The sequence below is a fragment of the Alkalinema sp. FACHB-956 genome, from assembly GCF_014697025.1.
Lineage (GTDB): Bacteria > Cyanobacteriota > Cyanobacteriia > Leptolyngbyales > Leptolyngbyaceae > Alkalinema.
The window spans coordinates 346,030-403,700 of the sequence record NZ_JACJRC010000002.1 but is presented as its reverse complement, the minus strand read 5'-3'; the positions used below and the strand labels follow the sequence as shown (position 1 = coordinate 403,700).

Below are 57,671 nucleotides of genomic sequence, written 5' to 3'. Positions count from 1 at the left end.
GGGGGAACTTGCGTAGCAGGGCGGGAATCACTGGACAGGGAGGCCGATCGTCTAGCTGATCGGGCTTACTCCAGGAAAATGGGGCTTTTTCTGCGGCGGACATCCAGAGTAACCGCTTGGCTCGGGTCATCGCCACATAGAGCAACCGCAACTCCTCCGCCATCTTCAGCGAGGCCGCCCGTTCCCAAGCACTGGGTAAATCCGGTAACGCTTCCCCATGAATACAAGCCCGAATTTGGGCCCGTGCGACTTCTGACAGGGTGAAATTGCCCAAAAAATTGGCCGCTGGAGGAACCCAAACCCGCCCTGGAATCACGTTTTCATGTAGAAAGGGCATAAATACCGCATCCCAATCCAAGCCCTTGGCCTTGTGCATCGTAATCACCGTCACCTGGCCTCCGCGAGTGTAGCGATCGTCGGATTCCTCAGCATCCACGGGCTCAAAGGCTTCTGAACTGACGATTTCACCTAATACATTGAGCATTTCCTCTAGCGTATTTTCCTGCATTTGCTGGCTCAGTCGTTCTGCCAGCTTATCCGCCGTTGCCAGTTCCGTTTGATCATAATCCAGCGTATAGGCCAGGAAGGGAATCATTTGATAGAGGGGCAACTGCTGCCGTGCTTGCAGTAAACTGCGGCAATAGCGGCTGGCAGACTGCACCGCAGGAGCCTGTTCTGGATCAAGCGCGAGGGGATAGAGAAACTGCTCCGGAGCAGTCACCAACGCATTCAGATCCTGGGGGGCAATTAACCGTCGTTCCATCAGGGCTGAGAGTGCTGCTTTCAAGTTGTCCGGCGAATGGGGCCGATCGAGGAATTGCAGTAAACCCAGCATCTCTCCCGGAATTTGGGACTTGCGATCGCGTTCCCCCACTTCAAAAATACGGAATTCCTCTCCATGCCATCGCCGTAACTGCCTCACGACAAATCGACCCTGCTCATTGGTTCTCACCAGTACTGCCACTGAGGTTTCTGGATTTTTTTCTAATAAATCAACAATCCGTTTCCCAATACGTTCTACGGATTCAAAAATATCAGTAGGCTGGTGAATTTCCAAACCTAATCCTTCCGGTGCAGGATTGGCATTGGGTTGGGGATCATCGGGAGCCACGGGATGAATGAGCTGAGGTCGAAAGGGTTTATCAGCCAAGCGACTTAGTAGGGGATGGGGCAACTGTTTGGGTTCCCGTTCCTCCCGCGATCGCTGGCTCAGGGTGGCTTGGTGATTCACCCACTGGAGGACAAAATTGGCAGCATCAAGAATAATGGCACTACTACGCCCTGCCTGGGTCATTTCCGCTAGGCGATCGTCTTGGGCACAGTCTTCGCAAAAATTACGAAAGAAAATCGGATCGGCAGGCGTGAACGTGGAGTTAATCGCCTGATTCGGATCACCCACCCGAATTAAATTTTGTGAGGCTCCCGCTAGAATTTCCAACAGCTGAGTTTGTAAGGGGCTGGAGTCCTGGGCTTCGTCTTCAAAAACCGCAAAGACCTGGGACTGCCAACGATCGCGCACCAACGGTTCCTCCAGTACCCGCAACGCCCCTAAAATCATTTCCTCGTAATCCATCCAATTGCGCTGCTTCAGTAAGGTTTGATACTGCTCATACAACCCAGCGGCGATCGTTAATACAGAATATTCATCCTGAACCTGTTCTCCTAGGGCGAACAAATCCTGGGGCTTTAAACCGGATTTTTTGGCTTCCTTAATCACCGTATCCGCCAGCGCAGGGAGGACTTCTGTACGCAGAACCGACTGTCGCCGCAGCCGTTCCGTTTCTTCGCCGTCGAAGCTGTGACCTTCCAAAAGCCGTTGGTAGAGGCTGGGATGCTGGTTAATCCACTGTTCCACGCTGTTACGGATCAGACGATGCCCTTGGTTCGTGGTCAGTAACACGGCATCCGGTGCCAGCCCAGACAGTTCCGGGTAGCCCCGCGCGATCGACCAAGCCAGTCCGTGTAGCGTATTGACGGTAAAGCCCCCCATGGGCAAGTTGAGTTCCTTCAGGTAGCTGCGAATTTTGGCTTTGAGGTTGGAGGCTGCCGATCGGGTGAAGGTAACGACGACCAGTTGTTTGCGGCTGTGTAACTGATGGCGGGCAATGGCGATCGCAGCGGCCACGGCCATTCCAGTGGATTTTCCCGCGCCGGGAACCGCTGATACAGCCAACCGTCCGCCCTGCCAATCGGCAATTTCCCGCTGCCCCGGTCGCAGGCGATCGCGGAGTTGGTGCAGCATGTCCAGGGTTGGGGTTGGGAGTGCGTCCACGGAATTCACAATCGCCATCGGGAATACAGTAAACTAGCCGAGTAAACTCCCTTCTAGTCTAGTCGGTCTGCCTAGACATCAGGTAGGATTTTCGGCGTTTTCGATCGCTCGGTGGCAATGAATAAAATTGTCAGCTTGAACAAGTTTTAAAGTGCCGTTTCAATTTCTGTTGTTATTTCTGCTTGTAGTTATGTCTCTTCCAATGTTGGATTTAGCCTCGGCGTTAAAGGTATTACGGCAATTTTTGTGTATCGATCGCATTCCCGCCGATCGTCTGCCGGATTCTGCAACCGTACAAGCGGCCCTGGCTCAAGTGGCAGAAGCATCGGACTATCAAATTTTTGGGGTCTGTGCGGACGATCGGGCGACGGGCCAACTTGCCCTGTACCAATATATGGCGGCCTTGGGCTATGACGAGCGGCCTGAGGTGCCTGGGGTGGAAGGTGCCATTTACATCAAATACAACCCTAAAATGCGCAGTTGCCATGCCGAAGGCTACGAGGGCCAGCATCGGGGCGTCTTGGTGTCCTGCCAGTCGGCCTATGAGGATGGGGTCAATGAAACCTTTGGGCATCTGCCGCTAGATCTATTTGCACCGATCGGGAATCCAGAATAGTGCCTGAATCATCCTCGATTGCATAATCCTCCAAAGTCCAACGTGTTTCTCCTCATCAGCGCAAAACCATTTGCCCTCTCAATTGATCAGCAATTTATACGCAATCAGGAGAAACACAATGCTTCGTCAAATTATTGCTGCTACGGCTGTTACCCTTGCGACGGTTCCCACACTGGCATTGTCTGCATCGGCATCGACGGCCCCCAAAGTGACGGTATTCAACCAGGGCGGCTATGTGGCCGACTACCAAATTACTTACTTCATTAATAGGCAACGGAAAGATTTTAAGGTACCGAATGTCATCCTTGGTGAAAAACGAACGGTGATTCTTCCCATGGGTAGCAATAGCATTGTGGTGCGGGGCCAAATGCAGACGGGCCTGTTCTGGGAGCCCAGACGAGAGATTTTCAACCAACCCGCCGTGGATGGAAGCTGCTTTAAAACCTTTGGCACGATCTTTAAAGGAGAGTGGTCTCGCGATTGTCGAGCTGATTTCTAGTCGAGCTGATTTCTAGTCGAGCTGATTTCTAAAGGACAGAGCGAATTCGTTTAATCGCATCCAAAACCGGGGTTTTTCGCAACCGCGCCAAAGCAGGACGGAACCTACCTAAAACCCCGGTTTTGATGATCAATCGGATTGGTTAGCCCGATCGCGCTCCATCTTGCTCACGTATTGCCAATTTGACCCCGGCACCGGCACCGGCGGACTCCAGCGAACTCTGTCGCTAAATCGCAGCACGTACAACTGATTAATCGTCGATTGCACTTCCTCGCGGGTACCCAAAAGATAAAATTGCAGCGGTTTACGACCGTCCTCGATCGCGCGATCGAGATGATCAAAATTAATCACCATGGGATTTCTCCTAAACGTAGAGGTGGGAAGAAATCCCAAAAATTAAGACCACCCTTTTGCGCAGGACAAGTAGGGTGGCCCGATCGAATGTTAAAATCCGTGTCAGACCGCCTAGCTGCCTTGATCAGCTTGGGGGTTTAGCTGCCTTACGTTGTTGGTAGCAACTGGGGCAGCGCCTTAATTTTTGGGGTCTAGCTGATTCGATGCCCTTACGGTCGGCCTGCGACCAATGGGGACTTACGAACACGACTGTACTCAGCTATGAGAAACCAGCCTACGAAGAAAGTCCAACTCTGTCAACCGTACAGAGATAGTTTGTAATCTCGATCGGAGAACTGGTGGCACGGGTGAGGTAATTGCGTTTCAGCCGATCGAGCGCTCCATACTCGACTTCACTCAGGGAATCATCCTGAGCTAGCCATTCCCAAAAGAAGTCTACTGCTTCAATTTTTTGCAGATTGAAGCGGGTTTTAAGATCGTGCAGTTTGAGGGTGTGGGCAGCGATCGTTTTAGCAGTCATAGCAAACCCAAGAACAGATCACAGTTCTCATCATCGCGGTATCCTACGACCTCACACCTACCGTGCAGTGGTTTGTGGTTCCCTCGGCGGCGTTGTAGACCCGATCGTCGATCGGCCCTGGGGTTTACCCAACTGCTGCAATTCCACCTTGGGCATCCGCTGCGGCTTACCCAACCCATAGGTCACATCATAGGCCCGCGCCACCAGCCAGAGCCACAGATTAGGATAGCGTGCCTCCAACCAAGCCTGCTGCCGCAGCACCAACCCTGGGAACCAACCACCCAGCAGAAAACCCACGATCGCGCTCAACGCAAAATTCACATAACTACCAAACCACTGCACCCATTCCTGCACCTTCGTCACTCGCCAAATCCAAGCCAACTGCGTCGGATTCATCTTGGCCGCCGTAATCGCCATCTTGTTGAAATCTAGCCAACTGGCGCGATCTTTAATAAAATTATCAGCCACATCCGGATTCTGTCGTGCCAACACTTCAAAGAACGTATTGAGCAACGCATTGGGCAAGTAAGGCGGAATGTTGTCATGGGTCGGTACCATCATGCCCTTAGAAAAGAGCCAAGTCACCGAAACATTACTCTGGTAAGCCCGAATTTGATCCAAATAACTTGTGGTTAATAAATCATGCTTGAGACAAATATCCAACAAATGGGTTAACCGTCCCAGATTGCGTACCAGGGAGCCAAAGCCTGTAAAAATCAACGGAGACTGCAACGAGGCCGCATCCCCGATCGAAATCAATCGATCGAACGCCACCTTACGATCGCTGGCATTGCTGCTGAAGTGGCCGGGAATATAGCCAAAGGTTGCCTTTTTCCAAACTAGCTTGTCCATATCGCAACGGCGATACTCCGGCAAAATCGTGAAAAAGTCCTCATACATTTCCAGCAACGAGCCGGGATTGTCAGGATGGACTTGGTGATAGTGGAACAGATAGAACGTTAAATCCTTGCCCTCACCGGGGAACAGTTCCCAAATTAACTGCCGCCCCTTGGACAGGTCACCATGGCTGAACAAGACATCGCCATACTGCGAATCCCACACCCCTTCCTCAAAGCCATCGGCAATGATCGCGCCCACCGTCGGACAAACGCTATCAAAGGCCCGTCCTCCGTTCAACTGCCACGCGATCGGCGAAGCGGTGCCCATCGCATCCACCAGCAGCTTACCGGTAGCGACCTTCACCGTTTTGGTCGGTAAATCGATCGCCTGAATCGTCACACAAGTCCGATCGACCTCCGCCCGTTGGAACTCCGTTTCACCCCAAATTTCACCCCCCGCCGTCGTCAGCTTTTCCCCGCACAACCGCAAAAATTTCTCTGCATCGATCGCGATATTCAAGACCGTCGGTGTATGCAAAATGCTCGATCGCGCCTGGGGCGGATTATTGCCATCAAAGAATTTATGGAATCCATCGACATATTCCGCTGCAATAATCGACTCAAATTCCTCAGGTGTAAATAAACCCAAATCAATCAAACTTTGAAATTCCCTACGGGAAATATTCCACTCCCGATTCATCCGGCCAAAGGGCAACCGCTCCAGCAGCAATACCCGGTAGCCTAATTGGGCCATCACCGCCGCATGGACAACCCCCAACGCCCCGCCGACGTAAATCAGATCATAATCCGGTTGAGGCACTGCTCCCGACGGGCTGGCTGCCGAGTCCTGGAGCGATCGCTCAAAGATGACCTGCTTGGGCGTTTGGGGATTGCGTACGCCCTCCCGCCAGCGTTGCTCCCACCAATAGACCCGCGTCAGGTCGTATTCTCCGTTGGGAATTTTTTGGAAATATTTCACCGTTTCCGGATAATCCGCTGCTAATGCCTCAAAAATGCTCTGCCGGGACAGATCAATTTGGGGTGGCACAGGATACTGATTCGGAAACGCCGATCGAATGGCTGTATTGAGATGGGTCAGGATTGCTTTTTCCTGGGGCAACGAGTTCTCCGCCCAACGGAACACCTTTAAGTACGTCGTGCGCTGGACATGCCACACAAACATCGAAAGTTCTCCCGCCCCGATCGCCACCCGACAGCCACTGGGAGTCGCCGTTTTCTGCCCGGTCAAAGGTTGGTAGGTTTCCCGCAGCCAGTCACGCACAGCATCGGTTTTGGGTTGGGGGATTTCGAGGTAGAGAACTTCTTTCATTTGCGGTATGAAAACTCCGATCATTTACCGAGGGCAATGGGGTTGACAGGTCGCCAAAATGAGCTAAACTCCTGATACCAATCAGATAGCTGAGAAATATTTACACTTCTTCATCTTGATTCTAAGGCGTCTTTGCATCTCCTATGAATTATCCCATCCCCCGGAACTCTCGAAATTTGGCATCGTTGCGCCAGCAGCCTGTCAATGATGAGTTATTGGCCCAAGCGATCGCAGGGGTCATCGAAAATGCGCGGGCCAGTGGACAAAGCTTAGACGACTTGAAAGCAGAAGTGCTAGCTGATGATTCTTTGCTGGATCCTCAGCAGCGGCGTTGGTTATTTGAAATTGTGGCCCAGGCTTGGGATAAGTTGGCGTAATGACGGTTGTGGATCCTACGTTAGAGGCGAGTCTGTCTCCCAATTTAGCTAAGCCACAAGTCCTGGGGATTGATCTCGGTGGCACTGCCATTAAGTTAGGGCGCTTTACCCCCACGGGCGAATGTCTGCAAACCCTGACGCTGCCCACCCCCCAACCCGCTGAGCCAGAACCCACCCTCGCGGCAGTCTGCGCAGGAATTGCCCAAGTCGATCCGCAGCGTACCGCGATCGCCATTGGCATTGGTACCCCTGGCCCCGCCGATCGTGCAGGCCGAGTCGCCCGCATTGCCATCAATCTGCCCCACTGGATCGATATCCCCGTTGCCGCCTGGTTAGAAGCCAAGACGGGTCGTCCCACGATTGTTGAAAATGATGCCAATTGTGCTGGCCTGGGGGAAGCTTGGTTAGGGGCAGGGCGATCGTTTCAGAACATGATTCTACTGACCTTGGGCACTGGGGTGGGCGGCGCAGTTTTCATCAATGGCCAACTCTTCACAGGACGCCACGGGGCTGCTGGGGAACTGGGCCTCATTTCTATGGATCCCCAAGGCCATCCCTGCAAAAGTGGTAATGATGGATCCCTAGAGCAACATCTCTCAATCTCCGCCATTCAACGACGATCGGGCAAAGACCCTGCGGAACTCTTTGAACTGGCTCGATCGGGGAACTACGAGGCTTTAACCTTCTGGCAAGCCTATGGTCGAGATCTGGGAATCGGGCTCACCAGCTTGATTTATGTGTTGACGCCTGATGCCATCATCATTGGGGGTGGCATTGGCGACAGTAGTGAATTTTTCTTTCCCGCTGCCTGGAGAGAAATTGAACAACGGGTGATGCCCACTTCACGGGACGGCCTACAACTGCTCCGGGCGGAACTGGGCAACCGAGCAGGCATGTTAGGGGCAGCTAAGCTGGCGATCGATCGCTACCTTTCACGCGACCGTTCAGCCTAGCCCCCCTGTTGTAACAAACGATCAAACGGCTGTAGCCAACAGTTGCAACAAACATGCGTTCCAGTTCAGGCTTGGCTCTAAATCAACGCAACCGACGTTCTGCCTGACGCCAAGAGGGTTTCTGCACCATGCTTATCCATGGGGCGGGCAAAGAAAAAGCCCTGGGCTTTTTGGCAACCAATTTTCAGGAGTGCATTGAGTTCCGTTTCCGTTTCAATGCCTTCTACGACCACCTCTGGCCCCAGACTGGCCGCTAGGCGGGTGATGCCTTCAATCATTTGCCACTGCTGATTACAGATAAAGGATCGATCGATCTTAAGTTCTGTAATCGGCAAGGCATACAGGCGGCTCAGAGAGGAATAGCCCGTGCCAAAGTCATCGATCGCCAGTTGCACGCCCAGATCTCGCAAGTGCTGGAGAACTTCCACATCCGTCTCCGGATTTTCCAAAATCGCACTTTCCGTGACTTCTAAAATCAGGTCATTGGGGGTGATCCCCGTTTCCTGTAAAACGGTTGCAACGTAGGGTACCAAGTCCGGCTGTGATAACTGGAGCGCAGAAAGGTTCACACTCATCGTCAGGTCTTGCAACTCTGGGAATTGTTGCTGCCAGACCTTGAGTTGATGACAGGCCGTGCGCAGAACTAATCGATCGACTTCCTGAATTCTCCCAATTCGTTCGGCAATGGGAATAAACACCGCAGGCGAAATAAAACCCCGCTGGGGATGTCGCCAGCGAGCCAACGCCTCAAAGCCGATCACCTGATGGGTTTGCAAAATCACAATCGGTTGATAGAACACTTCCAAGCTCTGGGTTTGTAAAGCTTGTTCAAACTCTCGTTCCAAGTGGAACTGTTCCATATCTGAATCTGTCCAAATAGTCATTACTGGAACAGTTTCCTTCTCAATTGCTTCTGCAAGGCGAATCAGGCGATCGATGTTACGCAACGCCATGCTGAGTAAGGCTTGCCCTTGTTGCGACTGGGCATGGAGTTTACCGTCGTAGAGCAGTCCAAGTGCACCTCGAATGGAGTTTAAAGGGGTGCGCAGCTCATGACTAATTAAAGCGATGGGATCTTGCAACGCCTGGGGAAGCTCTTGACCTGCGACATCCTGTAGAGATTGCGGCGTTTGGACAACTAATTCTGAAAGGTTACCTGTCATGCGTTCTTTCCTTGTTGTGCAGTCATCTGGGCGGACACCAGAACCCAGGTCGGATTAGGAGAATTGAATAATTGGCTTGTCTAACAGGAGGGCAACTACAGTGTGTGGGCGATCAAGCCAAATGTGAATCGAAAACCTCGACTTCATTCATCATCCTAGGTCTTTGCTGAGCCTTCATCGGACAATCTGATCGAGGTTGGACAAGTTGAACACTCTGATCAAGGGTGAGTGCTCTGATCAAGCTATGGGGCAAACTCATAGGTTTTCCCTATGGGACAAATTTGTCACAGGTTAAGGGGGGTATGAACGTTGTCTAGCGATCGTCATAGGCTACATGCCGCTACTAAGCAAACAGCCCCTATGCAACGTAGACTACTGATTAAATATGGAATAGCGGTGCACGATTACAGCATTACATACCTAACAGTACTCCCTTGTTTTTTAACAAAAATGAGAACTGTATTGCTGCGTGGGTTCTTTATTTAACAGTTTCTTGTTCTGCTGGACTCTCCGCTTGATGCAACCCTGGGTCGATTATGGAGAATTATAATCGATCGGATAATATTGGTTTATCCTTTTTCCCCTGAAATTTCAACCTCAAATTCCACAGGGGGAACACACTAATATTTGCTGATTCATAACCACTATGATAATGAAATATAAAAATATAGTGAAGATTCAGATAAAATCATTTCACTCCACCATGACTGTAGCTAGTAAATGTAGTCAGTGTAGTCAGTTTTTAGGCATTTCTGGGAATAATGTCAGTGGTATGTGTAATTTTGCAGCGAAATCGCTTTCTCAGTAAACCTATGGGGATTGATCCACAGACGGGGCTGGAATCAACTGCTCGGAAGCATAGGAGACGAATTGTGAAATGAAGGCTTTTGGACTGAAGGCAGGGGAAACGTATGAATTCCCGCAGTTGTGCTGTAACATCGCTCAATTAATGGGTAGTTTGTTTACCTGCGGTCCACTTTCTTGCTTTATGGTTCTCAACAGTTACCATGAATTTTCCTTGCACATTCTTGTCAGTAGAAATTCACGATCGTGGGTTCAAAGATGCTGATTGAGGTGAAAAATTCACCTAGCTTTCTTGAAAAATTCTTGAAAAATCAAAACTCACTCCTGTAGATTCAGTGGTGCTACGGAAGTCGTGAGGTTAATCAATCCAGGGAACTTACTTGAATCATGCCAGCGAATGCACACGATTCGTGTCATCTTTCAACTTCTCACAACTTAACTATTTCTCTCGTAAATTTTTAAACTGTCTAAGGGAAATCAGCCAATAAATTTTCGCTGAATTAATTCCTTGGAGGACTATATCAACTTTGCAAATATGACTTGAAATCTTTTACTTATTTCAGCCACCATTCATAAAAACTTTGACAGGATCAAGGAGTTCAGTCACCATGCTCAAGCGGATCTTAGTGATTGATGATGAAGAAGACATGTGCGAAATCGCCAAGATTTGTCTACAAATTACCAATACTTGGGATGTTCTAACGGCAACTTCTGGGGAAGAAGGACTGGAACTAGCGGCATCAACTAAGCCAGATGCGATTCTGCTGGATGCTGCTATGCCCAGGATGGATGGCTTGCAAACGCTCAAAAATCTTCATGCCAATCCTAAAACCTCTCATATTCCCGTGATTATGCTGACTGCAACCGTGAAAGTGGCGTCACAACGAGAATACTTAGAATTTGGAGCAAAAGCTGTTTTGATTAAGCCTTTTGACCCCGGAAGTTTGGCTAATCAAATTGAAGTGGTCTTAGGCTGGGCTCCAGCCAATTAGGGTAGAAGAAGGCGGTGATTAATAATTTATCCATATCGTTGGGAAGTACTTGATAAGGAATAATAGTAATTTTGAAATGCTAGCTTTATGGGTTTGCCATAGTTTCGCGATAAAGTTCTCGATACACTGAAGGGGCATGGCTGACTGGTTGAGTGCTGACTTGTCTAGCTAGGTTTCCTTCTGTCGGTTATTCCCACTATGGCATCTATCGCCCGCAAAAATCTGTTCGAAGATATTCCTCGCTTTTTGGTTGCCCAAGCTGGGATTATGTTTGCTGTGAGCCTAGTGACTATTCAGCTAGGCATTCTTAAGGGGTTTAGTCGATCGACCGCGATCGTGATTGACCACGCTAGGGCGGATCTTTGGGTAACCTCCAAGGAAATGGTGTACTTTGAACTCACGTCTGCTCTGCCTGCGGACTATTTGACCGAGGCGGAAAAAGTGGTAGGGGTCGATCGGGCGGAAGTTCTGCTACTCCGGTCTGGGCGCTGGCGAGATGCCAATGGCAAACTAGCTCCTGTGAGAATTTTTGGCTTTAATCCCGAGGGGCAACTCTTTGCAGGGTGGCAAGTTTTGCAGGGCAAGGTCGAAGATCTCAAGCAGCCCTATACCGTGATGCTGGATCAAGATAGCCGTCGATCGCTGGGGATTAACCAAGTGAGTAGCCAAGGCAGCATCGGATTTTTACCCGCTACGGCAGTTGGGTTTCTCGATGATGTGCAATCCAACGCCTCTAGTCCCTTTCTCTTTGCCTCCCTCGAAACTGCCAATGCCTATGGGACTGCTGAACTATCTAGTTCCATCAACTGCACCCGCCAAAGTAACGGAGAACTCAACTGCACCAACCGCTTTCAGAATCGACCGCTGGGGCAGAAAGTGGGAGAAATTCAGCCCCCAGCCCGACTCAATTTGGGCGATCCCATCACCTACATTCTGATTCGAGCGAAACCGGGTGAAAACCTAGATCGGTTGAAACAGCGTTTACGGGAGGCGTTACCCGCCACTGAAGTGTATACCCAACGGGAAATGGCTGCCCTGACTCGTAACTACTGGGAAGAGCGCACGGGCGTGGGATTCATTCTTGGCCTAGGAGCCGCGGTGGGGTTCATTGTTGGCATGGTGGTAGTGGGGCAAATTTTGTACTCCTCCGTGGCGGACCATATGCGGGAATTTGGAACTCTTAAAGCGATGGGTGCGTCCAATTGGGTAATCTACCGCGTAATTATCGAACAAGCTTTGTGGATGTCTATCTTGGGCTATATTCCCAGCATTTTGCTTTGCGTTGGACTTGGCCATTGGACTCAGGCTGCTAAGGGCGTCATGATTTTGATTGAGCCAACCACCGCTGCCGGAGTTTTCGTTCTCACAGTGGTGATGTGCATTGGGTCTGCGCTGTTTGCTGTCCAAAAAGTGACTCGCGTAGATCCAGCCATTGTCTTTAAGGCGTAAACCTTCAAAGCGTAAATCTTGAAAGCGCAAATCTTGAAAGCGCTAAGTAGGGCCGTGCAACGCAGGAAAGTGCTTTATGCATAAAGTCGCGTAACCAATATGTAAGTGATCTATATTCCTTGTCTAGATCCCGCGTCTAGATCCCGAAATAATGCCCTTGGGAAACGGGAATTAAGCGACTAGACTAGAATATACTCGCTCCCACATCTGGATTTGGTGATCCTTCGGGTGAAGCTAACTCTAGAATCAGTTCTCCCTCTGCTCTGATGCCGCTATCGAGATTTTGACGAATGACAGCGATTGATTTTGACCAAATCCACCGACCTGGGAGCCTTCCTGCGTCTACAGTCACGCCTTGCCGCGAGTCTTTAATTCAAGATGCATTGACCCAAAAGGCGATCGCGGCCTCTGGGGTGAGTATGATCTACCAAACGGGATCTCAGGCGTTCCATGCCCTCAAAAATGCCAACCTGACCATCAATGCTGGTGACATTCAGCTCCTTATGGGGCCTTCAGGATCCGGCAAAACAACTTTGTTGTCAATTCTAGCAGGGATTCTCACCCCGACCGAAGGGCGCGTCTGTCTCTTGGGGGAAGAAATTACGCGGATGTCAAGTCGTCAATTGGCAGAATTTCGTTTGATGAACCTCGGGTTTGTGTTTCAAGGGTTCAACCTGTTTCCCGCGCTCACCGCTTTGGAAAACGTCGAAGTGGCACTGAACTTGAAAGGAATCAAACGGCAGGCTGCCCGTCGCCAAGCGCTGGAACTCCTGGAGCAGGTGGGACTGGGTGACAAGGCTAAAAGTCTACCGCGAGATCTGTCCGGGGGACAAAAGCAACGAGTTGCGATCGCCCGCGCCCTGGCCGGCAATCCAAAACTGATTATGGCCGATGAACCGACCGCCGCCTTAGATTCCCAAAATGGCCATGCGGTGATTCAACTCCTGCGCGATTTGGCGAAAGGGGGGGGCAGAACGGTGCTGATTGTGACCCATGATCCCCGCATTATGGAAGTGGCCGATCGCGTGATTCACCTAGAGGATGGCGTTCTACAAAATTAATTTGTCATGAATTCCTGTTCAGATCCAGTTATTGCTATCCAGAACGGGGGCTCCTGAACGGTACAGCAGACTGGTTCAGACTGAAGGCTGGAGATACTAGGCTGGAGATACGGAGGCTGGGGAATAACGATCTCCCTAGCCTCCTAGGCCGATCCATGACCACCGGGAATTCTGCGTCCTACCCATTTTGTGCCTGACCCAATTTTGCACCTGACCCAATTTTGTACTGAATACCTGTACACCCTACTGTAATTTTACTGAGGAACGAAAAAGTTCCATTTGATAGGCCATAAACTTACTGGGGCAAGCTATTAATGATTAGGTACAACGATCCATGGTTGATTGTGTGCTCGATTGCGCCGAGGTTGTTTGATGCTGGATGCCCCACTGATTGATTGTTCCATTCCAGGGTATTGTCTAGTTGAGCAGGTTTACCAAGTTGCAGGCCAGGTAATTTACCGTGCGATTCGTAACCAGGATCAGGCACCTGTCCTCTTGAAAGCCATTCAAGTGGATTCGATCGCCTATTCAATCATTCATCAATTGAGATATGAGTATGAGGTAAGTCGAAAATTTAGCATCTCGGGCCTTGCCCAGGTGTTGAACCTAGAAATGAGTGAACAATGTCCCCTGCTGGTTTTGGAAGATTTAGGTGGCTACCCTCTAGCCCACTGGATTGAGTCTACAAAATTTTCGTTGGTGGAAATTTTACAGTGGACTGTGAAAGTAGTCGAGACCTTGGGCCAACTCCACCAGCAACACATTATTCACCATAGTTTGGATCCGAATAATATTCTCATTAACCCCACCACCGGAACGGTACAGCTGATTAATCTTGGGATGAATACAGGACTGCCATCGGTTTCAGGCCGTTGGGAGTTGGCCTCCCCGTTTCGGCATGCCCTGATGTACTGCTCTCCTGAACAGACCGGACGCCTCAATCGGGCTGTGGATTATCGAACGGATTTCTATTCGTTAGGGGTGACCCTGTATCAAGTTTTGGCTGGACAACCGCCTTTTCAATCTCAGGATCCCATTGAACTGGTACATTGTCACATTGCTCGCCAACCCGTGCCGCTGCATAAACAAAATCCAGCGATCCCCCTGGGGCTTTCCGCGATCGTCATGAAATTGCTGGCGAAAACCGTGGAAGACCGGTATCAAAGTGCCTATGGCCTGAAGGCGGATCTCAAGCACTGCCTGGAACAACTGATGCAGACAGGCACGATCGTTGAGTTTCCGCTGGCTCAGCACGATCGCTTTACACAGTTCCGCTTTCCCCAAAAACGCTACGGTCGGGATACGGAACTGACTTCACTGTTAGCATCCTTTCAACGGGCTAGCCAAGGCCAGCTGGAATTTGTTCTGGTGTCGGGGGCGGCAGGGGTTGGCAAGTCCTTCCTGGTCCATGAACTCCAACGATCGATTCTGCAAAAACGAGGCTATTTCATCACGGGTAAATTTGATGAATTTCGTCAGGATGTGCCCTATCTTTCCCTGATTCAAGCCTTTCAGGAATTGGTTCGCCAAATTTTGACCGAGAGCGATGCCCAAGTACAGCAATGGCGCGAAAAGCTAGCCCAAGCGATCGGCAACAATAGCCAAATCCTGATTGATGTCATTCCAGAAATCGCCGTTCTTCTAGACAAAACGCCATCGCCGCCAGCCAAACTTGATGCCCTCGAAAGCCAAAACCGATTTCATCGAGTCCTGCAACAATTTCTGCGAATCTTTGCCCAAAAGGATCATCCTTTGGTGATTTTCCTGGATGATCTCCAGTGGGCAGATGCGGCTTCTCTCACCCTGGTGCATCGCTTACTAACGGAGCTTGATCAAGTTTCGTTACTCATTATTGGAGCCTATCGCTCCCAACCAATCCAGGGTAACCATCCCCTCCATCTACTGGCGTCCCTGCCGATTACCCAGGTGTTGGAAGTCCCGCCGCTCCATCTGCCCGATACGGTTCAGTTACTCGCAGATAGTTTTGGGTTAAGTCCTGAATCCATTACCCCCTTTGCGGAGCTGTTATTTAATCGAACCCAAGGCAATCCCTTTTTTCTGAATCAACTGCTGGAATTTCTAGAGAGTGCGCAGTTAATTACCTATGACTATGGGCAGGGCGGTTGGCAGTGGAATTTAAACCAGATTCAGAACTTGGGCATTACCCAAGATGTTGTGGATCTGATGATTGATAAGATTCGACGCTTACCAGTGGTCACGCAACAGTTGCTCAAAGTGGCGGCCTGCATTGGGAATGAGTTTAATTTGGGATTGCTATCCGTGGTGCAGGGTAGCTCCCCCACTGAAACGGCCCAAGGACTTTGGGATGCCTTTCGGGAGGGGCTGCTTTTGCCTGCTAATTTGGGAGCCACGCGATCGCTGGATTGGGAACTGTGGCTGCTCCAAGAGCAACCCGAGGGCATTACCTTTCGCTTTTTGCACGATCGGGTGCAACAGGCGGCCTATTCCCTCCTGCTGCCCACAGAACGTCAAGTCTTCCATCTCAAAGTAGGCCAAGTGTGTCTGCGGCAAATGCTCAGTTTGCGCCAGGATGATCAACTCTTTGAAGTCGTTAACCAACTCAATGCCGGTCGCGATCTGATCCGCACACCGGAAGAACGCTGGCAATTGGCCCACCTCAATTTAGGGGCAGGCAAAAAAGCCAAGTCTGCTGCTGCCTATGAACCGGCTCGCAAATACTTCGCCATGGGGATTGCCCTCCTGCCTCCCAACAGTTGGGAAAATGACTACTCCCTCACCTTTGATCTGCTGAGTGAACAGTTGGAATGTGAATATCTCTGTGGTAACTGGCAAGGGGCGGATGTTGCCTTTAGTACATTGCTTACCCACGCTCGAAGTGACCTGGAACGGGTGGAAGTCTACGCCACGCAAATGGTGCTTTACCTCAGTCAAAATCGGCGATCGGAGGCACTAGAGCTGGGACGGGCGGGCTTGAGCTTGCTAGGGGAAGCCATTCCAGCGGTCATCGATCGCGCAGTCGTTGCAGCCGAACATAACCAGCTCCAACAGTTGCTAGAAGATACCCTCGGCGATCGGGACATTGCCCACCTAGCTAGGCTCTCTCGGGCTCAGGATGCTCAGAATCAAGTCATCATGCAGGTATTGCAATACTTGGCTGCCGCATCGGTGACCCGCGATCGTCTGTTCTATCAGTGGGTCATCTTGCGCATGGTGCAACGAACCTTACGCGAGGGGCTGACGGCCCATTCTGCCTATGGCTGCGTCGCCTATGGCACCATTCTGAGTGCGGCGGAAAACTATCCCACGGCCCACGCCTTTGGCCAAGTTGCCTTGCAAATGAGTGAGCAATTCAATTCCTTGCAAGGGATTACGCAATTTAGCTTTGGGGGATTGCTCGCACACTGGCAACTGTCATTTCTAGACTGCCGAAGATATTTACTGCGGGCGTTCCAGCAGTGCTGTGAAACTGGAGAATTTCTCTACGCCCTCTATTCCCTGGTGCTGCGAGCTGATACCACCCTTATGAGCGGAATCAGTTTAGACAAAGCGGAACAGGATATTCAGCAATCCCAGGAATTTGCAACGCAGCGACGCAGTTCCACGTTTATTAACGATGCGGTGATTAAACAACAGTTTATTCGGAGTTTACAGGGAGCGACCCAGGCGGACGGCAGTTTTAGCGGTGGGGAAATCTCGGAAACCGAACTCTTAAAACAACTGCAACAACCTAACGAACCTCAGAATACCCTCAGCCGATATTACATTTACAAACTCCAAAGTCTGTATTTATTTGAACAGTACGAGGAGGCCCATCCGATCGCGCAAGCCTCAGCACAACTTGTGGATAGCCATTTTGGCGTGGCCATTGCGGTGGAGCATTACTTCTATACCGCGCTCCTGCTGGCAGCCCGCTATCCCCATGGAACAGAGTCTGAGCGATCGCACATCTGGCAAACGCTAGAAGCCCATTGCGGCCAATTTCAGAAATGGGCTGACCATTGTCCTGCCAACTATGGTCATCGCTTCCTCTTGATTCAAGCGGAAATGGCTCAGTTGCAAGGGTTAGATGCGGAAGCAACTACGCTCTACGATCGCGCCATTTTGGCAGCGAACGAACAAGGTTGTTGGGCCATTGAGGCGATCGCCTGTGAACAGGCCGCCAAATATCACCGTCGGCAACACCGATCGCGGATGGCGCGATCGTATTTTCAGGATGCTTGCGCGGCCTATGCTCAATGGGGAGCCACCGCCAAAGTGGTGAAGCTACGGCAGGACTGGCAACAATTAGCCGGGAGCGAACCTCGACGGGATGCGGAAACTTGGTTAAGCGATCGGCTTTTCCCGGAGTCGCCTCAACAACCGTGGAATGCGCGATCGACGCAGACCTTAGACTGGATGACGGTGATCAAAGCGTCCCAAGCCCTCTCCAGTGAGATCGTGTTTAGCAGCTTGATGGAAAAGCTGATGAAAATTGTGATTGAGAACGCAGGAGCTGATCGGGGGCTCTTGGTGGTGCGACGGGATGCTGAACTGAAGATTGAAGCTGAGGGCTATGTGAATGCCCCGTCAGAAGGGGAAGATTGGGAGACGACGATCTCCGAGGGCGATCGCGATCACGCCGGTGATTTATCCCAACGGATGCCCCTCACGCTGATTGCCTACGTGGAACGGACTCACACCACGATCGTCCTAAACCATGCGGCCCTCGACGATCGCTTCGGCGGCGATCCGTACATTCAAGCGCAGCAAACAAAATCCGTTCTGTGCTTCCCGATGGTCTATCAAGGCAAGCTGACGGGAATTTTGTACCTTGAAAACCATTTAACCCTGGGAGCCTTTACCCCCGATCGACTGGCGGTGCTGAAATTGCTCACGGCTCAGGTTGCGATCTCGATCGAAAATGCTAGCCTCTACCGCAATCTTCAGCACTATTCCCAGGAACTTGAACTCCAAAATCAAGCCCTCGCCCAATCTCGGCAGCAGTTACAAGCGCAAACCGAACAGTTAGAGGAGATGCTCAGCAACCTCAAACGCACCCAGGCCCAATTAGTCCAAACGGAAAAACTCTCTAGCTTAGGGCAGTTAATTGCAGGGGTGGCCCACGAAATCAAAAATCCCTTGAACTTTATTGCCGGGAACATTGACTATGCAGACACCTATGTTCAGCAACTTCTCCAGTTGATTCAACTCTATCAAGCGCACTATCCTGAGCCAGCCCCCGCGATCCAAACTGAGATCGACACGATGGATCTCGAGTTTGTGCTAGATGACCTGCAAAAGATTTTTAGTTCGATGCAAATGGGAAGCGAACGCATCCACAATTTAGTGTTTTCCCTGCGCAATTTTTCGCGAACGGACGAACGGGAGGTGCAATCGGTCGATATTCATGAAGGTTTAGAAGGGACGATCCTGATTTTGCAACCCAGACTCAAGGCGACCCAGGAACGGCCTGCGATCCAGCTAGAAAAACACTATGGTGATCTGCCGTTGGTGGAATGCTATCCCAGCCAATTGAATCAGGTCTTTATGAACCTGATTGCCAATGCGATCGATGCGATTGATGAACTCTGTCAACATCGGACGTTTGAAGTCAATCGAACCTTACCGAGTGTGGTTCGGGTAGACACAGAAGTGATTGATCCACAACATATTGCTGTTCGCATTCGCGATAATGGCGCGGGTATGACTGAAGACACTCGGCAACAACTCTTTGCACCCTTTTTTACAACCAAGCCAACGGGCCAAGGGACGGGGCTGGGCCTTTCCATCAGCTACCAAATTGTTGTTGAAAAGCACTCTGGCACATTAAGCTGTGTGTCTGCAATCAATGAAGGGGCAGAATTTACGGTCATTATTCCTATCTACCAGCCCGCCTCGGCTCCATTGCCCAGAAACGCCACAATAGACCTGCGCCCTTCCTAGGAATTGCGGCTGACGATTGGGCTGTTCAACGAGTTGCCAGAAAAATAGACCAAATCCAGAATGGTCATACCAAAATAGTCATGCCAAAAACCCCCAAATTGCGGGACAGCGATTTAGGGATCTCTCGAATCTATAAACAGCGTGCAACGGCTGATGCCCCTAGGGCGTGGGAGAAGACACCGTGGCTGGAGTATCGTTGACCACTGGCGCAGTTACCGTCGGTGCAGGAATCATCAACCCTGGAATTGAATTGGTTGGCTTCTGCAACAACTGCTGCTGTCTCGCCCGAAAGGCAGCCGCAGCATCGTCCACATTTTTCCGCTGCTCGATCGAAACAGAGGCAGGATCCAAATTAGTTTGTCCTTGCATAGCCCGATGGATCAAGTTGAACAAGCCCCGGTTATCCCCTGTGCGATCGGAAAACGGATCACTCACGGTATCCGATTGAAAATCCTTGAGTGGATCCAAGTCCGCAGCGGTTTGTGCCCGGAGAGAAGTATTGCTGATAACCATCAGACCACTGCCCAGCAGGCAACCAAACATCAGACGTGCAAGATGAGGATAGGGTTTCATAGATGTTCTGCAATAGAAACGATGACCAGTCAAGACGTGACCCATAACGAGAATTCTGCCAGGGATGATTCTCACCCGCTTGCTACCTCTATTGTACTGAAGACGCTAGAAGACGAGTGGCATGTCTGGCAAAGAAGGGACACAAAATAGAATTCCTTGAACAAAGACTTTCAACCTCAGTGGAAAAGTTCCTCAGGAAAAGTTCCTGAGAAAGTTCCTGATAAGTGTGAGGAAAACCCCTGTTAATCCCTGAAATATCTTAGAATCTGGAGATCCCTAATATTTTACTCTTTATTAATTGACGAGCTTTCTCAATTACCCTTGTATTCGTACCCTTGTATTGGTCGAGTCATTCATTTGCTGAGTATTTGCCGAAGACATAGCCCCGGTTATGCCCTAGGCTTCCCTTAAACTTGGAGGATTGCTCGCACCGTTGTAGGGCGTTTTAGGTTATTGATGTAAAAGATTGGGAAAGAGAGCAATGGGTTGCGCCAAATAGTGAAGAGTATTTTGCTGAGGGGAATGCAATGCTGGTTTGTGACATGCTCCTATGCCCTACTCCGATTCTCCTTCTGATCTCAACCTATCGCATCCGCCCAACCTGCATTTGTCACCGGCGATCGTCTATTATCTGCGCAAGCTTCTGCACCAAAACCTCGATCGGCTAGAACCCATCATCACCCAGGCATCCGGTGATATTGTGGATCCGTTGAGCGATCTGAATCTGGTGATTGAACAACTTTGGCGAGATCCCACGGTGCTGAACGCTAAAGTTAAACATTTAGAGCATTTGAGTCTCCTGCATCAGACATTGAGCAGTGCAACCACCCGCCATGCGCAGCAACTGCGCCAGGTCGAACGGGAAATTTTTCAGTTATTAGGCTTTCGGCAAATTGAAAATCAGCATTATCGAGCAACGATTCTTTTAATTGATGATCTAGAAACAGAACTTTTATTGCTGTCCACTGCCTTGAAGAAACATGCCTACCGAGTGTTAACCGCGATGGATGGGCAGAGGGCGATCGCGATCGCCCTTCAGGAACAGCCTGATCTGATTGCCTTGGATATTAAAATCCCAGGAATGAATGGCTATGACATTTGTACCCAGCTCAAACAAAATCCTAAAACCCAAGATATTCCTGTGCTGTTTATGAGCGGAATTTATGATGCTCAAGGCAAGGTTCGCGCCTTTGAAGTGGGTGGTGTTGATTTCATCAGTAAGCCTTTCCATGTAGAAGAGGTGCTGGCGCGGGTCAATCATCAATTAAATCTGCGGGAATTACAAAAACGATTGGAGGATCAAAATGTTCGAGTCCAACAGGAACTCCAGGAACGCAGAAAGTTAGAAGAACGCTATCGCCATATGATCGAACATTCGATCGATGGTATTTTTCAAACCGCTCCCGATGGACATTTTCTGACGGTCAATCCTGCGCTGGCTGAAATTTATGGCTATGATTCTCCCGAGGAACTCATGGTCTCGATTACGGATATTGGAACACAGCTCTATATTCAATCGGGACGGCGGGAAGGCATCAAAACTTATCTGCAACAGCATGGCCAAGTCTTGGGTGCGGAGTCGCGTGTGCGCCGTAAGGATGGCCGCAAAATTTGGATTTCTGAGAATATTCGATCGGTCAAAGATAGCCGTGGGCAGTTGCTCTACTATGAGGGCACGGTGCGTGACATTACCGAACGGCGGCGCTTGGAGTCAACGATCTACCATCAGCGCAAACAAACGGAGCGAATTTTACAAAGTATTTTGCCGAAGTCGATCGCTGAACGCTTAAAGCATAGCCCCCAAACGATCGCCGATAGTTTTGACGAAGTCTCGGTTTTATTTGCCGATATTGACAATTTCACTGCTTTTTCCAGTCGTATTCCCCCCACGGAACAGGTTAAATTATTAAACCAATTGTTTACTGAATTCGATCGACTTTCAGAACAGTTAAAGCTAGAAAAAATTAAGACAATTCGGGATGTGTATTTCGTAGCAGCGGGGGTGCCGGAACCTAAAGCGGATCATGCGGAAGCGATCGCGGAGATGGCCTTGGGGATGCAATCGATCGCTGCTGCCTTACAGGAGCGCTTGGGGGAACCCTTACAAATTCGGGTGGGGATCAGCAGTGGCCCTGTGGTAGCTGGGGTGTTGGGTAAAACCAAGTTCACCTACGATCTCTGGGGGGATCCGGTCAACCTAGCCAGCCGGATGCAATCCAACGGTCTACCGGGCAGGATCCAAGTGACTCCGGAGATCTATGCTCGCCTACACGATCGCTACTGCTTTGAACCCCGTGAGGTCATGCAGATTCAGGGCGTGGGAGAAGTCATGACCTATTGGTTAACGGGACGCATTGCTTAACAGGACGCAAGGGCAAGCCCGCTGCTGAGCCGGGGGTTGCTGACGATTAGCCCAGCGATCGCTTCAGCAGGGGTTGAATTGCCACGATCGACACCGTTGCAAATCCCAACAATCCCGCGACACAGACCCACAACGAAACATCTCCCCAAGGCGCTTGCATGACAATATCACTCCAATGCCATTGGGGCTGGAGATAGAGATGGCGAATGGGTTCGATCGCGTAACTGAGGGGGTTGGCAGCGGCGATCGCCTGTAACCAAGTGGGCATAAACGCTAATGGAGCCAGGGCGGTACTGGCAAACAAGAGGGGCAAATTGACCACCAATAACACAGCAATTAATTCAATATGGCCCGGTAGCGCAAAGGCCAGCCCCAGGGAGAGTGCTGTGACTGCAACGACCAGCAGGGCCAGAATGAGCAGCATCAGCCCCAATCCAGACAGCGTTGGAAATCCCGCCCCCAGAAAACCGCTCACTACAATAATCGCCACGGTTTGAATCAAACTCATCGCCATAATAAACAGCGCAGAAGCCCCCACGATCGACAGCCGAGAGGCCAACGGTGCAACCAGGAGTCGATTCAGAAAGCCAAACTCGCGATCGAACATCACAGGCAAGCCGGAATTTAAGGCTCCGCTAAAGGCAGTAAAAACGATTACGCCTGCACCAAGGAACTGACCATAGGCCAGGGAATTCCCCAGAAAATCCTGGGGCGCATTCTGAAACAGTGCACCAAACAAAATCAGCCACATCAACGGCTGCACGACCCCTGCGACTAATGTGGACGGGCGGCGCTTGAGTTGGATGAATAACCGCCGGGTTAGGGCCAGGGTCTCCTGGGCAAAATCACCCAGGGTTGCTGGGGAGGAGGTAGCCGGTTGGCTTGGAGTCGGAGGGGTAACGGGGGAAAGGATGGACTGACTCATAGAACCCTTACTAAAACAATTTCAGAACAGACATGAAAAGGTTAGTCGATGAAGCAGTTCGCAGATGCGCTAAGACTTCATGCGTTAAGACTTCATGCGTTAAGACCTCAGATGACGGGTTTGATGGAAGATCAACCCGCCGGAACAAGCACCAAAAATAGAACTTAAGGCCATGCTGTAGGAGATACAAGACCAAAATCCCGTCGGAAGCACCGAGTCCCGATCGCCCGGTGCCCCGATGGTCTTGAAATGATGGTAAGCCAACCCACTCGCGATCGCCACAAAAAGCCAAGCGCCAAGGGAACCCACGATCGCCCAACGATGGGCCGATCGACGACGCTGCGATCGAATCCAGATATAGGTCATGGATCCCAGGAGTCCCCCGACGGCTAACCCGGATAGGGGCATGATTTGGAAAGTGAGCCATTCCAGGCCAACAACCATTAAGCCCCCCGTCAACAATGCTGTGCTCAACCAAGCCGTTAAAGCACTCAAAAACGTGACCAACATCAGTTGATAGGTGCGCAAGGGCTGTGACACTGCAAAACCCACAACAACACCTGTCATCAAGCTGGCCAATAACCCCATGACCAGCATCATCCAAAGCTCAATGTGCACTGCCAAGGTCTGGTTCAGATATCCCATGAAAGTCTCACGCCAGAGGGAGGAGGATCGAAGATAGATACACAGTTGCTTTTTGTCACTAGCATCATATCATCCATCTACATACCCCTGTTTCTCGCATTTCGTGGATAGACCGGGAAATTGGCATTAGTTTCCAAGGGTTTAGTTGCCAATAGCCGAGTTCCCCGGGCTGAGTTTTCAAGAGCTGAGTTTTCAAGAGCTGAGTTGCCAAGAGTGTTGCTGGATCCTAAGCACTCTCGGTCGGCTAAACCGGCTAACGGCGCATGGCTTGTTTGCGCTCGGCCTTGGGATCACGACGACCGATCGCCGCTAATTCTGCATCCATGAGGGTCTGGCCGGTGGCGGCTAGGTAGACATCATCGAGGCTCGGCTTGGATTGGGCCAAGCTAAACAGCGGCAGTCCGGCCTGGTGCAGGGTGGATTGTACCAGGGCTAGGGCATCGGGCCGGGAGTCTACGACTAAATTGAGGGAATTTCCCTGCCCAGCGTTAATCACGACACTATGAATCCAGGGAAGGGTGGTCAAGAGTGCTTGAGCTTGCTCGGCTTCTGCGATCGCAGTAAATTCCCGCAGTTTGAGGGTAATGCGATCGCCGCCTAGTTGGTGTTTTAAACGGGTGGGCGTGTCTGCGGCAATGACGATCCCGCGATCGAGAATGGCGACACGATTGGCGAGGGCATCAACTTCTTCTAGGTAGTGGCTGGTTAGGACGATCGTCATTCCCTGCTGCTGAAGCTGCTGCAAAAACTGCCAAACCACGGTGCGACTTTCGATATCCAAGCCGACGGTGGGTTCATCCAGGACTAAGACTTCGGGTCGATGCAGTAAGCCAGCAGCCAGATCGAGTCGCTTTTTGAGCCCGCCGGAATAACTGCCAATCAAGCGATCGGCCCATTCATCCAGGCCGAGTAAAGCGAGCACTTCGTTGACGCGATCGGCGATTTGGGCCGGGGGGAGGTGGTACAACGCAGCTTGTAGCTCTAATAGCTCCCGTCCCGTCAGCAGCTTATCTAAGGCCACTTCCTGGGCAACGTACCCCAATTTTTGCCGCACGGCACGGGGCTGATGCAAGGCGGAGAACCCCATCACCTCGATCGTCCCTGCATCGGGCTGCATCAGGGTACAGAGACAGCGTAGAGTCGTGGTTTTCCCCGCTCCATTGGGGCCTAGAATGCCAAAAATCTCCCCAGACTGGATTTCTAGGGAGATATCTTGAACGGCGGTGACATCGCCGTAGCGTTTTTGTAAATTTTGAATGGAAATAGCAGTTGTCATGGATCGATCGTTACCTAGAGGGTTCCCGTGACGCTATCTCCATTCTAGATCCCTAGGCGGGGAAGAAGGGTTGTACGTAGGCTAGGATGGTTTGATCCAAGTGCTGCACGATCGGGAGACTATCCACCACCATGCCTGCACAGAGCAACATCATGTAGAGAATGGAATATTTAAACACCGATCGGGCCGTGAAATAGTCTCCGGGGGTTTGAATCAGTTCCCAAGATTTCTTGACAAACAGAATCCCTAAAGCTAGAGCAATCACTGCGTAGGTCGCCCCCATCACACCCAAGGGATAGGTTAAGACCAACGTTGTGGGAATTAAGGCCAATGTGTAGTAGAGGATTTCCCGGCTGGTAAATTCATTCCCGGCGACAACGGGTAGCATGGGAACTTTGACGATCGCGTAGTCTTCGCGAATCATCATTGCCAACGCCCAGAAGTGGGGGGGAGTCCATAGGAAAATGATGGCAAAGAGAATCCAAGCAGTAATACTTAAGTCGCCAGTTACCGCAGCCCAACCGACGAGGGGTGGAATGGCTCCGGCTGCTCCTCCGATGACAATATTTTGAGTGCTGTAGCGCTTGAGAAAATGGGTGTAAATCAAGACATAGAAAACAATGCCTGACATCGCCAAGCAAGCACTCAGCAAATTCGCAAAGGTCGCTAATAGACCAAAGGACAGGGTGGTTAAGACCCCTGCAAAAATGATGGCATCTCGGGGACTCACGCGGCCTGAGGGGAGCGGTCGGTTGCGAGTGCGCTCCATGATGGTGTCAATATCTCGATCGTAGAGACAGTTAATCGTGTTGGCCGCACCAGATGCAAAGGCTCCGCTGAGAAGCGTGATTAAGGCTAAGCGAGGATCTACCTGACCATGGGCTGCAATCCACATACTGCCCGCCGTTGTAATCAGGAGAAGCAAAATAATTCGTGGCTTAGTGAGTTGAATATAACTTTGGATCACTTGTCGCCAATCGCGATTGAGAGGCAGTGTCGTAAGGGTATCTTGCATAAATCCTGGCGTAAGAGAGATAGGAAACAATCGTTCGTCAGCAAAGAACGGAGTGTACGGCGAGAACTTCAGTGGCCAACTCAGGCAACACGTTCAGGAAGCCCCCGGAGGTCATAACACCCAGGCTCGCGATCGCTTGAATCAGTCACTTGAATCAGTCGCTTGAATCAGTCGCTTGAATCAGTCGCTTGAATCAGTCGATGAATGACCATTCATGGAAGGGCTAAACGAACGGGGGAAACATGAACTCAACGGCTTCTAATCATGGGTTCCAGCTGAGTCAGTGCTAGAAATGGGTCGGTTCTAGTTAGCTTGTTTCAGGACCAGTCGATGGGTGCGGAACATCGCAACCGTAAAGATGACTAAGGCCCCCAAGAGAGATGCACCAACCATTTGATGGGCTACGGTTAAGGGTTCCACCTGTAAATGGAGTCTAAAGGTTGCAACCCCTAAAAGCAGTTGCATCAGTAACAAAAATCCAGCGCCATGGATCACATGCCGTAGCCCAGAAGAAAGAACCTTAGACCGCATCGCGAATACCACTGCGACGATCGTGGCGATCGTGGCGGGAATTACCCCAATGAGGTGGCTATTCATGACGGTGCAGAGCTGTTGTACCCCAAAACACTGATGGAGGGCCCAACGGGAAGCCACGAGGCCACCCAGCAAACTTTGTAGATAGATACAGAGAACGGCCACCAAACCAACCCAGCGGAGGCGTTGCAATTTACGAACCCGGTCTTGAATCGTTGGCCCATCCACGGTTGCTGTCGTCCCGCCCCCCGGCAAGAAAATCGCGTCAGGGACTAACAACACGCCAATTGTTAAAAGAGTACTAAAAAATAACAGTCCCGTCCCTAAATGGGCAGTAACGATGTCAAATCGCAGTAATTCTGTAACCGTTAAGCCGCCTAGCACCCCCTGGAAGACCACAAGCCCTAGGGCAAAGGTCATGCTCCAAGGGAGCCACCGGGGGCAGTCCTGAGGCTGGGATCGACGATACCACCAGGTTCCCGCCGTCACTGAAATGATCCCAAAGCCAATCACCGAAGCCACCAAGCGATGAAACCATTCCAGAAAGACCTGTAAATTCATCTGCTGTGAGGGCAATAGGGTGCCATAGCACAGGGGCCAATCGGGACAGGAGAGTCCTGCATTCATGACACGGGTGGCACTCCCTAAGGCCATCAGCCCCAGCGTTGCGATCGCCAATCCAAACACCGATCGGGTAATCCACTGTTTTTGGGCGTGGTTTTGCGAGTGATTTTGCCCGAAAGTATCTTTGGCCGCATCGTTGACCAAAGCGTTTGGCTGCATTTGGTGCATCTGGTTTGTGGCTGCATCTGTCATTGCTGCATCACCTCCAACATCAAAACTACGATCCGAGCTCAATCCAATCTCAATTACAAAAATTTGGTTCAGTGATTTTTGGTTGAGTCCTTGTCCAGTTGAGTCCTTGCTTGAGTCATTTTGCTTGAGTCATTGTTTCGAGATAATACGTCCAAAATGAGTCAATGCTCTCAGTAGGCTTAATCAACTGCTTTGATTTTAATCTGCCGGATCAGACTAAGACTTGCATCAAACCTTTAGAGAATCTTCAAAATTCTGCATCAAAAATCGAAATATTTCGTAACTAACATTCACTGATCCTGAAGAAAAGCCTAAGGATTACAAAGTTTCTCTACCCGATCGGAAAAGCCTGATCTACCTTAGTTAGGTAGTCTATTCGATAGCCTGTTAGATAGCCGTGTGAGGCTTGCATTTGAAATATGCCATCGTCGCATAGGGGGAACGCATTGTGAAAATTCCGAGCCAAATCGCGACATTACTGGCTGGGATTCTATTAACTCTTCTCAGTCTCTGGTACGGCTATAACCATCATCTATTGCCGATCGCGGCTTCTGCGGAAGCTGACTTGATCGATGATCTATTCAACGTCATGATGACGATCGGGACTGGGATTTTTATCCTGGTGCAAGGCTCGCTATTGTGGGTGATATTTCGTTATCGGCGCAAACCAGACGATGACAGTGATGCTAAGTATATTCACGGTAATATCCCCTTGGAGATTGTCTGGACTGCGATTCCGGCAATGGTCGTCCTTGCGCTCTCGATTTATAGTTTCGATATTTACGAACAAATGGGGGGACTCAATCCCATGGATCATGGCAGTCATCTGGCCAGTGCCCATGACGCCACCCATCACGATATGACCCTGGCGGATTCTGTGCCTCGTTCTGAACCGGGAGCCGCGATCGCGGCTCCCCTGGCAGCCCTTCCTGAGTCAACGACAGCATTAGCGGACGCTACAGTCGGTGCCACCACCACGGCTGTGCCCACTCCAGCACCCAGCGCGACCCAGGATTCCGTTGTCATTAATGTCAATGGCTTACAGTTTGCCTGGTTGTTTAACTACGAAGGAACAGAGATTACGGCTGGCGAACTCCATGTTCCCGTGGGCCGCGATGTACGGCTCAATATCTCGGCGATGGATGTGCTCCATGCTTTTTGGGTGCCGGAGTTTCGGGTGAAACAAGATGCCATTCCCGGTCGTACGGTATCCCTGCGCTTCCTGCCAACCAAAGTGGGTGAATATCCAGTCATCTGTGCAGAGCTGTGTGGTGCCTACCACGGGGTGATGAAAACCAAGGTTGTGGTTGAGCCTGAGGAGGCTTTCCAAGCTTGGTTAACTAGTCAGCAGGTTGCCAGCCGTCCGGAGCAAGATCCTCCAATGCAGCAAGCGATCGCGCTCCATCCTGCCCATCTCAGCGATGCAGACTACCTCGCACCCTATGCCCAAAAACTGGGGATCACAGTGGAACATATTCAATCCATCCAAGCAATGCAGCAAATGCCGGAGTCCAATCTATAGTGACTGACTGCAAATTCTGCGCACCCCTGCTGCTGTTGTCTGAACAGGCATGATGATGCTCTCCGCTGCTCCTTACTATGATGTTCTGTGATCTATGACGATTCTCACCCCACTTCCAGACAACACTCAACCCACCGATCACCCCCCAACCTCCAACTGGCGCAAGTATTTCAGCTTTAGCCATGACCACAAGGTAATTGGGATTCAATACTTAGTCACGTCCTTCTTGTTCTATCTGATTGGCGGGGCACTCGCAGCGGCTGTACGGACAGAGCTGGCCACCCCAGCCTCAGATGTCGTCAGCCCAGAGCTCTACAACAGCCTGTTTACGCTGCACGGCACAGTCATGATTTTTCTATGGATTGTGCCAGCCACGGCGGGGTTTATTAATTACCTAGTGCCCCTCATGATTGGTGCAAGGGATATGGCCTTCCCTCGGCTGAATGCCCTTGCGTTTTGGATCATCCCCCCAGCAGGCGTCTTGCTGATGGCTAGCTTTTTTGTGACTGGGGGCGCGGCGGGAGCAGGTTGGACCTCCTATCCCCCCTTGAGTACCATGAGCCCTAAGGCCGGGGAATTAATTTGGATCCTGAGTGTGTTGTTACTGGGATCCTCATCCATCCTAGGGGCCGTGAATTTTGTGGTAACCATTTGGAAAATGCGCCATCCCAAAATGGGGTGGAACGACATGCCTTTGGTCTGTTGGGCTAGCTTGGCGACGGGAGTTTTGATCTTGCTCTCGACCCCCGTTTTGGCGGGTGCGCTGATTTTGCTGTCCTTTGATTTGATTGTGGGAACGGCCTTTTTTAATCCCACGGGCGGCGGTGACCCGATCGTGTACCAGCACATGTTCTGGTTCTATTCCCACCCGGCGGTTTACATCATGATTCTGCCGGTGTTTGGCATGATTTCGGAAATTATTCCCGTCCATGCCCGGAAACCGATCTTCGGATACCGAGCGATCGCCTATTCCAGCTTGGCGATTTGTTTCTTAGGGTTGATCGTTTGGGCGCACCACATGTTTACCAGTGGAACCCCACCTTGGTTACGCATGTTCTTTATGTTCGCCACGATGGTGATTGCAGTCCCCACGGGGATTAAGGTCTTCAGTTGGGTCGCGACCCTCTGGGGTGGTAAGTTAAATCTTAACAGTGCCCTTTTCTTTGCCATGGGCTTTGTGTCCATGTTCGTGATTGGGGGCATTAGCGGCGTGATGCTGGCAGCGGTTCCCTTTGATATTCACGTCCACGACACCTACTTCGTGGTTGCACACTTTCATTACGTGCTGTTTGGGGGCAGCGTCTTTGGGATATACGCCGGTGTGTATCACTGGTTCCCTAAAATGACGGGTCGCATGATGAACGAAACGTTAGGGAAAATTCACTTTGCGTTGACATTTATCGGGTTTAACTTAACGTTCCTACCCATGCATAAACTGGGTTTGGATGGCATGAATCGCCGTATTGCAGAATACGATCCGAAATATGCCACGATCAACATGATTTGCACGATCGGCACCTATCTGCTTGCCGTATCGACCTTTCCTTTCCTGATTAATGCGGTCTGGAGTTGGATCAAGGGCGAAAAAGCGCTGGCCAATCCTTGGAAGGGGCTCACCCTAGAGTGGTCTACGAGTTCCCCACCCCCGGAGGAAAATTTTGAGGAGGAGCCTGTCATCCTTTGCCATCCCTATGCCTATGGCAAGCGGCCCCAAGTTGCTCCACCCAGTAATCTGGATGCGGGTGCCACGTCTTTATCGACCTAGTCTCTTGATCGACCTAGTCGCGTTGTCCACTGAGTATCCTTATCCACCGCTGACCGACCCGATCGCACCTAGCGCTTTATCCACCTAAGACGTTTTTTAGCCCTTAAACCATGACCGGCTCCACTCTTGATCCCAGCCAAGCTGAACTGATCGTGACCGCTGAAGAAACCGGGCATCATGCCCACCCAGATTTAAGAATTACTGGTGTTTTAGTGTTCCTCGTGGCGGAGGCGATGATCTTCCTCGGCCTCTTTACCGCCTATTTAACTTTTCGTGCAGTGGCTCCGGTCTGGCCGCCGGAGGGAACCCCGGAACGGGAGCTGCTATTACCTGGCATTAATACAGCCATTCTGATTGCCAGTAGCTTTGTGATTCACAACGCAGATACTGCAATCAAAAAAAATGATGTGAAAGGGATGCGCCTTTGGTTTGGCCTGACTGCGGCAATGGGGGCAGTGTTTTTAGCGGGGCAGTTGGTTGAATATTTCAACCTTGAATTTGGCCTCACCACCAATCTCTATGCCAGTACGTTCTATGTTCTAACCGGCTTCCACGGCCTCCACGTCACCTTCGGGCTATTGCTGATTTTGGCGGTACTATGGCGATCGCTCAAGCCCGATCACTACAACAGCAAACATCACTTCGGCATTGAAGCTGCGGAAATTTACTGGCACTTCGTTGATGTCGTCTGGATTGTTTTATTTTTCTTGCTTTACATTCTCTAGACAACTTGAGAACAGCCTGAATATGAGTTAGGAACGCGGGGGAGTCTGGCTCTCCCGTCTTTTTTTGGGGTATTGCTTCTCCTCGATCGAGGTAAAGTTATTTTGCAATTTCTGCTGATCAGCCCCTGAAGTTGAGTCCTGTTACACAAATGCTTGGAGACGGATTTCCTATGGTACATTGACTGTGCATCTTTATCTGATCCATGGATTGAGCGGTTGTCTATGAATCTGCCTTTTATTCTTGATGTGATCATCGGCCTGTTTTTTGTGTACCTGATCCTGAGTTTGTTGGCATCGGAAATTCAGGAACTGATCACTACACTCTTGCAGTGGCGGGCAAAACATTTGAGAGACTCGATCGAAAATTTGATCGCAGGCGGAACAGAGTCAGCCGAACAAAAAAAGGTCAAAGCTCTGGTGCAGTCTATCTACGACGATCCGTTGATTCGGGATCTCAACCAAGGGGCACGGGGACTGTGGGCCCAGGGATTTCGCAAAATTACCCAATGGATTTTTCCCAGTAACCGGAAAGGGGCGTTTGGGTTAAACCAAACCTCGGGGCCATCCTATATCGCTTCAGACACCTTTGCGGCAGCGCTCTTAGAGCGGTTGGGGATTTCGACCTTTGTGGATAAGTTGATTGATGTGCGGCTAGATGAATTTATCAAGCGAATCCTTGGCGAAATTTCTATCAGCGATAGCACAATTACACTGGCCGATCCGCCGGTGTTAATGGGAATTTGGGAAATTGCTGACGCCAGTGGGATCGATTTAACGACCTCTCGGAGTTTTCGAAGTTTAGTCGAAGATTTTTATAACGTTCAGCAGGACTATCGCAAGGGTTGTACGACGATTTTGTTTTCCATCGATCGCCTGTCTGAAGCCCTCGATCGCTTTGTCGCCAGCTATCCCGATCCACGCTCCGAAGACCTGTGCTATTTCTGCGATCGGGTCACAGCCTTTAAACTTAACCTGTTTGGGACCAATAACGAACGCGCCATTCTATCCGGCGGACTTCAGCCCACCTTGGCGGATGTGGTGGCCTTGGCCAATAAAGGTTCAGCTGTTTATAAGCAGGTGGCTGGGCGCTTTACCGCTGCTCAAACCCGAGCGTTGGCCATTAACGAACGGGTGATGTATCAAACGGAAGCCCTGCTGCAAGAACGCAGTGGCTTAGATATCGAGAGCATGGCGGAGCATCAGCCCACGGAGGAAGAACGCAACATTTGCCGGGAGCAGGCTCTACGGGATTTGGATGAGGAAGAATACCAAATCTACCAGGACTATCAAGTCTACCAACGGGTGGAACAGGCCCTGGATCATTTACCCAGTTCTGTGCAGCAAAGTTTGGCGGTGTTGGCGCGCCGTGCCCAAAATCGAGTGCAATCAACCCAGAATTCTGTAGAACACTTCCGTGAAGAAGTTGCTCTGTGGTTTGATGATTCCATGAGCCGCGCCTCCGGGGTATACAAACGCAATGCTAAGGGGGTTGCAATTATCGTCGGTATTGCAATCGCAATGTTTACCAATTCTGACACCTTTCACATTTTTAATCGGATTGCCAGTGATGAAAGCTTACGGAAAGTCATTACCGATCGAGCTAGCCAAATTGCGCCATCCCAGGATAGCCGTCCGGATGCTGTCCGTCAGGATTTAGAACGGTTAAAAGACGAGACAGAAGGGGTTTTAGCAGATATTGCCCTGCCCATTACCTGGAACCCCAGTAATTTGAGCCGTCAACTAGGCTGTCCCTATGCGCCCAGTACGACGGATCTGCGACCGGGGGAAGACAAAATTTATAGTCTACTGACCCGTGATCAGTGGAACGACTTGTATAAAGCTTGTTTAGGAATTGACACAGTTCCAGAAAATACGTCAATTCCGCTGCAAGTAGTACAAATGATTGGGGCGAAACCCCTCGGATTTTTCCGTATGGTCTCGGGCTGGTTAGTCAGTGGGATTGCGATTTCCATGGGGGCTCCGTTCTGGTTTGACCTCTTGGGTAAGGTGGTGAACGTTCGGAATACGGGTAGTAAACCGAAAAGCACAGAAAAAGCTTAGCTCGATAAAAGCTATGTGAACGCTGTGTGAACGCCTAGAACTCGCTACTGACGATCGCACCAGTATTTGCCATACTGGGAACGGTCAGCAGCGCCCCACCGCTCAACCAATGATCTTGATCAATGATCTTGACCAATGATCCAGACCAATGATCTCGGCCATTGATGTTGAGTCTGGGGAACCGCTGGCGGCCCTTGATGTTGGGGACAATTTAGCAGCTTCTCAACTTTGAATGTCAGGGTTGAGTGGCGATCGTTTGAGTTCTGATCCATGTTTTTTTTGCCCGTTGCACCCATTGCCCAAATTCCGATTCCACCCCCTAAGCCCACCTTACCCGTTCATACTCGGCCCACGTCTTCGATCGTCCCACCTGGGTGGATCGATCGGCCCTCCCCGTCCACCTCAGCAAACATTCCCATTCCAGCTCCCAATTCTGGAACGCGAGGATTGACCCGGCAAGAATCAACCATCCGCAGCGCGTCTTTCACCGCTGGTCAGCCCCCTCAATCGGGGGCACAATCCCCGCTGACCCGATCTCAGATTGCCCGATCGAGTCCCCTAGGCGATTTGCGGCTGGGGTTTCCCCTCAGCGTTCCGGCTCCCATCACCTCCCGCTTTGGTTGGCGTACCCATCCCATTTTGGGCGAACAGCGGTTCCATGCGGGGGTTGATTTTGGGGCGGCAGCAGGCACCCCAGTCGTTGCGGCAGCGGGGGGCTATGTTCACGAGGCGGAGGACATGGGCGGCTATGGCTTGGCGATCGTGATTGAGCACCTAGATGGTTCCTTTCAGACCCTCTACGGGCATCTGTCAGAAATCTTGGTCTACCCTGGCATGGCAATCCAGGCTGGACAAATCATCGGTAAGGTGGGCAGCACGGGCCTGTCTACGGGGCCGCACCTCCATTTTGAAGTTCGGCAGCGTCAAGGGGATGATTGGGTCGCGATCGATCCCCTGCCCAAACTGCCTAGCAGCGGGGACAGGCAAAGCACTACTCAAGCCTTATTTAAACAACGCCAGTTCATGGAAGAACGGGCTTGGGTGCAACGGATGACCGTAGAACGGTAAAATCTTTCGAGGAAACCTGACAACGCGCAAGCTCACCTAAAGCATCATGGCAGACGTGGCAGTTCGGATCGAGACAGACAGCATGGGGCCGCTGGAAGTGCCCAGCGATCGCTACTGGGGCGCACAAACCCAGCGATCGCTTCACTTTTTTGCCATTGGCCACGACACCATGCCTGCGGAACTGATTCGCGCCTTTGGCATTCTGAAAAAAGCAGCAGCGATCGTCAATCGGGATCTGGGTAAATTGCCAGCGGATACAGCAGATTGGATGATTCAGGCGGCGGATGAGGTGATTGCGGGTACGTTGAACGATCACTTTCCCCTGAGTGTCTGGCAGACGGGTAGTGGTACGCAGACGAATATGAATGCCAATGAGGTCATTTCCAACCGGGCGATCGAATTGGCAGGGGGAGAAATGGGCAGTAAAACCCCTGTTCACCCTAACGATCACGTTAATATGTCGCAGTCGTCAAATGATACGTTTCCCACTGCGATGCACATTGCGGCAGCCCAAGCAATTCATGAACAGTTGCTTCCTGCGGTGCAGCAGTTGCGAAAAGCCTTGAATGCAAAAGCTAGCGAGTTTGAGACTCTGATTAAAATTGGTCGTACCCATTTGATGGATGCGGTACCATTGACCTTGGGGCAGGAATTTTCCGGCTATGGGGCGCAATTGGATCTTGCCCTGCGGCAAATTGAAATGACCTTGCCGGGATTGTACGAGTTAGCGATCGGTGGAACGGCAGTGGGTACCGGGTTAAACACCCATCCAGAATTTGCCGATCGTTCCGCAGCGGCGATCGCCCAACTGACCGATTTACCCTTTATCAGTGCGCCGAATAAGTTTGCAGCCTTGGCCGCCCACGATGCGATCGTCATGACCAGCGGGGCACTCAAAGCCTTGGCCTGTGCCTTGATGAAAATTGCCAATGACCTGCGCTGGATGGGTTCCGGCCCCCGTTGTGGCTTGGGTGAAATCACGTTGCCCGCCAATGAACCGGGGTCTTCCATCATGCCGGGGAAGGTCAATCCCACCCAATGCGAAGCGATGACGATGCTATGTGTACAGGTGATGGGCAATGATGCCACGATCGGCTTTGCAGGCAGTCAAGGGAACTTCGAACTGAATGTGTTTAAACCTGTGATGATCCATAATCTGCTGCATTCCATTCGGCTCTTGTCCGATGGTTGTCGATCGTTTACCGATCACATGGTCGTTGGCATTCAAGCCAATCCCGATCAGATTCAGCATTTTCTGAGCAATTCGCTGATGTTAGTGACAGCGCTCAATCCCCACATTGGCTATGACAACGCGGCCAAAGTCGCCTACAAAGCCTATCAGGAAAAAACAACGCTGAAAGCGGCTTGTGTGGAGTTAGGGTTGCTCTCGGAAGCGGAATTTGACCAATGGGTGCGCCCGGAGCAGATGATCTATCCAGGCTAGGAAGCCATCGGGAGAGAGCATCATTCCGACGATCTCTCCCCCATTCCCCTCAAAAACGGGTCGGTAAAGCCTTGATATCTTCGGTAATGGAATCGATTTGATTGACATAGTTAACTTTAATCTCTTCCATTAAGTCACTGATCAACGATTCCATTTCTTCGATCGATTTCCCCTTCTGCAATTCCTCCACCATCACTTTGCCAAAGTTTTTCACCAATTGGCTCAGCAGTTCAGCGGCTTGGGTATCTTCTAATGCTTTGACGATCGCGTCATAGGCCCCAGCGGTTACCGTGGCCACCAGTTGCTCGTTGACTTGGCTGGGAATGCTACCCATAATCGGCACGGCTTTAAAGCCCTTGTACAAGGGAGCTTGTTCCAGCACACCTTCTAAACTGTGGCGAATCAATGCTTCCAAATCCGGCTTAATCTGGGGGAGCACTTGATACACGGTCAGCTTTAAAACATGGTTCGTCAGTTCCCGAATTTCATCCCGCTCGTTGAGATCTACGTAGGGCCGATTGACCGATCGAAGCAACCATTGGGAAAGCGTTCCTTGCTGAATATTGGCTTGTAGTTGATTAATCACTTGGACAATCACCGCTTCCGTCAGTTCTTCGGCAATGTTGCTTACAAAACCTTGGGTTGCTTGATCACGGATACGATCGAGGTTAATCAATTCCGCTTGGTCTAACCGAATCGCCACCGGAATCACCCGAAGCCACTGCCACATGGGAATCAGCAGCAACAAATCATACCAACGCCAGAGCATTGCATCCAGCCATTTCAAATTGCGGAATCGCCGCGTTAGATAAAAGGTACGACCTAAATACTCGAGGGCAAACAATGCTACAAACGGTGCATCCAGTATCCAAAAGAGATTGTTAAATTCACCATTTTCACCAATGGAACGGTAATAGTTCGTGGCAATCAGTGGGCGAATTTGCTGGTTGAAAAATTGCATTTCCTCCCGCACATTCTTTTGCAGATGTTCCTTGCTCCAAAACACCTTAAAGGCTTCACGGGAAGGGGCGTCACTATTTTTGCCGTAAATATGCTCCCGGACTCGATTTTTGATCTTTTCCAAGGTGCCGCTTTTATTGGCAACTTTGAAGGGATCCGTGGTCACCATGTCACTGCTTTGTTCCCGCAGGTCTTGGAGGCGCGCTTGGACTTGGGGGGACTCAATCCCCCCCTGTTGCAATTCCTGCTCTAATTTGTCTACGGTATCGAGGTATTTCTGGGTATCGCGATGGGGTTCAATACCTTTGAGGGGGTCGTACCATTGAGTGATCGGGGGCAGGGGAACCGTAAAACTCACTGGGCCGATCGCGATCGTGCCTCGCAACCAGAAGTCGCGCCACATCACATAGGTCAGGTCAAATCCTACGAGTCCTAAATTGGCCACTGCAATGATTGCCATTACCCGCTCATACCAAAGGTTTTTCCGGCGTGCAGACAACTGCTGATTCAGAGGAGAGACCATACCTATTCCCTACGAAACACTCACGCAAATTTTACGCGCTTTCGATCTGTTTGTTGCAGCCCTTTTTGGGACATCACCCGTTTAAACTAAAACCGTCGTTGCAAAGACACCCTCTCATCTGTACCGGGAGAGTAGCTCTGTTCAATATTCTGGAGGATGGGCGATCGAGGAGCTGTTCTATGATGGAAGAAGGGTTGTAGCATAGCCTTGTTAAACTCGTGCAAAGGAACGACGTATGTTACTAGAAATGGCGGTGGGAGATGCCTACGGAGCTGGATTTGAATATGTTCCCGAATTTGCACTGCAACGAAATGATTTATCGGGTTATTTACAACATACGAAATATCAGATTCAACCGGGGAAATATACAGACGATACACAAATGAGCTTAGCGATCGCGGAAGCGATTGTCGCAGAAGACGATTGGAACCCAGCGGCGTTGGCCGATCGCTTTGTTCAAGTATTCCATCGTGATCCGCGTGAGGGATACGCCTCTCGGTTTTACCAGTTTTTGCAGGACACTCAAACGGGGGATGAATTTCTCGCCAACATTCAACCTTGGAGTGAACGAAGTGGAGCCGCGATGCGAGCTGGCCCGATCGGCGTGTTTTCCGATCCCACTGAAGTCTTAGAAAAAGCGGCCCTTCAAGCTAAGCTGACCCACAATACCCCCGCAGGCATTGCCGCTGCCCAGGCCGCTGCTTTGATGAGCCATTATTTTTTGCACCAGTTAGGGGACAAAGCGGCATTGGGCCAGTTCCTAGAGCGCCAGATACCGGGCTATAGCTGGGCCGAACCCTGGGGCGACCCCGTGGGGGAAAAGGGCTGGATGGCGGTGCGGGCTGCCATCACCGCGATCGTGAACCATGACCGTCTCAGCGAAATTCTACGGGCCTGCATTGCCTTTGGTGGCGATGTGGATACCGTTGCCACGATCGCCCTGGCCGCCGCCAGTGGGAGCGTAGAAGTCACCCCAGATTTGCCCCAGCACTTGGTAGATGGGCTAGAAAACGATCGCTATGGTCGGGACTATCTCTGTGCGCTGGATGCCCAACTGTTACAAAAAGTCTCGCTATCATAGAACTATTGACCCTCGTTACCCCCGTTGATAGCTAACCCATGCCACAGTTCAACATCCAAGCCCCCTTTGAACCCAAGGGTGACCAACCGAAGGCGATCGCGGCGCTCAAACAGTCCATCAGCCAAGGAAATCGCTATCAAACGCTGCTCGGAGCCACCGGAACGGGAAAAACCCACACGATCGCCCGTGTGATTGAGCAATTGGGCAGACCCACCCTCGTCTTGGCCCACAACAAAACCCTGGCGGCTCAACTCTGCAACGAGCTACGGGAATTTTTTCCCTACAATGCCGTGGAATATTTCATCAGCTATTACGACTACTATCAACCGGAAGCCTACATTCCCGTTAGCGATACTTACATTGAAAAAACGGCTTCCATTAACGAAGAAATTGATATGCTGCGCCATTCCGCGACCCGATCGCTGTTTGAGCGGCGGGATGTGATTGTGGTGGCGTCGATTAGTTGCATTTACGGTTTGGGGATTCCCGCTGAATATTTAAACGCAGCGATTCCCTTTCGTGTGGGGGAGGAGGTCAACCAACGGCAAATTCTGCGGGATCTGGCTTCGGTACAGTACACCCGCAATGATCTCGATCTTGGGCGGGGGCGTTTCCGGGTGAAGGGGGACGTTTTGGAAATTGGGCCGGCCTACGAAGACCGCATTATTCGAGTCGAGTTTTTTGGGGATGAAATTGATGCGATTCGCTACGTTGATCCTGTGACAGGCAGTACATTGCAAACCCTAGAAGCCGTCAATATCTACCCCGCTCGCCACTTCGTTACGCCGGAGGATCGGTTGGAGGATGCCTGCAATGCGATCGAACAGGAATTAAAGGAACGTCTAGAAGAACTGGAAAAAGAGGGGAAGTTACTGGAAGCCCAACGCTTAGAACAACGAACTCGTTATGATTTAGAAGTCCTACGAGAGGTTGGTTTTTGCAATGGGGTGGAAAACTACTCTCGGCACTTAGCGGGCCGTGAAGCCGGAGCCCCTCCAGAATGCTTGGTGGACTATTTTCCAGAAGATTGGCTCCTGGTGATTGACGAATCCCACGTAACCATTCCACAAATTCGCGCGATGTACAACGGGGATCAAGCCCGCAAAAAGGTCTTGATCGACCACGGTTTTCGCCTACCCAGTGCCGCAGACAATCGCCCCCTAAAAGCCGATGAGTTTTGGAACAAGGTCAAGCAAGGGATTTTTGTTTCAGCAACCCCTGGGAATTGGGAACTGGAAATTTCCGAAGATCACATTGTTGAGCAGGTGATTCGACCCACGGGCGTACTTGATCCGGAAGTGGTGGTACGTCCCACGGAAGGGCAGGTGGACGACCTTCTTGCGGAAATTCAGGAACGGGTTACTAAGAAAGAGCGCGTGTTGGTTACCACATTGACCAAACGGATGGCGGAGGATTTAACGGAGTATTTCCAAGAGCGTAGCGTGCGGGTTCGCTATTTGCATTCAGAAATCAATTCGATCGAACGGATTGAAATCATTCAAGACCTCCGGGAAGGGGTTTTTGATGTGCTGATTGGGGTAAACCTATTGCGGGAAGGGTTAGACCTGCCAGAGGTCTCGTTGGTGGCGATTCTGGATGCGGATAAGGAAGGGTTCCTGCGGGCAGAACGATCGCTGATTCAAACGATCGGGCGGGCGGCGCGTCACGTACAGGGGCAGGCGATTTTGTACGCCGATAACATGACCGATAGTATGGTCAAGGCGATTAGTGAAACCGAACGTCGTCGCGCGATTCAAATGGCCCATAACGAAAAGCATGGCATTGTCCCCATGCCGATCGTCAAGAAATCCAGCAATGCCATTCTCGCCTTTCTGGAAGTGTCTCGCCGCTTGAATTCCCAGGAACTGGAGCAGGCTTACGTCCAAGCGGATGACATTCCCTTGGAAAATATTCCAGAACTGATCAAACAATTTGAATCGCAAATGAAGGAGGCCGCGAAGAATTTGGAATTTGAGGAAGCTGCGAAATACCGCGACAAGATCAAGCACCTACGGGATAAGCTGACTGGCAGCCGAACCTAGAAGAATTCAGTAGTAGTGCTCCTGTACTTCTGGAACCCGACTTGCCGTAGAAATTGCTGCCGCTATACTGCCTGGTTGCATTACTGCTTGATTGGGATGCCAAATCATCTGTGTCCTCTTCCCGTTGAAAACGGCAGACCTCGCCTGTGACAAGTTAATTCGACTGCACTTGTATCTTGCTCCTTCCAATTCTGTAATGTTTTGTAATATTCGAGTAATCCATCCCTAATACCCAATTGATTTGGTATAAACGTTCACAATCTAAGCTTTTAAGTCATCCAATCCTCCCAGCATTGATAGCCAGGTTTTGATTGCTGTTGTGTAGGGTTGATGTTTGCGTTTCAGGGTATCGATGCAGACGTGACGGGTAATAGCTGTGGCGACAGGGAATGTTGATCGTGGCGGTGGTGTATCTAGTGGAGTTGATCCGGTTTCTACAGTGTTTTCATAGATGAAAATTTGGTACTGAATTTCATATTCACTTTCGCTGATTGATCGTGGTTGCAGATGAACCTGGATACGATCGCCGCAGTGCATTGGGCGACGGAAATCGATGCTAGCGTGAACGATCGGAAAGGCCACCGTTTGTCCAGCGGAAAAAAATGTTCGGAGGTTGATGCCGCTGGCTTGGAGTGAGGCTTCGTAGGCTTCGTGGCACAGGTTTAACCCATTGGCAAAGTAGACAACTCCCGCTGCATCGGTATCACTAAAACGAATCGTGCGATCGTAGATAAAACCCATCTGACCATAATTGAAACAACACTCATTCAACAATACTAATAAACTTTCTACGCTTCACGAGTGAAATCGGCTCCGAACTGATCTCCATCCAATGCCACTAAAACAGGCTCAAAGGCAATCTGCTTTTCCAGCAAAACAATCCAAATACGACGGGATGGGATCGACAATAAATTGTCGTAAAAAAATTGTAGTAAAACTTCAGCATAGGGAATTCCGTCAAAGATTCCTTAGCTTAGCAAGTCATTCCAGAAGCAGTCTGATGCAACCCAATGCTGCCTGATGAACGATGCTACCTGATGAACGATGCTACCTGATGAACAGCGATGACAAACGTAAAGCTCTGACTGATGAAGATCTGGCTGATGAAGACCTGATATGACTACTCGGCGATCGGGCCATCCGCTAGACTCACGCCTCAATTCAGCTTTTGCAGCCCAGATTGAATGAAATTGAGATTTGCTTGAATGCCCTTGGCTTGAATGCCCTTGGCTTGAATTCACTTGGATTTGCTGAGGGGCTGAAACGCAGTCTCTAAACGAGCGGTTAATTGCTGCACCGCATCCTGCAAAGGAATCGCTTCAATTCTTCCTGTGGCAATCAAATCAGTGACTCGATGATTATGGACTTCCCCCCGTAGGCCCGCCGCAATTTCATCCGCCGCCCGCCCCGTGCCATCAATTACAATCACCGTTTGCCCCGCCCGCAAATTTTCCAAGGCATCCCGCCAAGTCACATTCCCCCCATTCAGCAAAATGGCCACCGAAGGGGTTGTTCCCGACAACTCACTGGCAACCTTGGCTAACCAATGGGACTCATCCCCCCAGGAATTCCCAGGTGTTAGCAAAAAATGGGTGTGGTTCGGTTCCAACGGCGAAGACTCGGGATGCTCATTGCTCGTGCCGGGAAACTCCACCAATGCCAAGGGAGCAACTCCAATCAAAGGGAACGTCCCTTGGATGTGCGATCGAGCAGACCCCATCAACCGCATTACCCCAGAATCCGTCCCACCATCTACTACACAGGTCTGGTACCGTTCCGCGATCGGCGCGATCGCATCGGTAAACAGTTGCTGAATTTGGCGATTTTGCTCCGGTTCAAAATAGGAAGCTCCGCCAATCACGACCATCACCGGATGGGGCACCAGGCTGATACCCACCGTTTGCAAGGCATTCCGTAAATGTGCCATTTCCCCCAGGACGGCAACCTGGGCATGATTGGAAGGGGTTGATGTCTGGGAAGACATTTGGATTTGAAAGGATTGTTTCATACCTCATATTATTCCCTAGCAATCAGGGAAGCGACGCGATCGATAAAAGCATCCGGTTGCGAGATTGGCTGCACCAGCACATCCGTCGAGAGTCCCATTAAGGATAGGTCAGCGATAGGTCGATCGCCATCCCCCGACCAGATGACCAATAACGGGGGAATGGCTTCGTTCTGCTGGGTTAACCCAGTCCAGAATTCTGGAAGCAAGGATCCAGACACAATTACACCATGGGGCTGGAGAATCTGGAAGTTTTGCAGCGCCAGATCAATTTCCGTCATCCACACCACTTGATATTCTGCTGGATTTAGGAGATCACAAACCACATGGGCCATCTCCTCATTGGATTCGAGCAGTAAAATCCGCTGATGCAACAGTGGTAAGGGTTGCTCCTGCGATCGCACGTAGTCAAGGGCCGATCGCACCTGGCTGGGCAGTTGAACCGTAAAAGTAGACCCTTCCCCGACCTTGGAAGCGACCGAGATACTACCGTCATGCAGTTCCACCAGTTGTTTAGTCAAGGCTAGCCCCAAGCCTGTGCCCTCGTAGTGACGGCGATAGGATGGATCCAACTGCTGAAACTTTTGGAAGAGGAGAGGATGCTGGTCTTCGGGAATGCCGATGCCGGTATCTTCTACCTGAAGGGTGGCGGTATCGGCCACTTGCCAGACTCGCAGGGTGACCGTTCCACCCGCTGGCGTAAACTTCACCGCGTTGCTGAGCAGATTGATTAAAATTTGCTGTACCCGTCGTGGATCAGCTAGGAAGCGCGGGGTTTTCTCGCCGTTAGCCCCATTGGCACATTTCAAGAACAGGGTAATTTGTTTTTTCTGGGCTTGATCCTGAACCTGACGGAGGGTTTGGCTGGCCAGATCCACCAGAGAAAATTCGCGTACATTGAGAATCGTGCGGCCCGTTTCCAGCCGCGACAGTTCCAACATGTCGTTAATTAAGGACAGCAGGTGCTCTCCCCGATCGCGAATAATTTGCAGATACGCTTTTTGTTTTTCAGAGGGCAAGGGCGTTTCCGGCGTTTGCCGCAGCAGCGTCGCCGCCATGCCAATCACACAGGTCAACGGCGTCCGTAGCTCGTGGCTCATGGTTGCCAAAAACTCACTCTTGGCCTGATCCGCTGACTGGGCTGCATACAGGGCATCCCGCAGGTTTTGCGTCCGTTCAATGACCTGTTGTTCCAAGGTGTCTTTTTGACATTGGAGTTCGGCATACAGGTTGGCCTGGTGAATCGCGATCGCCAGATTATCTGCCAAACGCTCTAAACAGTTACAGTCCTGCTCTCGCCACTGCCGGGGTTGTTCGCATTGATGGGCAATCAGCAAACCCCACAGATGACCCTGAACCAAAATCGGCGTCGCCAGTTCCGATCGCACGGAATCGCTGCCCAACGGTAAAAAATAAACGGAGGTATTGGCGGAATTGGAGGTGTCAGTAATGCTACAGGACTGGCCCGATTGATACTTGTTGCGCAATTCCGTCGCAGGCAATTGCCAACCGTCCGCGATGAGGTTCAGGACAGAGGGAATGCGATCGTGGGCGCGGGATTCGTAGGTAATGCCATCCAACTGGGGCACGGTGATCGGAACCGCCGTCGTGGGCTGGTCGAAATCGACGGGACAGGCCGGAGCCGAAATATTGAACTGGTAGATGATTAAGCGATCGGCTTTCAGGAGTTTGCGAACCTCTTGAACCGCCGTTTCCAAAATCACGGGAAGTTCTAAGCTTTGGCGAATTAACGTGGTGACTTGATTGATCAGCCGCTCCTGCTCAACCTGTTGTCGTAATTCTTCCTCGAAGGAACTCGATGACATACGCGCCTATAACAACGAAAGGAGAGGGTGCGCAGGGCATCCATCCACCAGGGATCAAACGACTCACGATCGCGGAATGGGCTATCTGCCAAATCCTAAGAATGCCTTAGGACACATCCCAGATAGGAAGAATTTATCTACCTGTTAGGAGCCTGACAAAAACAAACCAAACGTAGCTTTATAGAATTTTGAGTAACGCAAACTTTCCCTCACTCTAAATCCCTCTCCCATTGGGGGCGAGGGACTTTTAATTCCGGCTCTCTTCTCCCATTTGGGGAGAAAGGTGGGGGATAGGGGCAGTTCGCCAGGAACTCATAGGCCAAATAAAATTTCGATACAAGTTAGGAGATACAAGGTGGCCAGAAATCAGTGAAACTGGTCTACAGTCAGGATTTAAGCTTTCGTATTTATGGTGTTCTAGTTACTAGCCTAACTAGATTTAGCGCAGAAAGATGGCTCCCTTGGAATCTTTTAATAGATTTAAGGAAGAAATGCTTACTTTTTAATCGTCACACATTGTAAAGCAAAATACCAATCTTTTTGGGAAAACCTGTCATTGACTTGGGTGAAACCTAAGATCAAGCACAGCGATCGCAGCCGATCCCACGTTAGGGTAGAACAGGTTTATTGTTGGGGGAGGCGAAGGTTATGCATCGCATTGCGGCTATTCCAGGGGGGTGGAATCCTGGGCAAGAGGGAGTTGTTGTCATTGAGCAGCAGCCAGCGCCGATCGTCTTTCTCACGGCTGCGGATACCGAAATCCAAGCCCTGGCCCAGGCTTGTTCCCAGTTGCCCTCGGACTTTCCTGCCATCCGAGCGGTGAATTTGCTGAATCTCCAGCAGCAGTTGACGATCGATACCTATGCTGAAACGGTGTTGGAAGAGGCAAAAATCGTCGTGGTGCGGCTGTTGGGGGGCGTGGCCTACTGGGGCTACGGCTTGGAGGTCTTGCAGGAACTGAGCCAACGCAGGGGCACCCATTTAATTTTGTTGCCCGGAGATGATAAACCCGACCCCGCGCTGATGAGCCGATCGACCCTGCCGCTCCCGGTGGTGAATCGCTGTTGGCGCTATTGGACGGAAGGGGGACTGGAGAATGTCAAGAATGGGCTGCTGGATCTGGCTAACCACTGCCTGGGCCGCAGCTATCCCGTGGTGTCGCCCCAGCCAGTGCCCAAGGTGGGCTACTACCCCTGCGAACCGACGCCGCTCTCCTGGCCCAAGGTCGGTATTTTGTTCTACCGAGCCCATTATTTAGCGGGCAATACGGCTCCGATCGCGGCGTTGTGTGAGGCATTGCGCGATCGGCAGTTAACCCCAGTTCCCGTGTTTGTCTCCTCCCTACGGGATCCGGATGTGGCGGCGGACTTATTGGCAGAATTTCAACCCAAGGAGCAACCTGGTCTGCAAGTCCTGCTGAACACGACCAGTTTTTCCCTGATTTCCCCCCTGGGGATTGGGCAAGCGCAACCAGACTTCGAGCCCGATCTGGGGGAAACCCTTTGGCAACGGTTAGATGTGCCGATTTTTCAAGTGATTTTTAGTGGCGGGACGGCGGAACAATGGCGATCGCAGGTGCGGGGGTTGTCGCCTCGGGATGTGGCGATGAATGTGGCGCTGCCGGAGGTGGATGGCCGGATTATCACTCGTGCTATTTCCTTTAAGGCGGTGCAAACCCAGCATCCGCAGTTACAAACGGAAGTGGTGGGCTATGAGCCGATTGCCGATCGGGTGAAGTTTGTGGCGGATTTGGCGGCGAATTGGGTGCGACTGCGGCAAACGCCGATCGCCGATCGTAAAATTGCCTTAGTGCTGGCCAACTATCCCACCCGCAATGGTCGGCTAGCCAATGGTGTGGGGTTAGATACGCCCGCCAGTTGTGTGGAAATTCTGAAAGCCTTACAAAAGGCGGGTTACACGATCGAGGATGTCCCGCAAACGAGCGATGAATTGATTCGGCGATTGACCCAAGGATTCACGAACGATCCAGAAAGTCAAACTGTTATATCCCATGATTTATTCTACGATCGAGATTGCTTCAATAGGGAATTTTCAGATTTACCAGAAATTGTCCAGCAACAAATTCAACAACGCTGGAATGGTCATGAATCGGGGGAAACCCATGGACGATCGCAGGCTTTTCCGATCGCGGGGATTTGCCTGGGGAATGTCTTTGTGGGGGTTCAACCTTCGCGGGGCTACGATCACGATCCGGCTTTGAATTACCACGCGCCGGACTTGGAACCCACACTGGAATATTTAGCGTTTTACAGTTGGGTGCGATCGCAGTTTGGCAGTCACGCGATCGTCCATGTGGGTAAACATGGCAATTTGGAATGGCTTCCCGGAAAAAGTGTTGCGCTCTCGGAGCAGTGTTATCCCGAAGTGGCGTTGGGTGCCCTGCCCCATTTCTATCCCTTTATCGTCAATGATCCCGGTGAAGGTTCCCAGTCGAAGCGCCGCGCCCAAGCAGTGATTATTGATCACCTGACGCCTCCCATGACTCGCGCGGAGCTGTACGGCAACTTGCAACAGTTAGAGAATCTGGTGGATGAATACTATGAGGCGATTAATCTCAACCCTGGCCGAATGGGTTTAATTAGCGAAAAAATTACAGAATTGCTTACCCAAGAACATCTCGATCGGGATTGGCAATTGCCTGCGATCGAGATTGCAGCCGGTAATGATTTTGAAGAAACGGTCTTGACTAGTCTCGATCGTAATTTGTGTGAACTGAAGGATGCCCAAATTCGCGATGGGTTACATATTTTTGGGCAATGTCCCGAGGGCACTCAACTGCGGGATCTAATCATTGCGATCGCCCGCCATCCCCAACCGGGTCGCATGGGATTAACCCGCGCGATCGCGGAAGCTTGGAATTTAGAGTTCGATCCGCTGACGGCAGATCCGGCGGAACCGTTTGTTCAGGCTTTACCCAGTCAATCCAGCCAATCCAGTCAATCCACGGGCGATCGGGAAGGCAAAAGCACTTGGCGTAAGGTAGGCGATGGGATCGCAGCGATCGAAGCAGAAGCAATCCGATTGGTCGATCGATTGCTAGATTCATCAGTATCTGAATCGTTAGCGTTGATCCTAGAGGGATCGATCCCCCTAAATCCCCCTTTTAAAGGGGGACTTGACAATCCTTCGAGCTTCCTAAATCCCCCTAATCTTCCTGTAACAGGACTTTCAGAATCGCGAATCCAGGCCCTTCAGCAGGAACTGCACTGGATTGTGAATACGTTACTACCCAACTTGCAAGCAACCACTCAGGAAATTACAGGGTTACTCCATGGGTTATCCGGCGGGTATGTTCCAGCGGCTCCCTCCGGTGCTCCCACCCGAGGCCGTCCAGAGGTGCTGCCGACGGGGCGTAATTTCTATTCGGTGGATATTCGCGCCATCCCCACCGAAAGTGCTTGGGATGTGGGTCGCCGTGCTGCGGAAGCCCTGATTGAACGCTACACCCAGGAGAATGGGGATTATCCGAAAACCCTGGGACTCTCGATTTGGGGCACCTCTACGATGCGCACGGGGGGCGATGATTTGGCGGAGGCGTTGGCGTTGTTGGGTGTACAACCGATTTGGGATGGGTCTTCGCGCCGAGTGGTGGATTTTGAAATCATTCCCCTCAGCATTCTCGATCGACCTCGCGTCGATGTCACCTTAAGGATTTCTGGATTTTTCCGGGATGCGTTTCCTAATCTAATTGATTTGTTTGACCAAGCTGTGGCCAAGGTGGCTGCGTTGGATGAACCGGCAGAGGATAACCCCCTTGCAGCCCGTTGTCGGCAGGAGTCGATCGCGTGGCAAGCCCAGGGTTTACCGGAAGACCAAGCGATCGAGCGATCGCAGTATCGCATTTTCGGCTCAAAACCGGGGGCCTATGGTGCGGGTTTACAGGGAGTGATCGAAGCACAGAACTGGACGACCGATGCCGACCTGGCCCAAGCTTATATTAACTGGAGCAGCTACGCCTACACCGGAGCCGCGATCGGGCAGTCTGCGCCGGAAGCCTTCACGCAACGGTTACAACAATTAGAAATCGTCCTGCACAACCAAGATAATCGCGAACATGATCTCTTGGATTCCGATGATTACTACCAATTCCAGGGCGGACTGACTGCTGCCGTGCGCACCGTCCAAGGTCGCCAACCCCAAACCTATTTCGGCGACCATGCCCTGCCGGAACGACCGCGCATTCGCACCCTCCAGGAGGAAATTGCTAAGGTCTATCGATCGCGGGTGGTGAATCCCAAGTGGATCGCTGGAGCGATGCGCCACGGCTACAAGGGAGCCTTTGAAATGGCAGCGACGGTGGATTATTTATTTGCCTACGATGCTACGGCTCGCTGCGTGGAAGACCACATGTACCAAGGCGTTGCCCAAGCCTACGTCCTCGATCCCACGGTGCAAACCTTTGTGCAGCAGCATAACCCCTGGGCATTGCGAGATATGGCAGAACGGTTACTGGAGGCCCACCAGCGGGGGCTGTGGGAACAGGCCAACGCCACCACGATCGCGCAATTGCAGGCGATCGTTCTGGAAGCAGAAGGTACGATCGAAGAACGTCAGTCCTAGACCCTGTTACCGATTCCGACCCTAACAACCCACGATCGCCCAATGAATCCTTCCATGAAGCCAAAAGTTCTGTGTATTTTCAATCCCCACGCGGGGCAGGCTCAGTTTCTGCAAAAGCATCTACCAGCGGCGATCGAGTTGTGGAGCCGCTCCGGTTGGCAGGTGGACCTAGCCCCCACGCAATTTGCCGGACACGCCACCCAAATCGCCCAGCAAGCCGCTGAACAGGGTTACGACATCGCGATCGCGGCGGGGGGAGATGGAACGGTCAATGAAGTGATGAATGGATTGGTCAATACTCAGACTGCGCTAGGGGTATTACCCATTGGAACGGTCAACATCTGGGCGAGGGAAATGGGTTTGCCCATGGATGTGCTAGGAGCAGCCCAGGGATTAGCAACCGCCCAAGTGCGGACGATCGATGTGGGACGGGCGGGCGATCGTTACTTTTTGCTGATGGCGGGGGTGGGTTTTGATGCGGCGGTGACGGAAACCATTAAACCCCACGAGAAAAAACGCTTGGGCGCGATCGCGTATCTTAAGCAGGCACTACACACAGGGTTCCAATTCCGAGGGGTACGGACCTTACTGAGAATTGATGGCAGGCGAATTCGGGGCCGCATTTTGATGATTGTGATCGGCAACAGTCAGTTATACGGAGGGGTGGTTAAAATGACAGCCCATGCGGTTGTGGATGATGGATTGCTAGATGTATGCGTCATCAAAGGCCACAGTATGATGGTTGCACCGCTGCGGCTATTTTCCATCTTCACCCGTAACTACAATCGGGATCCCAAGGTGGAGTATTATCACGCCACTCGCATTGAAATTCAAGGCAAAAAGCATTTACCCGTTCAAGTGGATGGTGATTTTATCGGACGCACGCCGTTGCGCTTTGAGGTTGTTCCTGGTGCATTGCAAGTGCTGGTTCCCGAGAAAGCCGATCGGAGTCTCTTTTGTCAATCTTATTAGTTGAGGCTTATTAGTTGAGGCTTATTAGTTAAGGGGAGTCAACTCTGCTTTCAAGCAGCGATCGATCAATGGGTATTACGGGATTTACCGCTAAAATTAGTATAACGGTATGGCAAAGGGAATTACGGATAGATGTGATTCATCGAGGGGGCAGTCGCTAAATCATTCATGCTTTTTTGGCTAATCTATTGGCCAATCTAATCTTGGCTAATCCAAAGGCGGCACTTGCATTTTAGTTGCTATTGGGAGATTGATATGATTGCTTCAAAAGACCATTTTCCGCAGCTCACTCCAGAAGAGTACTTTGCATGGGAGGAACAGCAATTCGAACGCCATGAATATATCGACGGTAAAGTTTATGCAATGAGTGGCGGCACGATCGATCATGGGAATATTGCTGGAAATTTTCTGGCTCTACTGAAAGCCCATCTGAGAGGAAGCGGCTGTAGAACGCTGAATTCTGATTGCCGGGTCAGTATTGTAGGAGCGGCTAAGTATGTCTATCCTGATATCAGCGTGACCTGTGACGATCGGGATCAGACTACAACCCAATACATCACCTATCCTTGTCTGATCGTTGAGGTGTTGTCGCCGGGTACAGAAGCCTATGATCGCGGTCAAAAGTTCAAAATGTATCGTCGTAATCCCTGCTTGCAAGAATATGTTTTAGTCAGCGTGGATGGGATTGAGATCGAACTATTCCGCAAAACTGAAACCGGAGACTGGCGGATTATTAATTATCAAAAGGGAGACACGATGGAGCTAACCAGTGTTAATTTTACCTGCCAGATTGAACAAATCTATGAGGACGTTGTATTTAATGAATAATTTTTTAATGAGTAATTTTAAATTAAAAATTCAAAATGCTCCATTGAGTGTTGTACCTGAGGAGTTAGTTGGAAACTTCTGTTTCCTGGGGGAGTACGATCCATCGGTTCAGTGGATACAAAACAAATACTAGTGAGAATGATAATGATAATGATTATCTTAATATAACTACGAATGAATGACACCCAGAAATTAAATTTATATGACATCTATTGAGAGCATCCAATCGCTGCGTTACCGTGAGTCAAACTTTGACGATCAATCAAGGATTAATCATGGTGCGATCGCTCTATACAGTCTGGAATCAACTTCTCCAGAAAATTCGCAACGTTCTGCAATCTTTATTTCAATTCCCCTTCAAACTTTGGTTAACGAGCCTAGTGGCGATCGGGTTAGCGCTGTTTTGGCAGCCTTCCCAGGCACTGGCTTGGAAACCCACTACCCACGTCTACCTGGGTCAGCAAGCCCTCAACGATGCCCTCGATGATGGCAAAGTCACCATTCCCCGCGTGGACTACGAAAAAGGCGAAATCACCGGCACGATCGGGACCTATACCGTAGACCCGACCATCCTGGCCGCCCTGCGCAGCAATGCCCCGCAATACCGTGCAGGGATTCTTGGCCCCGATGCCTACCCCGATATCCTGACTGGACAGCAGGTGATTCACCCCTCAGATCAGGACACGGGGATTGCAGGCGGTTCCAACGCTTGGCTCCAGTACCTCTGGGATCGCGCTAATGCGGCGAACACCCCCGCCATTCGTGCCTTCACGGTGGGTTACCTGACCCACGCGGCGGGGGACATGTATGGCCACACCTTTGTCAATAACTTTTCCGGTGCTCCCTTTGTCATCGAACCGCCTAAAGGCCCTGCCAACGCCATTAAACATATTGTTGTGGAAGGGTATACCGATAAGCGCCTGGATTCTAGAGCGCTGGATGCGAACTTTTTTAATGCCAGTATCGATGGCGTTTCCGATTTTATTTACAGCAATATGATCGATGCCCGTCCGGGGACGGTGCTGGATGGTCAATTGTTACGCAATGACGGCGGGGGAACGAAATTTTCGGTGCCTCGGATTTATTCCACCATGCGGGCGAAACTGCAACGGGAAATTGATGGCTACTACGCCACTAAGGCCGACTACGATCGCCGGATCGACAATTGCAGATTGACGGACTTCACCTGTTCCAAGACGATTCTCCTGGCGCAGAAAGCGGCTTACATGACCGCAAATGCCATTCCAACGACCTATAAGGAAGCTTGGCGGGATGACATTGACAGTGGGCTGCGGGCTTGGCCGGGAGTCAGTCACGAAGTGGCTAAAGCGTTGTTTTTCAATTCTGGTCGATCGGCGGATACGCAACGGGCGGAGGATGTGTTGCAACGCTACGTGACGGATCATCTGCTGTCGATGTCCGGCGCACCGGATTTTGTCGGACTCACAGCGGGTGCAATTAGTGACATCGTGGCTGCAATCACACCGGATTTTCTGTTACAACCGATTCGGCAACTCAAGGAAGATTTACTGAACACCATGCTGAAAGCCTCGATCGGCATGACGAAACAGGAACTCAAACAATACCTGACGAGTCCTGACAAGTACTTTGACCAAGTCCTGGGTAGTGGTGCTGGGGAAAACACGAATCTGAAAGCGTTTAACTCGAAATACCTGAAAATTAGCGATCCGGGTTACACCAATCCCAGCGAATCCTTTAACCCTCAAGTCATGGCTGCGGCTTACAACACGATGACGATGAGTAAGTTGATCATGCTGGGGCAGGGGGAAATTAACCGGTTGATGAGCGATTTGGGCAGTCCGGCGCGCTTGCAAACAGCCAATGTCATGCTGGGCTTTATTCGCACGTTGGATGGGGATAACCAATGGCCCAATGGCATGGTGCTGGCACGGGATTGCAACGCCTACCGCCAAGTGTTTATGAAGCAACCGGGCGAAGCGGGTTGCACGGTGGCCGGTAATCCCACCCCCACCCCTACGCCCCAACCAGCGGCATTGCAATGGGTGGCAGCTTCCGGTGGCCAGGTTCCGGGCGGTGCGGTGTTGGGTGGCCAGGAACCCGGACGGAGTTTATACATCTGTCGGGCGGGTTATCAAAATGGAGTCCATCCCGGTAAGGTGGTGGCCAGCAATTGCAATATCAGCTACGGCGGACGGGAAATCGAAATCCGCAATTACGAAGTGCTGACGAATCCGGGGCAACGATCGCTGCGGTGGGTGGCGGCATCCGGCGGCCAGGTTCCAGGCGGTGCAGTACTCGGTGGCCAAGAACCCGGACGGAGTTTATACATCTGCCGGGCGGGTTACCAGAATGGAGTGCATCCCGGTAAGGTGGTGGCCAGCAATTGCAACATTGGTTACGGCGGTAAGGAAATCGAAGTCCGCAGTTATGAAGTGCTGACGACTCCCTAGGGTCGGCTCGCTGGTGCGGTAGTCATTTATGCAGGCGCGATCGGGAAAGTTCGATCGCGCTTGATGTATTCCAGGGTTGATTATTCTGCGATTCCTCAATGTATCTTCAGGGCAATGGAATGTTGGGTGCTGGGCTACTCGCAGGTGAAGCACGGGGCTAGATTGCCCTAATCTTTAGATGCGGTCCAAAAATCTGCTGCATAGCGCTTTCCAGGGACTTCTGGCAAGGTTTTTTCTAGTTTAAAAAAGGGAGATTCTGAAAATGCTTCTCGCTTAATTGGATTCAAATAAATAATTTGGATACTTCTTGGATTTCTATTTAGGGATGTGATGATATTGCTGACCACCGATCGCATTGTGCCAATCCCAAAGGGGTTAAAGAAAAAGAGTAAATTGGCCTCCTTTGGAATCATAAATTGAGCAGCATCAAGGCAGTGCACCTCGATTTTCGATGGGGTTCTTGAGCGAAGGATGTTATTTTCAGCAGCCTTGCAAAGTTCGCTGTCAAATTCGACCCCAATGCATTGTTTTGCGCCAAGATGATGGGCAGCAAATAATGCACGACCTAGGCCACATCCAAAATCGATTAAAACGGTATTATGGTCAATGTTTGCTAGTCGCAACAATAGGAAAAGATGGCGATAGGGTGTTGGAACGTAATCACAAGTCCAGTGAGGATGATCGACATTACTGTTGTATTGTGCGAGACCAAAGGTTTTTACATGCAGGAGTCTGTCATAGAGTTCGTCAATGGGATTAAGCAGTCTAGTTTTGTATCCTTTACCCTTGATGTTCAAAAGCATTATTCTATTTCCAGTACTGACTTTAAGACGATGAATTTAATGAATGTCTTGATGTGATTACTCTATCTTGACTCTGTTTTTACTAAAACTAGCATTCTGATCGAATGGTTTAAAAACGATGCTGTTATTGACTGCTGCGACAATTATAAGTGCAACTTTGCAATTTCACTTCGATCGGAGTGTATATGCCATAGGTATCAATTGATAGGAGTAGCCTTCTGTGAGTACCAAAACGAAGCATTTGTACTACAAAGCTTGCCTCAATACTTACAATACTTATCAGATTCATGCGTCGATGTCAGTATCATGTACTGCGATCGTTAATTTTAGTTGATAGAATTAAACGACCCTTTCTACATCGCTGATATAGCACTCAACGATCGATAGAGAGGGATCTATCTAAACGATCGATGCCCACTGTTAAAATCCTGCTGCATTAGAACGGGGTGGTATTAGCCCAAAGCGATCGCTGCGCCCGGTTCATTCCGTAGGCCACCCCGTGGTAGTGGATGCAACCTTGACACTCGATCGGCGGCACAAAAACCGTTGGGGACTCCGGATCGGAATCCTGGGCAAATCCCTGCTGCGATCGTAGAATCTGTTGCTGGCGATAGTCCCGATTCCAAGCTCGATAGCCAGCGCGACGGTAAAGGTAGTCAAACGAATGGGCCGTATCCATACCATGTCCCACCAGGTATTTGGGTCAGGAATCGCGATCGTTGCTGCCTTCATCCTAAAACTTCATTGACCAAATCCGCACCGTACTATCCGACCCCGCCGAGGCAAACCAGCGTTGATTGGGGCTAATGGCAATGGCATTGACCGGACTTGTGTGCTCCATCAACGTCACCACAGGATCCCCTGTGGATAATCGCCACACCCGCACACTTTTATCACTACTGCCACTGATTAAAAATCGCCCATCGGGACTCATGGCCACTTCGTTCACAGTGTCCATGTTGCCTTGCAGCGATCGAATTAACTCCCCCGTTTGCGTATTCCAAACCTTAATGGTTCGGTCTTTACTCCCGCTGGCTAAAAACCGCCCATTCTCACTCATTGCCACAGACATGACCGAGTTCACATGTCCCGTCAGGTTTTGCACCAGCGTACCTGCATTTAAATTCCAGATTTTGATTTGATTGTCCAATCCCCCGCTGGCAATAAATTGTCCATTGGCGCTAATGCAAACGGACTTCACCATCCCTGAAACCCCCGGAAAACTCCGCAGCAGTTCCCCCGTACTCAAGCGCCAAATGCAGACGGTGCGATCTTCAGAACCACTGGCAATAAATTGCCCATCGGGACTGACTGCGACGGAAGTGACATCCCGAATATGACCCTTTAAGACGCGCAACAGCCGTCCCGTCGATAATTCCCACAGCTTAATGGTGGTGTCATCACTGCAACTGACGATCGTTTTGCCATCCGGAGTAAAGGCCAATCCATTCACAGGCTTGTGATGCCCTTCCAAGACCATCAATTGGTTACCGCTGACCAAATCCCATACGATAATGCGATCGTCCAGTCCTGCACTGACCAACACTTGTCCATTCGGACTGGCAGCGAGGGCCAAAATCCAGGAAGAGTGACCCTTCAGCACATTAATGCACAGTGAGTCCGGATCGCCACCGGTTGCCCGCCCCCCAGAAAATGCTTGGGCATTGGAAAAACGCTCTGGTAAAGATTGGGGTGTTTTGAGCGACCCAGAAGGCCGACTGGGAGGGACAGAAGGGGGCGTGGAGGGCGGGATACTACTGTTGCGGGGCGCAGAGGGTGGGGTGCTCGTCCCTCCGGTCGATCGGGGCTGGGCAGACTTGGACTGGGCAGACGGGGAACCACTGAGGGGATGGGCTCGAAACCCAGTGGTGGGCAGATCGCTAATGTTATCCGAGAGAAAATCTTCGGAAGCTTGCCCCCCCCCTGAAGATTGCTGGGACAGGGGCAACTGCGTCACATTTGAGGATGAGGGGGGAGCTGCGGGCTGTTTCTCAGGATGGATTAAAGGCTGGGAAAGTGCCACCCGCAAATCTTGCATGACTTCTGCGGCGGATTGATAGCGTTCGCTGACCAAATCCTTCAACATGCGATCGAGGATGCGTCCAATCCCATCCGTAAACGTAACGCCCCGCTGTTGCAAATTCTCGCGCCAGAGCCATCTCCCCCGCAAGGGATCGTAGAGTTCCTCCGGCTTAGTTTGGGTCATGAGGTACAGACAAGTGGCCCCCAGACTGTAAATATCACTGGCGGGATAGGCACAGCCACTGCGTAATTGTTCGATCGGGGCGTAGCCTTCGGTGCCAATTTTGGTTCCCGGTTGGATAGAGGTCCCACTTTCCTGCAATAACTTGGCCACCCCAAAGTCAATGAGAACCAAGCGATGGTCTAACTTGCGGCGAATGATGTTGGCTGGGGTAATGTCCCGGTGGATGACATTGCGATCGTGGACAAATTTTAAGATAGGCAACAAACCCGCCAGAACTTCCCGAATCTTCTGCTCCCCAAAGCACCCGGTTTTAGCCAATTCCTGGGCCAGCGTTGGCCCTTCGATAAACTGCTGGACTAGATACAACCGACTATCCTGCTCAAAGTAGGCCAAGAGGGCAGGAATGTGAGGATGTTCCCCCAATTCGTAAAGGCGCATCGCCTCCTGTTCAAATAGCTGAATTGCCTTTTCCAGCGCCTTAGTGCCCTTCAATTGGGGAGAAAACTGCTTAATGACGCATTTTGCTTTGAGCCGATCCTCATCCACTGCCAAAAAGGTCTTACCAAATCCACCTTGCCCTAGGGTGCGCAAGATCCGGTAGCGGGCCCGCAGCAAAGGCACCAGCTTTTTACCACAGCTTTCGCACTGTTCGATGCCATCGGGATTGAGCGGTTGTTTACAGTCAGGATTCAAACAATAAATCATAGGGAAGGAGCACTCTGGAACTCAGGAGGAGGACGGATTCAAAAAATCCGATCGGCAACTTTCGCGCAACGCAGAGGATTAATCGATCAGCAGGTTAGGGCACTACCTCTAGTCATTCTACTTCCGATACCTCCGACGATCTTGGATGTCACTACAGAAAACTGTGGAGAAACTGGGGGGCTGCCATCTCAGTTCAGCCTTGCTATTCCTGACAATCTTGCGATCCCCGACCTATCCCCGGCAAGCCTGATAGCCCCGACCATGACATTCGACCATGACCATGACATTCGACAATGACATAGAGGACTTCCATTGAACGCTTCTATGGAGTAGCAGAAGGTTGATTATGCCTGAAATTGATCGTTGCGAACCCCATTAGCTGGAAATTCATTCCGCTAGAAATTCATTCCGCTAGAAATTCATTCCGCTAGAAATTCATTCCGCTAGAAATTCACCCCGCTCAAGCCGCAGAAACTATGCTTCACATCACCGTTAAACTTTTCGCCGTGTATCAAGAGGTCTATGGCTGCCCTGAACTGCATTGGCAAATGCCCTTGGGCAGCACCGTGGGCCATGTCTTCGATCGCATTCTGGCGGAGCAGCCGCAATTAGAAGCTTGGCGCAACCTCACCCAATTTGGTGTCAACTTCGCCTTTGTCCCCGCAGAAACCCTGCTTCAGGAGGGTGACGAAGTTGTCCTGATCCCACCAGTGAGTGGAGGCTAAGCCTCACTGCGCAGCAATCCCGACTAAAAAAGTCGGCTATGTTTGACGTGCGTAAAAACCCCGTGATACCATCAATTCTCAAATACAGTGAAAAACCGCAAAGCCCTTACCTAACGGG

40 protein-coding genes (1 of these 40 running past the window's edge) are annotated in these 57,671 nt (G+C 51.0%); 22 read left to right on the top strand and 18 right to left on the bottom strand.

Annotated features, from left to right (window positions below):
- Positions 1–2,290: the 5' portion of an ATP-dependent helicase gene (locus H6G21_RS05065; protein WP_190571166.1), read on the bottom strand. Its footprint begins 29 nt before the window's first position; the window shows 2,290 of its 2,319 coding nt (coding positions 1–2,290); it begins with the start codon at positions 2,288–2,290; the stop codon falls past the left edge of the window.
- A gap of 172 nt (positions 2,291–2,462) precedes the next feature.
- Here H6G21_RS05065 and H6G21_RS05060 point away from each other — a divergent pair, with 172 nt between their 5' ends.
- Positions 2,463–2,888 (top strand): DUF1824 family protein, encoded by a 426-nt coding sequence (locus tag H6G21_RS05060; RefSeq protein WP_190571164.1) that lies wholly within the window; start codon positions 2,463–2,465, stop codon positions 2,886–2,888.
- Between the two features lie 118 nt (positions 2,889–3,006).
- Entirely contained in the window at positions 3,007–3,387 is a 381-nt protein-coding gene (locus tag H6G21_RS05055) for a hypothetical protein (protein ID WP_190571162.1), read from the top strand.
- A 129-nt stretch (positions 3,388–3,516) separates the two neighbouring features.
- Here H6G21_RS05055 and H6G21_RS05050 read toward each other — a convergent pair whose 3' ends face one another.
- The 3 genes from H6G21_RS05050 to H6G21_RS05040 all read right to left on the bottom strand — a co-directional run bounded on the left by H6G21_RS05050 (position 3,517) and on the right by H6G21_RS05040 (position 6,430).
- A complete protein-coding gene (locus tag H6G21_RS05050; RefSeq protein WP_190571160.1) occupies positions 3,517–3,741 on the bottom strand; it encodes a hypothetical protein in 225 nt (74 codons plus the stop codon).
- Between the two features lie 274 nt (positions 3,742–4,015).
- Positions 4,016–4,261, bottom strand: coding sequence for a hypothetical protein (locus H6G21_RS05045; protein ID WP_190571159.1), 246 nt, complete (start codon positions 4,259–4,261; stop codon positions 4,016–4,018).
- A gap of 57 nt (positions 4,262–4,318) precedes the next feature.
- On the bottom strand, positions 4,319–6,430 hold the full coding sequence (locus H6G21_RS05040; protein WP_190571157.1) for a flavin-dependent dehydrogenase: 2,112 nt from the start codon (positions 6,428–6,430) through the stop codon (positions 4,319–4,321).
- Between the two features lie 143 nt (positions 6,431–6,573).
- Here H6G21_RS05040 and H6G21_RS05035 point away from each other — a divergent pair, with 143 nt between their 5' ends.
- Positions 6,574–6,807, top strand: a complete 234-nt coding sequence (locus H6G21_RS05035; protein WP_190571154.1) for a hypothetical protein — start codon at positions 6,574–6,576, stop codon at positions 6,805–6,807.
- The gene (locus tag H6G21_RS05030; RefSeq protein ID WP_190571153.1) at positions 6,807–7,760 is read left to right on the top strand and encodes an ROK family protein; all 954 of its coding nucleotides are present in this window, start codon (positions 6,807–6,809) and stop codon (positions 7,758–7,760) included. The genes H6G21_RS05035 and H6G21_RS05030 overlap by 1 nt, the downstream gene beginning before the upstream one ends.
- A gap of 77 nt (positions 7,761–7,837) precedes the next feature.
- On the opposite strand, the gene H6G21_RS05025 is transcribed toward H6G21_RS05030, so the two are convergent.
- Positions 7,838–8,923, bottom strand: coding sequence for an EAL domain-containing protein (locus H6G21_RS05025; protein WP_190571151.1), 1,086 nt, complete (start codon positions 8,921–8,923; stop codon positions 7,838–7,840).
- 1,412 nt (positions 8,924–10,335) lie between these two features.
- On the opposite strand from H6G21_RS05025, the gene H6G21_RS05020 reads away from it, so the two are divergent.
- The 4 genes from H6G21_RS05020 (at position 10,336) to H6G21_RS05005 (ending at position 19,133) form a co-directional block, all read left to right on the top strand.
- Complete coding sequence (locus tag H6G21_RS05020) at positions 10,336–10,719, top strand: response regulator (protein ID WP_190571149.1); 384 nt, start codon at positions 10,336–10,338, stop codon at positions 10,717–10,719.
- A gap of 198 nt (positions 10,720–10,917) precedes the next feature.
- Positions 10,918–12,168, top strand: coding sequence for an FtsX-like permease family protein (locus H6G21_RS05015; RefSeq protein WP_190571147.1), 1,251 nt, complete (start codon positions 10,918–10,920; stop codon positions 12,166–12,168).
- 290 nt (positions 12,169–12,458) lie between these two features.
- Positions 12,459–13,229 (top strand): ABC transporter ATP-binding protein, encoded by a 771-nt coding sequence (locus H6G21_RS05010; RefSeq protein WP_206755603.1) that lies wholly within the window; start codon positions 12,459–12,461, stop codon positions 13,227–13,229.
- 372 nt (positions 13,230–13,601) lie between these two features.
- Positions 13,602–19,133 carry an ATP-binding sensor histidine kinase gene (locus H6G21_RS05005; protein ID WP_190571145.1) on the top strand — a complete coding sequence of 1,844 codons (5,532 nt, stop codon included), beginning with the start codon at positions 13,602–13,604 and terminating at the stop codon, positions 19,131–19,133.
- A gap of 159 nt (positions 19,134–19,292) precedes the next feature.
- Here H6G21_RS05005 and H6G21_RS05000 read toward each other — a convergent pair whose 3' ends face one another.
- A complete protein-coding gene (locus H6G21_RS05000; protein ID WP_190571143.1) occupies positions 19,293–19,706 on the bottom strand; it encodes a hypothetical protein in 414 nt (137 codons plus the stop codon).
- Positions 19,707–20,256: 550 nt separating this feature from the next.
- Between H6G21_RS05000 and H6G21_RS04995 the strand changes: the two genes are divergently transcribed.
- A complete protein-coding gene (locus tag H6G21_RS04995) occupies positions 20,257–22,068 on the top strand; it encodes an adenylate/guanylate cyclase domain-containing protein (RefSeq protein WP_190571141.1) in 1,812 nt (603 codons plus the stop codon).
- A gap of 46 nt (positions 22,069–22,114) precedes the next feature.
- Here H6G21_RS04995 and H6G21_RS04990 read toward each other — a convergent pair whose 3' ends face one another.
- From H6G21_RS04990 to H6G21_RS04970, 5 genes are all read right to left on the bottom strand, one after another.
- Positions 22,115–22,993: an ABC transporter permease gene (locus H6G21_RS04990; RefSeq protein ID WP_190571139.1), complete on the bottom strand. Its 879-nt coding sequence runs from the start codon at positions 22,991–22,993 to the stop codon at positions 22,115–22,117.
- 99 nt (positions 22,994–23,092) lie between these two features.
- Complete coding sequence (locus H6G21_RS04985; RefSeq protein ID WP_190571137.1) at positions 23,093–23,638, bottom strand: hypothetical protein; 546 nt, start codon at positions 23,636–23,638, stop codon at positions 23,093–23,095.
- A gap of 253 nt (positions 23,639–23,891) precedes the next feature.
- The gene (locus H6G21_RS04980; RefSeq protein ID WP_190571135.1) at positions 23,892–24,914 is read right to left on the bottom strand and encodes an ABC transporter ATP-binding protein; all 1,023 of its coding nucleotides are present in this window, start codon (positions 24,912–24,914) and stop codon (positions 23,892–23,894) included.
- Positions 24,915–24,966: 52 nt separating this feature from the next.
- Complete coding sequence (locus H6G21_RS04975; RefSeq protein ID WP_190571133.1) at positions 24,967–25,929, bottom strand: heme o synthase; 963 nt, start codon at positions 25,927–25,929, stop codon at positions 24,967–24,969.
- Between the two features lie 303 nt (positions 25,930–26,232).
- Complete coding sequence (locus H6G21_RS04970; protein WP_242041645.1) at positions 26,233–27,279, bottom strand: heme A synthase; 1,047 nt, start codon at positions 27,277–27,279, stop codon at positions 26,233–26,235.
- Between the two features lie 448 nt (positions 27,280–27,727).
- Between H6G21_RS04970 and H6G21_RS04965 the strand changes: the two genes are divergently transcribed.
- The 6 genes from H6G21_RS04965 to fumC all read left to right on the top strand — a co-directional run bounded on the left by H6G21_RS04965 (position 27,728) and on the right by fumC (position 35,864).
- Positions 27,728–28,801 carry a cytochrome c oxidase subunit II gene (locus H6G21_RS04965; RefSeq protein ID WP_190571131.1) on the top strand — a complete coding sequence of 358 codons (1,074 nt, stop codon included), beginning with the start codon at positions 27,728–27,730 and terminating at the stop codon, positions 28,799–28,801.
- Between the two features lie 94 nt (positions 28,802–28,895).
- A complete protein-coding gene (gene ctaD, locus H6G21_RS04960; RefSeq protein WP_190571128.1) occupies positions 28,896–30,566 on the top strand; it encodes a cytochrome c oxidase subunit I in 1,671 nt (556 codons plus the stop codon).
- A 110-nt stretch (positions 30,567–30,676) separates the two neighbouring features.
- On the top strand, positions 30,677–31,291 hold the full coding sequence (locus H6G21_RS04955; protein ID WP_190571127.1) for a heme-copper oxidase subunit III: 615 nt from the start codon (positions 30,677–30,679) through the stop codon (positions 31,289–31,291).
- A gap of 222 nt (positions 31,292–31,513) precedes the next feature.
- On the top strand, positions 31,514–33,352 hold the full coding sequence (locus H6G21_RS04950) for a hypothetical protein (protein ID WP_190571125.1): 1,839 nt from the start codon (positions 31,514–31,516) through the stop codon (positions 33,350–33,352).
- A 270-nt stretch (positions 33,353–33,622) separates the two neighbouring features.
- On the top strand, positions 33,623–34,420 hold the full coding sequence (locus H6G21_RS04945; RefSeq protein ID WP_190571123.1) for a M23 family metallopeptidase: 798 nt from the start codon (positions 33,623–33,625) through the stop codon (positions 34,418–34,420).
- Positions 34,421–34,475: 55 nt separating this feature from the next.
- Entirely contained in the window at positions 34,476–35,864 is a 1,389-nt protein-coding gene (gene fumC / locus H6G21_RS04940; RefSeq protein ID WP_347277980.1) for a class II fumarate hydratase, read from the top strand.
- 49 nt (positions 35,865–35,913) lie between these two features.
- On the opposite strand, the gene H6G21_RS04935 is transcribed toward fumC, so the two are convergent.
- The gene (locus H6G21_RS04935; RefSeq protein WP_190571119.1) at positions 35,914–37,347 is read right to left on the bottom strand and encodes a hypothetical protein; all 1,434 of its coding nucleotides are present in this window, start codon (positions 37,345–37,347) and stop codon (positions 35,914–35,916) included.
- 235 nt (positions 37,348–37,582) lie between these two features.
- On the opposite strand from H6G21_RS04935, the gene H6G21_RS04930 reads away from it, so the two are divergent.
- Both H6G21_RS04930 and uvrB read left to right on the top strand, forming a co-directional pair.
- Positions 37,583–38,428, top strand: a complete 846-nt coding sequence (locus H6G21_RS04930) for an ADP-ribosylglycohydrolase family protein (protein ID WP_190571117.1) — start codon at positions 37,583–37,585, stop codon at positions 38,426–38,428.
- Positions 38,429–38,466: 38 nt separating this feature from the next.
- Positions 38,467–40,470, top strand: coding sequence for an excinuclease ABC subunit UvrB (uvrB, locus tag H6G21_RS04925; RefSeq protein ID WP_190571116.1), 2,004 nt, complete (start codon positions 38,467–38,469; stop codon positions 40,468–40,470).
- 261 nt (positions 40,471–40,731) lie between these two features.
- Here uvrB and H6G21_RS04920 read toward each other — a convergent pair whose 3' ends face one another.
- The 3 genes from H6G21_RS04920 to H6G21_RS04910 all read right to left on the bottom strand — a co-directional run bounded on the left by H6G21_RS04920 (position 40,732) and on the right by H6G21_RS04910 (position 44,301).
- Positions 40,732–41,211, bottom strand: coding sequence for a thioesterase family protein (locus tag H6G21_RS04920; protein ID WP_190571114.1), 480 nt, complete (start codon positions 41,209–41,211; stop codon positions 40,732–40,734).
- Between the two features lie 496 nt (positions 41,212–41,707).
- Positions 41,708–42,478, bottom strand: coding sequence for a hypothetical protein (locus tag H6G21_RS04915; protein ID WP_190571112.1), 771 nt, complete (start codon positions 42,476–42,478; stop codon positions 41,708–41,710).
- An 8-nt stretch (positions 42,479–42,486) separates the two neighbouring features.
- Positions 42,487–44,301: an ATP-binding protein gene (locus tag H6G21_RS04910; protein WP_190571110.1), complete on the bottom strand. Its 1,815-nt coding sequence runs from the start codon at positions 44,299–44,301 to the stop codon at positions 42,487–42,489.
- 648 nt (positions 44,302–44,949) lie between these two features.
- Here H6G21_RS04910 and cobN point away from each other — a divergent pair.
- The 4 genes from cobN to H6G21_RS04890 all read left to right on the top strand — a co-directional run bounded on the left by cobN (position 44,950) and on the right by H6G21_RS04890 (position 53,114).
- Complete coding sequence (cobN, locus tag H6G21_RS04905) at positions 44,950–48,882, top strand: cobaltochelatase subunit CobN (RefSeq protein WP_190571107.1); 3,933 nt, start codon at positions 44,950–44,952, stop codon at positions 48,880–48,882.
- Positions 48,883–48,936: 54 nt separating this feature from the next.
- Positions 48,937–49,854 carry a diacylglycerol kinase family protein gene (locus H6G21_RS04900; protein ID WP_242041644.1) on the top strand — a complete coding sequence of 306 codons (918 nt, stop codon included), beginning with the start codon at positions 48,937–48,939 and terminating at the stop codon, positions 49,852–49,854.
- Positions 49,855–50,109: 255 nt separating this feature from the next.
- Entirely contained in the window at positions 50,110–50,682 is a 573-nt protein-coding gene (locus tag H6G21_RS04895; RefSeq protein ID WP_190571103.1) for a Uma2 family endonuclease, read from the top strand.
- A gap of 239 nt (positions 50,683–50,921) precedes the next feature.
- A complete protein-coding gene (locus tag H6G21_RS04890; RefSeq protein ID WP_190571102.1) occupies positions 50,922–53,114 on the top strand; it encodes a DUF3421 domain-containing protein in 2,193 nt (730 codons plus the stop codon).
- Between the two features lie 167 nt (positions 53,115–53,281).
- On the opposite strand, the gene H6G21_RS04885 is transcribed toward H6G21_RS04890, so the two are convergent.
- The 3 genes from H6G21_RS04885 to H6G21_RS04875 all read right to left on the bottom strand — a co-directional run bounded on the left by H6G21_RS04885 (position 53,282) and on the right by H6G21_RS04875 (position 56,828).
- A complete protein-coding gene (locus H6G21_RS04885) occupies positions 53,282–53,917 on the bottom strand; it encodes a 50S ribosomal protein L11 methyltransferase (RefSeq protein WP_190571100.1) in 636 nt (211 codons plus the stop codon).
- 436 nt (positions 53,918–54,353) lie between these two features.
- A complete protein-coding gene (locus H6G21_RS04880) occupies positions 54,354–54,596 on the bottom strand; it encodes a hypothetical protein (RefSeq protein ID WP_190571097.1) in 243 nt (80 codons plus the stop codon).
- Positions 54,597–54,650: 54 nt separating this feature from the next.
- Complete coding sequence (locus tag H6G21_RS04875) at positions 54,651–56,828, bottom strand: serine/threonine-protein kinase (protein WP_190571095.1); 2,178 nt, start codon at positions 56,826–56,828, stop codon at positions 54,651–54,653.
- 476 nt (positions 56,829–57,304) lie between these two features.
- On the opposite strand from H6G21_RS04875, the gene H6G21_RS04870 reads away from it, so the two are divergent.
- Positions 57,305–57,553 (top strand): MoaD/ThiS family protein, encoded by a 249-nt coding sequence (locus H6G21_RS04870; RefSeq protein WP_190571092.1) that lies wholly within the window; start codon positions 57,305–57,307, stop codon positions 57,551–57,553.
- Positions 57,554–57,671: the final 118 nt, after the last annotated feature.

Bases quoted from the DNA above. Each gene is read 5' to 3' on its own strand.
- H6G21_RS04880 (WP_190571097.1), bottom strand. From the start codon at position 54,596: ATGGATACGGCCCATTCGTTTGACTACCTTTACCGTCGCGCTGGCTAT.
- H6G21_RS04985 (WP_190571137.1), bottom strand. From the start codon at position 23,638: ATGGGATATCTGAACCAGACCTTGGCAGTGCACATTGAGCTTTGGATG.
- H6G21_RS05020 (WP_190571149.1), top strand. From the start codon at position 10,336: ATGCTCAAGCGGATCTTAGTGATTGATGATGAAGAAGACATGTGCGAA.
- H6G21_RS05010 (WP_206755603.1), top strand. From the start codon at position 12,459: ATGACAGCGATTGATTTTGACCAAATCCACCGACCTGGGAGCCTTCCT.
- H6G21_RS04955 (WP_190571127.1), top strand. From the start codon at position 30,677: ATGACCGGCTCCACTCTTGATCCCAGCCAAGCTGAACTGATCGTGACC.
- H6G21_RS04995 (WP_190571141.1), top strand. From the start codon at position 20,257: ATGCCCTACTCCGATTCTCCTTCTGATCTCAACCTATCGCATCCGCCC.
- H6G21_RS04920 (WP_190571114.1), bottom strand. From the start codon at position 41,211: ATGGGTTTTATCTACGATCGCACGATTCGTTTTAGTGATACCGATGCA.
- H6G21_RS04970 (WP_242041645.1), bottom strand. From the start codon at position 27,279: ATGACAGATGCAGCCACAAACCAGATGCACCAAATGCAGCCAAACGCT.
- H6G21_RS04935 (WP_190571119.1), bottom strand. From the start codon at position 37,347: ATGGTCTCTCCTCTGAATCAGCAGTTGTCTGCACGCCGGAAAAACCTT.
- H6G21_RS05060 (WP_190571164.1), top strand. From the start codon at position 2,463: ATGTCTCTTCCAATGTTGGATTTAGCCTCGGCGTTAAAGGTATTACGG.
- H6G21_RS04975 (WP_190571133.1), bottom strand. From the start codon at position 25,929: ATGCAAGATACCCTTACGACACTGCCTCTCAATCGCGATTGGCGACAA.
- H6G21_RS04945 (WP_190571123.1), top strand. From the start codon at position 33,623: ATGTTTTTTTTGCCCGTTGCACCCATTGCCCAAATTCCGATTCCACCC.
- H6G21_RS05035 (WP_190571154.1), top strand. From the start codon at position 6,574: ATGAATTATCCCATCCCCCGGAACTCTCGAAATTTGGCATCGTTGCGC.
- H6G21_RS04885 (WP_190571100.1), bottom strand. From the start codon at position 53,917: ATGCTTTTGAACATCAAGGGTAAAGGATACAAAACTAGACTGCTTAAT.
- H6G21_RS05030 (WP_190571153.1), top strand. From the start codon at position 6,807: ATGACGGTTGTGGATCCTACGTTAGAGGCGAGTCTGTCTCCCAATTTA.
- H6G21_RS04895 (WP_190571103.1), top strand. From the start codon at position 50,110: ATGATTGCTTCAAAAGACCATTTTCCGCAGCTCACTCCAGAAGAGTAC.
- H6G21_RS05055 (WP_190571162.1), top strand. From the start codon at position 3,007: ATGCTTCGTCAAATTATTGCTGCTACGGCTGTTACCCTTGCGACGGTT.
- H6G21_RS04950 (WP_190571125.1), top strand. From the start codon at position 31,514: ATGAATCTGCCTTTTATTCTTGATGTGATCATCGGCCTGTTTTTTGTG.
- H6G21_RS04990 (WP_190571139.1), bottom strand. From the start codon at position 22,993: ATGAGTCAGTCCATCCTTTCCCCCGTTACCCCTCCGACTCCAAGCCAA.
- uvrB (WP_190571116.1), top strand. From the start codon at position 38,467: ATGCCACAGTTCAACATCCAAGCCCCCTTTGAACCCAAGGGTGACCAA.
- ctaD (WP_190571128.1), top strand. From the start codon at position 28,896: ATGACGATTCTCACCCCACTTCCAGACAACACTCAACCCACCGATCAC.
- H6G21_RS04910 (WP_190571110.1), bottom strand. From the start codon at position 44,301: ATGTCATCGAGTTCCTTCGAGGAAGAATTACGACAACAGGTTGAGCAG.
- H6G21_RS05050 (WP_190571160.1), bottom strand. From the start codon at position 3,741: ATGGTGATTAATTTTGATCATCTCGATCGCGCGATCGAGGACGGTCGT.
- H6G21_RS04930 (WP_190571117.1), top strand. From the start codon at position 37,583: ATGTTACTAGAAATGGCGGTGGGAGATGCCTACGGAGCTGGATTTGAA.
- H6G21_RS04875 (WP_190571095.1), bottom strand. From the start codon at position 56,828: ATGATTTATTGTTTGAATCCTGACTGTAAACAACCGCTCAATCCCGAT.
- H6G21_RS04980 (WP_190571135.1), bottom strand. From the start codon at position 24,914: ATGACAACTGCTATTTCCATTCAAAATTTACAAAAACGCTACGGCGAT.
- H6G21_RS05015 (WP_190571147.1), top strand. From the start codon at position 10,918: ATGGCATCTATCGCCCGCAAAAATCTGTTCGAAGATATTCCTCGCTTT.
- H6G21_RS05005 (WP_190571145.1), top strand. From the start codon at position 13,602: ATGCTGGATGCCCCACTGATTGATTGTTCCATTCCAGGGTATTGTCTA.
- H6G21_RS05025 (WP_190571151.1), bottom strand. From the start codon at position 8,923: ATGACAGGTAACCTTTCAGAATTAGTTGTCCAAACGCCGCAATCTCTA.
- H6G21_RS05000 (WP_190571143.1), bottom strand. From the start codon at position 19,706: ATGAAACCCTATCCTCATCTTGCACGTCTGATGTTTGGTTGCCTGCTG.
- H6G21_RS04900 (WP_242041644.1), top strand. From the start codon at position 48,937: ATGAAGCCAAAAGTTCTGTGTATTTTCAATCCCCACGCGGGGCAGGCT.
- H6G21_RS04870 (WP_190571092.1), top strand. From the start codon at position 57,305: ATGCTTCACATCACCGTTAAACTTTTCGCCGTGTATCAAGAGGTCTAT.
- H6G21_RS05040 (WP_190571157.1), bottom strand. From the start codon at position 6,430: ATGAAAGAAGTTCTCTACCTCGAAATCCCCCAACCCAAAACCGATGCT.
- H6G21_RS04915 (WP_190571112.1), bottom strand. From the start codon at position 42,478: ATGAAACAATCCTTTCAAATCCAAATGTCTTCCCAGACATCAACCCCT.
- H6G21_RS05045 (WP_190571159.1), bottom strand. From the start codon at position 4,261: ATGACTGCTAAAACGATCGCTGCCCACACCCTCAAACTGCACGATCTT.
- cobN (WP_190571107.1), top strand. From the start codon at position 44,950: ATGCATCGCATTGCGGCTATTCCAGGGGGGTGGAATCCTGGGCAAGAG.